Annotated in this window: 50 protein-coding genes (1 of these 50 only partly in view); 27 read left to right on the top strand and 23 right to left on the bottom strand. The window is 74.8% G+C overall.

What is annotated here, in order from left to right; genetic code table 11:
- Positions 1 to 185: 185 nt before the first annotated feature.
- Positions 186 to 788, bottom strand: coding sequence for a hypothetical protein (locus AB0E19_RS15405; RefSeq protein WP_362179049.1), 603 nt, complete (start codon positions 786 to 788; stop codon positions 186 to 188).
- Positions 789 to 966: 178 nt separating this feature from the next.
- Here AB0E19_RS15405 and AB0E19_RS15400 point away from each other — a divergent pair, with 178 nt between their 5' ends.
- The 4 genes from AB0E19_RS15400 (at position 967) to AB0E19_RS15385 (ending at position 4829) form a co-directional block, all read left to right on the top strand.
- Complete coding sequence (locus AB0E19_RS15400) at positions 967 to 1668, top strand: ribonuclease H (RefSeq protein ID WP_362179046.1); 702 nt, start codon at positions 967 to 969, stop codon at positions 1666 to 1668.
- Positions 1669 to 1956: 288 nt separating this feature from the next.
- Positions 1957 to 2640, top strand: coding sequence for a GNAT family protein (locus AB0E19_RS15395; RefSeq protein WP_360599294.1), 684 nt, complete (start codon positions 1957 to 1959; stop codon positions 2638 to 2640).
- A 257-nt stretch (positions 2641 to 2897) separates the two neighbouring features.
- The gene (locus tag AB0E19_RS15390) at positions 2898 to 4304 is read left to right on the top strand and encodes a cation:proton antiporter (RefSeq protein WP_362179042.1); all 1407 of its coding nucleotides are present in this window, start codon (positions 2898 to 2900) and stop codon (positions 4302 to 4304) included.
- Positions 4305 to 4409: 105 nt separating this feature from the next.
- Complete coding sequence (locus tag AB0E19_RS15385; protein WP_362179038.1) at positions 4410 to 4829, top strand: hypothetical protein; 420 nt, start codon at positions 4410 to 4412, stop codon at positions 4827 to 4829.
- A 15-nt stretch (positions 4830 to 4844) separates the two neighbouring features.
- Here the strand turns inward: AB0E19_RS15385 and AB0E19_RS15380 are convergent, their stop codons facing one another.
- Positions 4845 to 5501: a GAP family protein gene (locus AB0E19_RS15380; protein ID WP_362179035.1), complete on the bottom strand. Its 657-nt coding sequence runs from the start codon at positions 5499 to 5501 to the stop codon at positions 4845 to 4847.
- A gap of 152 nt (positions 5502 to 5653) precedes the next feature.
- Entirely contained in the window at positions 5654 to 5833 is a 180-nt protein-coding gene (locus tag AB0E19_RS15375) for a CsbD family protein (protein WP_362179032.1), read from the bottom strand.
- A gap of 128 nt (positions 5834 to 5961) precedes the next feature.
- On the opposite strand from AB0E19_RS15375, the gene AB0E19_RS15370 reads away from it, so the two are divergent.
- Positions 5962 to 7044 (top strand): enoyl-CoA hydratase/isomerase family protein, encoded by a 1083-nt coding sequence (locus AB0E19_RS15370; RefSeq protein WP_362179029.1) that lies wholly within the window; start codon positions 5962 to 5964, stop codon positions 7042 to 7044.
- Between the two features lie 78 nt (positions 7045 to 7122).
- Here AB0E19_RS15370 and AB0E19_RS15365 read toward each other — a convergent pair whose 3' ends face one another.
- On the bottom strand, positions 7123 to 7815 hold the full coding sequence (locus AB0E19_RS15365; protein WP_362179026.1) for a lysophospholipid acyltransferase family protein: 693 nt from the start codon (positions 7813 to 7815) through the stop codon (positions 7123 to 7125).
- Positions 7816 to 8004: 189 nt separating this feature from the next.
- Here AB0E19_RS15365 and AB0E19_RS15360 point away from each other — a divergent pair, with 189 nt between their 5' ends.
- Both AB0E19_RS15360 and secD read left to right on the top strand, forming a co-directional pair.
- The gene (locus tag AB0E19_RS15360) at positions 8005 to 8382 is read left to right on the top strand and encodes a hypothetical protein (RefSeq protein WP_362179022.1); all 378 of its coding nucleotides are present in this window, start codon (positions 8005 to 8007) and stop codon (positions 8380 to 8382) included.
- 131 nt (positions 8383 to 8513) lie between these two features.
- Positions 8514 to 10820, top strand: a complete 2307-nt coding sequence (gene secD, locus AB0E19_RS15355) for a protein translocase subunit SecD (RefSeq protein ID WP_362179019.1) — start codon at positions 8514 to 8516, stop codon at positions 10818 to 10820.
- 28 nt (positions 10821 to 10848) lie between these two features.
- On the opposite strand, the gene AB0E19_RS15350 is transcribed toward secD, so the two are convergent.
- On the bottom strand, positions 10849 to 11223 hold the full coding sequence (locus tag AB0E19_RS15350) for a YrdB family protein (protein ID WP_362179017.1): 375 nt from the start codon (positions 11221 to 11223) through the stop codon (positions 10849 to 10851).
- A 64-nt stretch (positions 11224 to 11287) separates the two neighbouring features.
- Here AB0E19_RS15350 and AB0E19_RS15345 point away from each other — a divergent pair, with 64 nt between their 5' ends.
- Positions 11288 to 11944, top strand: a complete 657-nt coding sequence (locus AB0E19_RS15345; protein WP_362179014.1) for a hypothetical protein — start codon at positions 11288 to 11290, stop codon at positions 11942 to 11944.
- A gap of 106 nt (positions 11945 to 12050) precedes the next feature.
- Complete coding sequence (locus tag AB0E19_RS15340; RefSeq protein WP_362179012.1) at positions 12051 to 12887, top strand: hypothetical protein; 837 nt, start codon at positions 12051 to 12053, stop codon at positions 12885 to 12887.
- A gap of 19 nt (positions 12888 to 12906) precedes the next feature.
- Here the strand turns inward: AB0E19_RS15340 and AB0E19_RS15335 are convergent, their stop codons facing one another.
- Both AB0E19_RS15335 and AB0E19_RS15330 read right to left on the bottom strand, forming a co-directional pair.
- A complete protein-coding gene (locus AB0E19_RS15335) occupies positions 12907 to 14988 on the bottom strand; it encodes a SpoIIE family protein phosphatase (RefSeq protein ID WP_362179009.1) in 2082 nt (693 codons plus the stop codon).
- A 130-nt stretch (positions 14989 to 15118) separates the two neighbouring features.
- Positions 15119 to 16723, bottom strand: a complete 1605-nt coding sequence (locus tag AB0E19_RS15330) for a phosphodiester glycosidase family protein (RefSeq protein ID WP_362179006.1) — start codon at positions 16721 to 16723, stop codon at positions 15119 to 15121.
- A gap of 246 nt (positions 16724 to 16969) precedes the next feature.
- Between AB0E19_RS15330 and AB0E19_RS15325 the strand changes: the two genes are divergently transcribed.
- Positions 16970 to 17566 (top strand): HD domain-containing protein, encoded by a 597-nt coding sequence (locus tag AB0E19_RS15325; RefSeq protein ID WP_362179003.1) that lies wholly within the window; start codon positions 16970 to 16972, stop codon positions 17564 to 17566.
- Positions 17567 to 17577: 11 nt separating this feature from the next.
- Here AB0E19_RS15325 and AB0E19_RS15320 read toward each other — a convergent pair whose 3' ends face one another.
- A complete protein-coding gene (locus tag AB0E19_RS15320) occupies positions 17578 to 18243 on the bottom strand; it encodes a GPP34 family phosphoprotein (protein ID WP_362179000.1) in 666 nt (221 codons plus the stop codon).
- A 200-nt stretch (positions 18244 to 18443) separates the two neighbouring features.
- Between AB0E19_RS15320 and AB0E19_RS15315 the strand changes: the two genes are divergently transcribed.
- Together AB0E19_RS15315 and helR are read left to right on the top strand one after the other, a co-directional pair.
- Complete coding sequence (locus tag AB0E19_RS15315; RefSeq protein ID WP_362178997.1) at positions 18444 to 18725, top strand: hypothetical protein; 282 nt, start codon at positions 18444 to 18446, stop codon at positions 18723 to 18725.
- A 198-nt stretch (positions 18726 to 18923) separates the two neighbouring features.
- Positions 18924 to 21083: an RNA polymerase recycling motor ATPase HelR gene (gene helR, locus AB0E19_RS15310; RefSeq protein WP_362179449.1), complete on the top strand. Its 2160-nt coding sequence runs from the start codon at positions 18924 to 18926 to the stop codon at positions 21081 to 21083.
- Positions 21084 to 21110: 27 nt separating this feature from the next.
- Here helR and AB0E19_RS15305 read toward each other — a convergent pair whose 3' ends face one another.
- The 4 genes from AB0E19_RS15305 to AB0E19_RS15290 all read right to left on the bottom strand — a co-directional run bounded on the left by AB0E19_RS15305 (position 21111) and on the right by AB0E19_RS15290 (position 26546).
- Entirely contained in the window at positions 21111 to 22511 is a 1401-nt protein-coding gene (locus AB0E19_RS15305; RefSeq protein ID WP_362178994.1) for a GH1 family beta-glucosidase, read from the bottom strand.
- A 50-nt stretch (positions 22512 to 22561) separates the two neighbouring features.
- Positions 22562 to 23467 carry a carbohydrate ABC transporter permease gene (locus AB0E19_RS15300; protein WP_360599327.1) on the bottom strand — a complete coding sequence of 302 codons (906 nt, stop codon included), beginning with the start codon at positions 23465 to 23467 and terminating at the stop codon, positions 22562 to 22564.
- The gene (locus tag AB0E19_RS15295; RefSeq protein WP_360599889.1) at positions 23464 to 24351 is read right to left on the bottom strand and encodes a sugar ABC transporter permease; all 888 of its coding nucleotides are present in this window, start codon (positions 24349 to 24351) and stop codon (positions 23464 to 23466) included. Before AB0E19_RS15295 ends, AB0E19_RS15300 begins: the two co-directional genes overlap by 4 nt.
- An 890-nt stretch (positions 24352 to 25241) precedes the next feature.
- The gene (locus AB0E19_RS15290) at positions 25242 to 26546 is read right to left on the bottom strand and encodes an extracellular solute-binding protein (RefSeq protein WP_362178990.1); all 1305 of its coding nucleotides are present in this window, start codon (positions 26544 to 26546) and stop codon (positions 25242 to 25244) included.
- A 394-nt stretch (positions 26547 to 26940) separates the two neighbouring features.
- Between AB0E19_RS15290 and AB0E19_RS15285 the strand changes: the two genes are divergently transcribed.
- Positions 26941 to 29742 (top strand): glycosyl hydrolase, encoded by a 2802-nt coding sequence (locus AB0E19_RS15285; protein WP_362178986.1) that lies wholly within the window; start codon positions 26941 to 26943, stop codon positions 29740 to 29742.
- 15 nt (positions 29743 to 29757) lie between these two features.
- On the opposite strand, the gene AB0E19_RS15280 is transcribed toward AB0E19_RS15285, so the two are convergent.
- Together AB0E19_RS15280 and AB0E19_RS15275 are read right to left on the bottom strand one after the other, a co-directional pair.
- On the bottom strand, positions 29758 to 30789 hold the full coding sequence (locus tag AB0E19_RS15280) for a LacI family DNA-binding transcriptional regulator (RefSeq protein ID WP_362178982.1): 1032 nt from the start codon (positions 30787 to 30789) through the stop codon (positions 29758 to 29760).
- A 184-nt stretch (positions 30790 to 30973) separates the two neighbouring features.
- Positions 30974 to 32476, bottom strand: a complete 1503-nt coding sequence (locus AB0E19_RS15275; protein ID WP_362178979.1) for a PQQ-binding-like beta-propeller repeat protein — start codon at positions 32474 to 32476, stop codon at positions 30974 to 30976.
- 181 nt (positions 32477 to 32657) lie between these two features.
- On the opposite strand from AB0E19_RS15275, the gene AB0E19_RS15270 reads away from it, so the two are divergent.
- Together AB0E19_RS15270 and AB0E19_RS15265 are read left to right on the top strand one after the other, a co-directional pair.
- On the top strand, positions 32658 to 33437 hold the full coding sequence (locus tag AB0E19_RS15270) for a DUF6585 family protein (protein ID WP_362178977.1): 780 nt from the start codon (positions 32658 to 32660) through the stop codon (positions 33435 to 33437).
- Between the two features lie 167 nt (positions 33438 to 33604).
- Positions 33605 to 34723 (top strand): glycoside hydrolase family 19 protein, encoded by a 1119-nt coding sequence (locus AB0E19_RS15265; protein WP_362178975.1) that lies wholly within the window; start codon positions 33605 to 33607, stop codon positions 34721 to 34723.
- Positions 34724 to 34790: 67 nt separating this feature from the next.
- Here the strand turns inward: AB0E19_RS15265 and AB0E19_RS15260 are convergent, their stop codons facing one another.
- Positions 34791 to 35807, bottom strand: a complete 1017-nt coding sequence (locus AB0E19_RS15260) for an alcohol dehydrogenase catalytic domain-containing protein (RefSeq protein ID WP_362178972.1) — start codon at positions 35805 to 35807, stop codon at positions 34791 to 34793.
- A 234-nt stretch (positions 35808 to 36041) separates the two neighbouring features.
- On the opposite strand from AB0E19_RS15260, the gene AB0E19_RS15255 reads away from it, so the two are divergent.
- From AB0E19_RS15255 to AB0E19_RS15245, 3 genes are all read left to right on the top strand, one after another.
- The gene (locus AB0E19_RS15255) at positions 36042 to 36611 is read left to right on the top strand and encodes a TetR family transcriptional regulator C-terminal domain-containing protein (RefSeq protein ID WP_362178969.1); all 570 of its coding nucleotides are present in this window, start codon (positions 36042 to 36044) and stop codon (positions 36609 to 36611) included.
- Positions 36612 to 36700: 89 nt separating this feature from the next.
- Positions 36701 to 37276 carry a hypothetical protein gene (locus tag AB0E19_RS15250; protein ID WP_362178966.1) on the top strand — a complete coding sequence of 192 codons (576 nt, stop codon included), beginning with the start codon at positions 36701 to 36703 and terminating at the stop codon, positions 37274 to 37276.
- Between the two features lie 16 nt (positions 37277 to 37292).
- On the top strand, positions 37293 to 37451 hold the full coding sequence (locus tag AB0E19_RS15245) for a hypothetical protein (protein ID WP_362178963.1): 159 nt from the start codon (positions 37293 to 37295) through the stop codon (positions 37449 to 37451).
- A gap of 21 nt (positions 37452 to 37472) precedes the next feature.
- On the opposite strand, the gene AB0E19_RS15240 is transcribed toward AB0E19_RS15245, so the two are convergent.
- Positions 37473 to 38462: a serine hydrolase domain-containing protein gene (locus AB0E19_RS15240; protein WP_362178959.1), complete on the bottom strand. Its 990-nt coding sequence runs from the start codon at positions 38460 to 38462 to the stop codon at positions 37473 to 37475.
- Positions 38463 to 38615: 153 nt separating this feature from the next.
- On the opposite strand from AB0E19_RS15240, the gene AB0E19_RS15235 reads away from it, so the two are divergent.
- The 4 genes from AB0E19_RS15235 (at position 38616) to AB0E19_RS15220 (ending at position 42868) form a co-directional block, all read left to right on the top strand.
- Complete coding sequence (locus AB0E19_RS15235) at positions 38616 to 40295, top strand: CAP domain-containing protein (RefSeq protein ID WP_362178956.1); 1680 nt, start codon at positions 38616 to 38618, stop codon at positions 40293 to 40295.
- Between the two features lie 88 nt (positions 40296 to 40383).
- Positions 40384 to 41031 carry an alpha/beta fold hydrolase gene (locus tag AB0E19_RS15230; RefSeq protein WP_362178953.1) on the top strand — a complete coding sequence of 216 codons (648 nt, stop codon included), beginning with the start codon at positions 40384 to 40386 and terminating at the stop codon, positions 41029 to 41031.
- 202 nt (positions 41032 to 41233) lie between these two features.
- Complete coding sequence (locus tag AB0E19_RS15225) at positions 41234 to 41722, top strand: DUF1269 domain-containing protein (RefSeq protein WP_362178950.1); 489 nt, start codon at positions 41234 to 41236, stop codon at positions 41720 to 41722.
- A gap of 51 nt (positions 41723 to 41773) precedes the next feature.
- Positions 41774 to 42868, top strand: a complete 1095-nt coding sequence (locus AB0E19_RS15220) for a chemotaxis protein (RefSeq protein WP_362178947.1) — start codon at positions 41774 to 41776, stop codon at positions 42866 to 42868.
- A gap of 112 nt (positions 42869 to 42980) precedes the next feature.
- On the opposite strand, the gene AB0E19_RS15215 is transcribed toward AB0E19_RS15220, so the two are convergent.
- Positions 42981 to 44939 carry a SpoIIE family protein phosphatase gene (locus AB0E19_RS15215; protein WP_362178944.1) on the bottom strand — a complete coding sequence of 653 codons (1959 nt, stop codon included), beginning with the start codon at positions 44937 to 44939 and terminating at the stop codon, positions 42981 to 42983.
- Between the two features lie 310 nt (positions 44940 to 45249).
- Here AB0E19_RS15215 and AB0E19_RS15210 point away from each other — a divergent pair, with 310 nt between their 5' ends.
- On the top strand, positions 45250 to 46023 hold the full coding sequence (locus AB0E19_RS15210) for a D-Ala-D-Ala carboxypeptidase family metallohydrolase (protein WP_362178941.1): 774 nt from the start codon (positions 45250 to 45252) through the stop codon (positions 46021 to 46023).
- Between the two features lie 68 nt (positions 46024 to 46091).
- On the opposite strand, the gene AB0E19_RS15205 is transcribed toward AB0E19_RS15210, so the two are convergent.
- From AB0E19_RS15205 to AB0E19_RS15190, 4 genes are all read right to left on the bottom strand, one after another.
- The gene (locus AB0E19_RS15205) at positions 46092 to 46619 is read right to left on the bottom strand and encodes an NUDIX hydrolase family protein (protein WP_362179444.1); all 528 of its coding nucleotides are present in this window, start codon (positions 46617 to 46619) and stop codon (positions 46092 to 46094) included.
- Positions 46620 to 46735: 116 nt separating this feature from the next.
- Positions 46736 to 47581 (bottom strand): carbohydrate ABC transporter permease, encoded by an 846-nt coding sequence (locus AB0E19_RS15200; protein WP_362178938.1) that lies wholly within the window; start codon positions 47579 to 47581, stop codon positions 46736 to 46738.
- A complete protein-coding gene (locus AB0E19_RS15195; RefSeq protein WP_362178935.1) occupies positions 47578 to 49071 on the bottom strand; it encodes a sugar ABC transporter permease in 1494 nt (497 codons plus the stop codon). The genes AB0E19_RS15200 and AB0E19_RS15195 overlap by 4 nt, the downstream gene beginning before the upstream one ends.
- Before the next feature lie 13 nt (positions 49072 to 49084).
- A complete protein-coding gene (locus AB0E19_RS15190; RefSeq protein ID WP_362178932.1) occupies positions 49085 to 50416 on the bottom strand; it encodes an ABC transporter substrate-binding protein in 1332 nt (443 codons plus the stop codon).
- A 178-nt stretch (positions 50417 to 50594) separates the two neighbouring features.
- Between AB0E19_RS15190 and AB0E19_RS15185 the strand changes: the two genes are divergently transcribed.
- Entirely contained in the window at positions 50595 to 51536 is a 942-nt protein-coding gene (locus AB0E19_RS15185; RefSeq protein WP_362178928.1) for an ADP-ribosylglycohydrolase family protein, read from the top strand.
- Positions 51537 to 51576: 40 nt separating this feature from the next.
- On the opposite strand, the gene AB0E19_RS15180 is transcribed toward AB0E19_RS15185, so the two are convergent.
- A complete protein-coding gene (locus tag AB0E19_RS15180; protein WP_362178925.1) occupies positions 51577 to 52680 on the bottom strand; it encodes an AI-2E family transporter in 1104 nt (367 codons plus the stop codon).
- 148 nt (positions 52681 to 52828) lie between these two features.
- Between AB0E19_RS15180 and AB0E19_RS15175 the strand changes: the two genes are divergently transcribed.
- Positions 52829 to 53359, top strand: coding sequence for an amphi-Trp domain-containing protein (locus AB0E19_RS15175; protein ID WP_362178922.1), 531 nt, complete (start codon positions 52829 to 52831; stop codon positions 53357 to 53359).
- A gap of 39 nt (positions 53360 to 53398) precedes the next feature.
- On the opposite strand, the gene AB0E19_RS15170 is transcribed toward AB0E19_RS15175, so the two are convergent.
- The gene (locus AB0E19_RS15170; protein ID WP_362178919.1) at positions 53399 to 54820 is read right to left on the bottom strand and encodes a lamin tail domain-containing protein; all 1422 of its coding nucleotides are present in this window, start codon (positions 54818 to 54820) and stop codon (positions 53399 to 53401) included.
- A 199-nt stretch (positions 54821 to 55019) separates the two neighbouring features.
- On the opposite strand from AB0E19_RS15170, the gene AB0E19_RS15165 reads away from it, so the two are divergent.
- Together AB0E19_RS15165 and AB0E19_RS15160 are read left to right on the top strand one after the other, a co-directional pair.
- The gene (locus AB0E19_RS15165) at positions 55020 to 55715 is read left to right on the top strand and encodes a TetR/AcrR family transcriptional regulator (RefSeq protein ID WP_362178916.1); all 696 of its coding nucleotides are present in this window, start codon (positions 55020 to 55022) and stop codon (positions 55713 to 55715) included.
- 118 nt (positions 55716 to 55833) lie between these two features.
- Positions 55834 to 56438 carry the beginning of an MDR family MFS transporter gene (locus tag AB0E19_RS15160; protein ID WP_362179441.1) on the top strand. It continues 958 nt past the right edge of the window, so the window shows 605 of its 1563 coding nt (coding positions 1-605); it begins with the start codon at positions 55834 to 55836; its stop codon lies off the right edge, out of view.

The following is a 56438-nucleotide window of genomic DNA, read 5'->3' as shown; positions in this document are numbered from 1 at the left end:
CGTGCTCCCGGTGAGGCGCCGGCCGTCGGGGACGGCGGGGCCGTACCCCTGGCAGCGCCGCGGGCCGATGACGACGGCCGCCGCCGGACAGGCGGACGCGGCGGTGCGGCGGTGGCGCCCGACCCGTGCGCGCACCGCCTCGCGGCAGCCGCCCGTCATCGGCGCCGCCCGCTCGGGGACGCGGCTCAGCCGCCCTGCGGCAGCGAGCGCATCGCGACGACGCCGGCGTGACCGGCCGGGCCGCCCTGGCCCGGGACCCCGGTGGGGCCCTGGAGGCCGGCCGGGCCGGGCAGACCCGCGGGGCCCGCCATGCCGGGCTGGCCGGGCATCGGCTGACCGGGAACGGCGGGCAGGGCCGGAGCCGACATGCCCGGCTGACCGTGCATGCCCGGCTGACCGTGCATCCCCGGCTGACCGTGCATGCCCGGCTGACCCTGCATGCCCGGCTGACCCATCGGCGACGGACCCGGCAGCCCGGGCCGACCCATCGGCGGCTGCCCCTGCATCCCCGGCCCGCCCATCGGCGGCTGGCCGTGCATGCCCGGCTGACCCGGCATCCCGGGCTGCCCCTGCATGCCCGGCTGACCCTGCATCCCCGGCATCCCCTGGAGGCCCGTCGGCGCCCCGGCCCCCATCGGCGGCTGCTGCGGCGTGGGCGCGGGAAGCTTGATGTAGCGGCTCAGGTCCCGGAGCACCTCCTCCGCGGTCTGGCGCACGTCACCGGGAACGTCCCCCCGCTCCCGTATGAGCTGGGCGTAGATCGGTGCGGTGCCGTCCGCGTGGTTCATGGAGTCCGTCGCTTCCTGTCAGCTGGGTCGGTGCCGCGCACCGGCGGGCAGACGGCGAGTCTACGGGGAAGCGCCGACAGCCCGTGGCGCGGGGAGCCCGCCGCCCCCCGCCCGGGGGACCCCGTACGAAGCCCGCCGACGGCCCCGAGCACACCCCCGCCCGTGTCAGGATCGAAGGATGCCTGAGAAGATCATCGCCGCGTGTGACGGCGCGTCCAAGGGGAATCCCGGCCCCGCCGCCTGGGCCTGGGTCATCGGCCGCGAGGACGGCACGGTGGAGCGCTGGGAGGCCGGACCGCTCGGCCGCGCCACCAACAACGTGGCCGAACTCACTGCCCTGGAACGGCTCCTGGAGACCCTGGATCCCGCGGCCCCCGCCGAGATCCGGATGGACTCGCAGTACGCCATGAAGGCCGTCACCACCTGGCTCCCCGGCTGGCGCCGCAAGGGCTGGAAGACGGCCGCCGGCACCCCGGTCGCCAACAAGGACCTCGTCGTCCGGATCGACGCCCTGCTCACCGGCCGGGACGTCGACTTCGTCTACACCCCCGCGCACCAGACCGGCGGCGACCCCCTCAACGACGCCGCCGACCGGGCCGCCAGCCACAGTGCCAGGACCCAGGAACCCCTCGGCTCGGACGGCGGCTCCACCCTGCCCGACCCCGAGCCCGCCTCCGCGCGGGCCTCCGCGCCCCGCACGCCCCGGGCGCGCGCCTCCGCGCCGGGCGGATCCGCCGGTTCCGGAGCCCGCCGGAGTCGCCCGTCCGGCGGCACCCTGAAGGCCAAGTTTCCGGGCCGCTGCCGCTGTGGGCGTGCCTATGACAAGGGGGAGAACATCGCCAAGAACAGTGAGGGCTGGGGCCACCCCACCTGCGTCTGAGCACTGAGGCCGTCCGAGGGGCGGGCGCGCCTGTCCGCCCCCTGAGACCGCCCCGGGGGCCTCTCCGGCAGGCTTCACCCGCGCGTGGATTCGGGTTCTCCGCAGGTTCTGTTCTCAGAGCTGTTGTGGCTGCATACTGTTCCTCCTCGCACCTGGTGACGAACCGTTTTGCCTGCTCATCCGACGTCTTTCGACGTGACATCGGCACCCGGCGAGATTCCCCCCTTCACTTCCGGCGCACAGCGTCGTGACGGAAGTGACCCCTGCCCGTGAAAGACCCGAGGTTCCGTGCCAGTACCTGTTCTCCTGACCGGGCGCTCCGTGCGCCTGGAGCCGCTGGCGATGCGGCACGCCGAAGCCCTTGCGCGGGCCGGCGAGGCGGACCGATCGGCCTATGCCTTCACTCCCGTGCCGAACGGCCTGGAATCCGCGCTCGACTACATCGCCCGCGCCCTGGCCGAACAGGCCGCCGGGCGCTCCCTGCCCTTCGCCCTGGTCAGTACCGCCGACGACCGGGTGATCGGCTCCACCCGCTTCCTCGAACTCGACTACTGGCGGGGTCCGCTCGTCTGGCCCCCGACCCCCGGCCATCCCCACGGGGATCCGCTCACCGCGGTCCCCGACGCCGCCGAGATCGGGAACACCTGGATCTCCGGCGACGCCCGGGGCACCGGCATCAACACGGAGGCGAAGCTGCTCATGCTCCGCCACGCCTTCGACACCTGGGGCGTCCGCCGGATCACGCTGCGTGCCGACGCCCGCAACACGCGCTCCCGCGTCGCCATCGAACGCCTCGGCGCCACCTGCGAGGGCATCCGCCGGGCGCACTCGCGCGGCCTCGACGGCGCCGTCCGGGACACGGCCTTCTACTCGATCCTCGACGAGGAGTGGCCCACCGTCCGGGACATCATCGAGCTGCGTCTCAGCTCCCCCCGCCGGGGCAGGGTCCTCCAGGACCTCCTGCCGGCCTGAGCCACCGGGTGGCGCCGCCTGACCTGCGGGCGGCGCCCCGCGGTGGTTCCATGGAGACGACGGGAAGGACTCCGCGTGAGGACACGGAGTAGCGGTCCCCGAGGCCGCGCACCGTGCAATCAGGATCCGCGAGAAGCGGGTGAGTCCTTCCCGCCCCTTCTTCCTCTCCTTCCGTAAGCCTTCCCGCCGCCGAAGCCGAAGCCGAAGCCGAAGCCGAAGCCGAAGCCCCAGCGGGACGGGTGAGGGAGGCGGTGCCCATGAGCGGCGGTGCGTGGACGGTCCTCGCCGTGGCCGGAGTGACCGCCGCCTATGCCCTCGGGTCACGCCGGCTGGCGACGACCCCGTTGTCCTCGGCCGTCGTCTTCACCGGCTGCGGCGTCCTCCTCGGCCCCGCCGTCCTGGCCGTGATCGACACCGACGAGGCCGGCCCCATCACGGCCCTGCTCGAAGCGGCCCTCACCCTGGTCCTGTTCACGGACGCCATGACCGTCCGCCGCCGCGACCTCACCCGCGGCGGATTCCTGCCCCGCCGGCTGCTGGGGATCGGCCTCCTGCTCAGCATCGCCGCCGGCTGGCTCCTCGCCTGGCCCCTGCTGCCCGGACTCACCGTCTGGGAGCTCGCCCTCGTCGGCGTGATCCTGGCACCCACCGACGCCGCGCTCGGCAAGTCCGCGATCTCCGACCGCCGCGTCCCGCCCCTGGTCCGCCAGGGCCTCAACGTCGAGAGCGGCCTCAACGACGGCATGGTCCTGCCCTTCTTCGTGGTCTTCCTCGCCGCCGTCCCCGGCACCTCGTACGCGGCCGAGGGCGTGGCCGGCACCTTCTGGCGCTCGCTCCTCCTCAGCACCGTCCTGGGCCTGCTCGTCGGCGGTGGCGCCGGACGGCTGCTCCAGGCCGCGCGGGCGCGCGGCCTGATCACCCGCGAGTGGCGCCATGTCTACGTCCTCGCCGTCGCGGCGGGGGCGTACGAACTGGCCGTCGTCGTCGACGGCAGCGGCTTCATCGCCGCCTGGGTCGCCGGCTTCGCGTTCGGCCACGCCCTGCGGAACGTCCCCGGGAGCCCGGCGACCACCACCGCGCCGGGCCGCGACGGGGACCCGAAGACGGGGCCGAAGACGGACCCGGACGCGGAACGGGAGACGGACGGAGGCCGGGACACGACCGCGGACCTCGCCGAGGACCTCGGCGGGCTCCTCGCCTCCATCGCCCTGCTCCTGTTCGGCGCCGTCCTGCTCGGCCCCGCCCTCCAGCACCTGACCTGGCCGGTCGTCGGCTACGCCCTGCTCAGCCTGACCGTCGTCAGGATGGTCCCGGTCGCCCTCTCCCTGCTCGGCAGCGGCCTGCGGGCGCCGACCGTCCTCTACATCGGCTGGTTCGGCCCCCGTGGCCTCGCCTCGGTCGTCCTCGGACTCCTGGTCGCGGAAGAGCACGTCGCGGGCACCGAACTGCTGGGCCGGGTCGTGGCCGTCACGGTCGCCCTCAGCGTCCTCCTCCACGGCGCCAGCGCCTTCGTCCTCGCCGGCGCGTACGGCGCCTGGTACCGCCGGGCGTCCGCCACCGCCCCCGCTCCCGGCCTCAAGGAGTCCGCAGAGGTCCCGCCGGGCCCGAGCCGCCGCCGGCTGGGACGCCACCACGAGGGCCCGGGCGTCCGGGACTCCGGCTGAGGACTCCGCGGGGCCACCGCGCGCCGCGCCGCTCCCGGGACCACCATGGAAGCAGCGCGGGTACCGGCGGGATCCGTACCCGGCGGAGCGAGAGCGAGGTCCACCATGGCCACCACGCACACCCCCCACCGGTCGCACCACACCAGTCAGCTGTGGGCCGGGGGACTGACCGTCTTCGCCGCCGTCATGCTGGGGATCACCGGCGTCGTCGGTGTCTTCCGGGGCATCATGGCCATCGCGGAGGACGACGTCTTCCTGACGACACCGAACTACGTCTTCCAGTTCGACCTGACGGGATGGGGCTGGATCCATCTCGTCCTCGGCGCCGTCGCGATCCTCGTGAGCTTCGGCCTCTACAAGGTGTCGATGTGGGCACGGGTGGCCGGCGTGGCCATCGCCGCCCTCGTCGTCATCGCCAACTTCCTGTCCCTGCCCTACTACCCGGCCTGGTCGATCCTGATGATCGCCATGTCCGGCTTCGTCATCTGGGCGCTGTGCGTCGTGAAGCCCGACGACGCGTCGTGAGGACCGACGACGTCACTACGCCAGCTGGTAGAGGCTGCGGCTGACCAGCCACAGTCCCAGCGCCAGACACACGCCGATCACCGCGGGCTCCTTGTGGCGCCGCAGCCAGCCGTGCAGCCCCATCAGGAGGTTCGTGGACCTCTCCGGGGCGAAGACCATGGACAGCTCCATGGCCAGCAGGCTGGACGTGGCCACCAGGCAGAAGCCGGCCAGGGCCACGAAGGACCCGGCCTCGGAGAGATCGGCCTGGACGACGGTGGCGGCCGCGGCGCCGACCATCCCCCACGGCTGGAGGAGGACGGCGAGGGCCGCGGCGGACCAGAGCGAGGCGCCCTCGTGCGCGGTCGCCGGGGCTTCTTCCGAGGCCTTCGGAGCGGCCGCGCCGCGCCTCACCCGCCGCCACCGGTGCACGCCGTAGCCGACCAGGCCGACACCGAAGAGGAGCGAGGCCCAGAGCGCCGCGACGGACGGCGGCGAGCGGGGCGCCGGCGGCGTGCCTCCCGTCAGGACCAGCACCAGCGTGATCACCAGCACCAGGCACGCCACCCAGGCCAGGATGAACACCAGCCCCTTGCGTACCCCGCGCGGCGAGGCCAGCACCAGGACGAAGGCCATGACGGGCAGCGGGAAGAGGGTCACCGCCAGCCCGATCAGCAGCAGGTCAAGCACCATGACGGCACCACCCGAACCCAGAAACCGAACCTGAAACCGTGTCCGAACCCGTGGACGAACCCGTGCGCGTGCCCGAACCCTTGCCCGAGCCCGAGCCGGACTCGAAACCGTTTCCACCCCCGCGCACGGACGCCTCGGCGGATGCGCGGCCGTCAGGAACGCCGGATCGAGTCCATGACGCCACGGGCGCGCGCACGGAGTTTCCTCACCGCCTCGCGGGCCTTCGCCTTCGCCTGGTCCGTCCTGCCCTCGGCCTCCAGCCGCTCGTCGCCGGTGAGCCTCCCGGCGAGCTCCTTGACCCTGCCCCGGGCCTTGTCGACGGCGCTGCCCATGACCGCGATCCCTCCTCGGTACGAGCCCCCCGATCCACGCTAGGCCGCCCCGGCTCCCCCCGCCCGTCGGCCCGGGACCGGCCGGGTAGCGTGGGCGGCGACACAGAGCCGTGCCAGGGAAGGACCGAGTGATCGCCGTGCCCGCCGAGAACCCCGCCGCCTCCGCAGCCCCGGGCCCCGACGTCCTGCGCCGCACCGACGGCCGGGCCGGGTTCCTCACCCTCGACCGGCCCCGGGCCATCAACGCCCTCACCCACCCCATGGTCCGCGCCCTCGACGCCGCCCTCACCGACTGGGCGGACGACCCGGCCGTCACCACCGTCGTCCTGCGCGGCGCGGGGGAGCGGGGCCTGTGCGCCGGCGGCGACATCCGCGCCATCCACGACGACGCCCGCGCCGGAGGCACCGCCTCCGCCGCCTTCTGGCGCGACGAGTACCGCCTCAACGCCCGCATCGCCCGCTACCCGAAGCCGTACGTCGCCTTCATGGACGGCATCGTGATGGGCGGCGGCGTCGGCGTCTCCGCCCACGGCTCCGTCCGCGTCGTCACCGAACGCTCCCGGATCGCCATGCCCGAGACCGGCATCGGCTTCGTCCCCGACGTCGGCGGCACCTGGCTCCTCGGCCGCGCCCCCGGCGAGCTCGGCACCCATCTCGCCCTCACCGGCACGCAGATCGGCGCCGCCGACGCCCTCCTCACCGGCCTCGCCGACCACCACGTCCCCGCCGCCGCGCTCGACGCCCTCGCCGCCGACCTCACCCGCCTCCCCGCCGACGAGGCCGTGGCCCGGCACACCACCCCCGCCGCCCCCGGCGTCCTCGCCGAGCAGCGCGAGTGGATCGACGCCTGCTACTCCGCCGCCACCGTCGAGGAGATCGTCGACCGCCTCCTCGACTCCGGCGTCCCCGACGCCAAGGAGACCGCCGACACGCTCCTCGCCAAGTCCCCGACCGCCCTCAAGGCCACCCTCACCGTGCTCCGCGCCGCCCGCGGACTCGACAGCCTCGAAGCCGTCCTCGACCTGGAGTACCGCGCCTCCTGCGCCGCCCTCACCAGCCACGACCTCGTCGAGGGCATCCGCGCCCAGGTCGTCGACAAGGACCGGAACCCGCGCTGGGACCCGCCGGCGCTCGCGGGCGTCACCGACGCCGCCGTCGCCCGCTACCTCACGCCCCCGCCCGGCGGCGACCTCGGCCTCGGGCCTGCCTGACCCCTCCCGCGGGGCACGGCCCGAGCGGCGCCGCCCCAGGGGTCGCGGCCGCCCGGGCGCCGTCCCCGGCGCGCGGGGTCAGACGGACCCCGCCGGCCGGCGGACCGGCTCCGCCCCGGCCGCCGGTTCGCCCAGTGCCAGCGCCGCCGTGCGCCACGCCTCCGTGACGGCCCCGTGCGCCAGCGCCGTCGCCGCCGGCACGTCCTCCGGCAGCCGCAGCGGCGCCCCGATGTGCACGTGCAGGCACGGCCGCCGCAGCGGGGCCGTCAGCACGCCCGCGATCTGCTTCACCGTCCCGCCCGAGGTGATCCGGCGCGCCCCCGCCTGTCCGACCGGCACCACCGACGCGCCCGTCGCCCCCGCGAGCCGCGCGAGGCCGGTGCGGAACTCCTCCGGCGGCGCCTCCGACGCCTCCCTGCGCGGCGGGATCCGCCCCTCCGCGTAGAGCATCACCGGCCGCCCCGAGGCGAGTGCCACCGCCGCCCGGTCCAGCGCCGCCGACGCGTGCGCGGTGTTGCGGTGCACCGGCACGTACCCGTCCCGCGACAGCGCCCGCCCGAGCCCCGGCACCCGCCACAGGCCGGCGGCGGCGAGCAGCACCGGCTCGGCGCCGAGCCGCTGCCGCAGCGCGGCGAGGACCAGCGCCGGATCGGCGAGCGAAGTGTGGTTGGCGACGATGATGGTGCCCGGTTCGATCCGGGCACCGGGGTCCGCGGTCACGGTCAACCGCCCGAAGAACGGGACGAGATGCGCGGCGAGACGACTGAGCACGGGCGGACCCTCCACCTTCGGGAACCGGACGACGACGGCCCGCCCATCGTCCGCCGGAGCCCCCTCCACCGACATGGGCGCCCGTACTCACCCCCCTACTCATTCCGCAGCCCGCCCGTCTAGGCTGATCCGACACGAAGTCACGAAGTCACGACGTCACGACGTCACGAGGGAACGGGGAGGCGGGCGGTGCGCAGCACGATGCCGTCGTCGCTCCCGTTCCTGGCCCGGCTCCTCCCGGCGCTGCTCTGCGCGCTCTGCGCGTTCCTGGTGGCCCCCGCGAGCGCCGGCGCAGGCTCCGGCGGCGAGGTCCCGACGGCTGCCGCCCCGGCGTCGTCCGCGCCCGACCCTGCCCTGTCGGGCGCGGTGACGGCCGAACTGCCCGCCGTCGTCGACCAGTCCGTACGCTTCCCGGCCCCGCCCGTCGCGCCGCCGGTCGTCCGGACCGTCGACGCGGATTCCGTACCCGGGCGGGTCGCGGGCGATCCGCGCCGGGAGCGCGCGCCGCCCGGCCTTCCGTACGACCCCCGCGACCCCCGAGGTCCGCCCTCCACCTGGCACAGCTGACGCCGTTCCACCGCGCCGCCGTCCGGGCCCTCGGCATGCCCGCGCCCCGGCCACGCGCGCGTACCCCCCGTCATGCCCGCACGGACCCGCCGTTCCCACGCGTCCGGCCGTGCACCGCCCGTGGAGGACCCATGCCCTCGTCCGCCGTGCTCCGGCGCGCGCTCCTCGCGCTCGCCGTCGTCGCACTCGCCCTCTGGACCGCCCTCACCACCCAGCCCCGCCTCGGACTCGACCTCCGCGGCGGCACCCGGATCGTCCTGGAGACCCAGGACACCCCCGCGCTCCGCGCCGACGCGGCGGCCACCGACCGCGCCCTCGAAGTGCTCCGCAAGCGGGTCGACGGCCTCGGCGTCGCCGAGCCGTCGCTCGCCCGCTCCGGCGAGAACCGGATCGTCGTCGAACTCCCCGGCCTGCGCGACCCGCGCGAGGCCGCCGAGGTCATCGGCCGCACCGCCCAGCTCACCGTCCACGCCGTCACCGGCACCGCCACGGCCGCGATGCCCGAGGGCCGCCCCGCCGCCGACGGCACCCGCGTCCTCCCCGACCCCGACGGCGGAGGCCTCCTCGCCCTCGCCGCGCCCGCCCTCACCGGAGACGGCGTGAAGAGCGCCGACGCCGTCCTCGACACGGCCGGCGGCCGCGGCTGGACCGTCGACCTCGCCTTCCGCGACGGCGCCGCCGCCGACTGGGCCCGGCTCACCGGCGAGGCCGCCTGCGCACCGGCCGGCGACCCGGCCCGGCGGGTGGCGATCGTCCTCGACGACCGGATCGTCTCCGCGCCCGCCGTCCAGACCGGCGTCACCTGCGGCGCCGGCATCGCCGGCGGCTCCACCCAGATCACCGGCGGCTTCTCCGCCGAGGAGGCCCGCGACCTCGCCGCGCTCGTCGAGGGCGGCGCCCTGCCGCTGCCCGTCACCACCGTCGAACAGAGCACCGTCGGACCGACGCTCGGCGCCGAGGCCATCCGCGCCAGCGCGCTCGCCGCCGTCATCGGCCTCGCCTGCACGGGCGTCTTCGTCATCGCCGTCTACCGACTCCTCGGCGTCCTCGCCACGCTCGCCCTGCTGCTCTACGGACTCCTCTCGTACGCGGCGGTCGTCGCCCTCGGCGCCACCCTCACGCTCCCCGGCCTCGCCGGATTCGTCCTCGCCGTCGGCATCGCGGTCGACGCCAACGTGCTCGTCTTCGAACGGGCCAGGGAGGAGTACGCGGCCCTCGGCCGCACCACCGCCGTCCGCGACCCGCGCCGTCCGCTCGCCACGGCCTTCGCCAAGGCGTGGAGCGCCGTCGCCGACTCCAACATCACCACGCTCCTCGCCGCCGGCCTGCTCTTCGCCTTCGCCACCGGCCCGGTGAAGGGCTTCGGTGTGACCCTCGCCCTCGGCGTCCTCGCCTCCATGGTCACGGCCATGGTGATCACCCGGCTGCTCGCCGACGCGGTCCTCGCCCTGCCCGCGGTACGCCGCAGGCCCGCGCTCACCGGCATGGCGGGCCTCGGCCGGCTGCGGACCCGACTGGCGCGGCGGGCCCCGCGGCTGATGGTCCACCGCCGTCGCTGGTTCACCGTCAGCACGGTGCTTCTCCTCGTCGCCCTCGCGGGGATCGGCGTGCGCGGGGTGCAGTGGGGCGTCGAGTTCACCGGAGGCCGGGACGTCCAGTACGCGGCGACCCGCCCGGTGGACGCGGACGCGGCGCGTGCGGCGGTCGCGGCGGCGGGCTTCCCCGACGCCGTCGTCCAGGCCACCGGCGACGGCGGCCGGGACGTGACGGTACGCGTGGGGGAGACCGACGACTCCGCGCAGCGCCGCATCACCGAGGCGCTCACACGGACCGCGGGCCCCGTCACCGTCGAACGCGACGACCTCGTCGGCCCGAGCCTCGGCGGCGAACTCCGCACCCACGCGCTCCTCGCGCTCGGCCTCGCGGTGGCCGCGCAGCTCGCCTACCTCTCCGTCCGCTTCCGCTGGACGTACGCGGCGGCGGCCGTCGCCGCGATGGCCCAGGACGTGCTGCTCGTCGTCGGCCTCTTCGCCTGGCTGGGCAAGCCGGTCGACAGCGTCTTCCTGGCGGCGCTGCTGACCGTCGTCGGCTACTCGGTCAACGACTCGGTCGTCGTCCTCGACCGGCTCAGGGAACTCCGCCGCACCGGCACCAGGCTCCCGCTCGCGGACCTCGCCGACCGCGCGGTCGCCCAGACCCTCCCGCGCACGGTCAACACCGGCATGGGCGCCCTCTTCGTCCTCGCGGCCCTCGCCGTCCTCGGCGGCGACACCCTCACGGACTTCTCCGTGGCCCTCCTGGCCGGCGTCGTCCTGGGCATGGCCTCGACCATCTTCACGGCCCTCCCCCTGACGGTCACCCTGGAGTCCCGCGCCCCCCAACCCCCCGTCCGCCAGGCGAACCCCCGCACGGCCGACCCCACGGGCGCGGTCGTCTGAGCCGCCGGGGGCGGCGCGCGCCGAGGTCCTACTCGACGCCCCAGTGCGCGCCGCCCCCGGCCCTGCCCACCGTCACCACCACCGTGTCGACCGCCGCGACCACCCCGAACACCACGGCCGCGCCGCTGTGCCCCACGCCCACCAGGGCAGCGGTCGTCGCCCCGAACACGACGGCCTTCACCCCCACCACCCCCGCCACCGGCAACCGGACCCGAGCCTTCGGCGCGGCGAACAACCCCCACACCACCGCCGTCACCCCAGGCACCGCCACGGCCAGCACGATCCGCAACCACACCGGATCCGCCACGCTCCACCCCCACCACCCGAGCACCCCGAGCGCCACCAACTCCACCAGGAACGCCACCAGATCACCGACCACGAACAGTCCCTTCAAGGACTCCACCCCTCCCCGACAGCCCGGTCCGAACTCGGGGATCGTAGTCGCCACCACCGTCTACCGTCGCCCCATGGGATTCACCAGCGCCTGGAGCATCACCGCCCACCCCGACCCCACCATCACCGCCCTCGCCCCACACCTGCTCCCCGCCCTCCGGTCCGACCGCGAACGACCCGGCGCCAGGGACCGGTGGGAGCGGTGGCAGAGCGCGCCCCTGCCCGACGTCCGCACCTGGCACACGGCCCCGTCGACCCCGGGCGCACCGGTCGCGGACCCGGCCGCGATCAGGGACTTCCACGAACTGACCGCCCCCGGACCGGAGGTGGACGAGGTCTGCGCGGGGTTGCGCGACCCCGGATTCCACGTCTACGACGACGTCTGGAACGACGACCTGGACCACGAGGACGTGTTCGTCTCCGTCCACTCCAAGGAGTACGCGGTCGCCGCCCTGTTCCACGCCCTCGGCCCCGCGCGGGCCGCCCTGTTGCCCGGGTGGTGCGGGAACTTCCTGCTCGGCGCCGCCGAGGCGGCCGCCGCGCTGCCCGCGGTCGAGCGGGCGTTCGCGTTCTCGGTGGACGAAAGGGCCGCGGCCGAGCGTCAGGACTGGCTCTGGTACGGCGTCGGTGACGACACGGAGGAGTCCGTGCTCGACGGGCCGTTGAGGGTGTGGCGGAGGGCCGTGGCCAAGGGGTACGGGCTGTGCGGTGTGGCCGTGCACGTGGCGTGACCGGAGCCGGGCGGGTGGGCCGATGGGGCGGTTTGGGTGACCGTGGGGGTGTTGGGTCGTTGCACGCGTAAAACGATCACATGACGAAGACGCGGAGGTGGTTTCCGTGGGCGTTCAACAGGCCGCGGCGGTGCGGACCCTGGTGCTCGACGACCCGGAGGACGTGCGGGAGGCGGCGGGTGCGGTCGCGGGCGGGGAGGCCGTGGCGCACGGGTTCGGGAACTTCTACGCGCTGAGCTTCCGTCCGGAACGGGAGGTCGTGGCGCGGGTCAACCGGATGAAGGGGCGCCCGCCCGGGCAGACCGCGAGCGTGACGACCGTGCCGGAGCGCGTGCCGGCCGCGTTCGACTGGACGCGGCTTCCGGACGGGGTGCCCTGGCAGCAGGTCAGGTCGCTGATGGACGAGCTGGTCGGGCTCGGGCCGATCGGGCTGCGCGGCCCGGCGGCCGGCCGGGTGCCGGAGGCGCTCGTCGCAACGGCCGGCGACGGGCCCACCGTCCAGGTCATCGTGCCCGGCACCCGCTGCCCCTCGCACGCCTTCCTCGGCGCCGCGCTCGCCCGGACCGGCGGCGACTTCCTCGCCGTGACCTCCGTGAACCGCTCCCGCCACCTCACCGGCCGCGACCACGAGCCGGCGCACTGGCGGGCCGACGGCCTCGTCGACGAGTTCGGCGCCGAGGAGGGCGTCCGGATCCTGGCCCACGCCGACGAGGAGGCCGCCCGCCGCCGCCATCCCTTCCACCGGCCGACCTCCGTCAGCATCCTGGCCTTCCACCGCACCGCCGGGCACACCCGCTCCGGCCTGCCCGCGCTCGTCCTGGAACGGCAGGGCTCCCTCTCCGCCGACCACATCCGTGCGATCGCCGCCAACCACGGCTTCGGGCTCGCCGTCGCCCCGCGCGCCGTCGTACCGCTGCCCCCGAAGGCGTACGGGATCGGCTGATCCGGGCGGAGGGGTGAGGTCAGGCGGAGGCCCGGTCGCCGATCCCGATCCCGGCCCCGTCCCCGTCCCCGTCCAGCGCGATCTCCGCCCACACCGTCTTGCCGTCCTCCTCGTACCGCACGCCCCACGCGTCCGCCAGCATCGAGCAGATGTGCAGGCCCCGGCCGCCCTCGTCGCCGGCGTTCGCGTGCCGCAGGTGCGGGGCGGTGGCCGCGCCGTCGCGCACCTCCACGGTGAGGGTGGACTCGCCCCGCAGCAGCCGGAGGGCGTACGGCGGAGCGCCGTGCCGCACCGCGTTGGTGACCAGCTCGCTGACGATCAGTTCGACGGTGAGCGGGTCCACCCCGAGGCCCCACTCCCGCACCCGCTCCTCGGCCGCGTGCCGGGTGGGCGCCACCGCCGACAGCTCGCCCGGCACCTCCCACTCGGCGACGTCCGCGGCCGGCAGCCGCAGTGTGCGGGCGACCAGCAGGACCCGCTCGGGCGCCAGCAGCGCCGCCAGGTCGTCCGCCATCGGGTGGGTGCCCCGGTCGGGCGCGGCCAGCGCCTGCGCCACCCGCGCCTGCGACGGGCCGCCGTCCGCGCGGGCGGAGGAGGCGAGGCACAGGGTGGTGCCCTCCGGCAGGAAGTGGGAGGCGCAGGCGAACGGCGGGCCGTCGTCGCCGAGGAGCGGCCCGTCGTCCACCAGGTCCGCGTCGAGGGAGCCGTCCGGCCGGACGGCGACGCACAGCGACGTCCCGGCCCGGGCGAGGTCGAGCCGCCCGGTCACCGGATCGTGCACGGCGATCGTGCAGCTCGCGGCCGGCTCGTCGGCGCCGTGCCCGTGACCCGCCGCGGGCCCCTGCTCCCGGGCGAGCCGTCGCGTCACCGTGTGCAGCCGGGCCAGCAGCTCGTGCGGGGAGAGGTCGAGTGTCGCCAGGCTGTACACGGCGGTGCGCAGCCGGCCCATCGTCGCCACCGAACTCAGCCCCGGCCGCTCCACCTGACCGACCACCAGCGCCACCCGCGCCCCCGGCAGTGCGATGACGTCGAACCAGGAGCCCGCGCCCGTGCCGCCGGGCCGGTGCCGCTGGGCGAGCTCCACGGCGTGCCGGGTCTCGCCGTCGGGCCGCAGCGGCCAGGACTGCAGGGCCGTCATGACCGTGTGCTCGCGGGTGAAGCGGAGCGCGTTCTCCAGACAGGTCGCCGTGTGCGCGGCGACGCCCTCGACGAGAGCGAGATCGTCCTCGGTGTACGGGTCGGCCCCCGGCGGACGCCGGAAGGCGACCGCCCCGAGCAGCTGCCCGCGCACGGCGAGCGGCGCCACGAGCCGCACCTCACCGTCCCACCGCCACAGTTCGGGACCGTCCGGCAGCCGCTCGCCGAACAGCCCGGGCAGCAGCACGGCCCCCGGCTCCGGCAGCGGCACACCGCCGTCCGCGTGCCCGGAGCCGCCCACGGCCGCGCACCGCAGCAGCGGCGTCTCGCCGGCGCGCCGCAGCTCCGGCGGCCTCCCGCGCAGCACCGCGTCCGTCAGCGCGACCACGACCGAGCCGGCGAAGCCGGGCGCGGTCACCTCGACGAGCTCGCGGGCGGTCCGCTCCACGTCGAGGGTCCGCCCGATCCGCTCACGGGCCTCGTAGAGCAGGGCGAGCCGCTGCTCGGCCAGGATCCGCGGGGTGACGTCCGTGACGGTCGCGACGAGTCCGATCGCGGGCCGCCGCGCGCCGTCCGGCCCCGGGGCGTACAGCGGGTAGAGGGCCACCGAGTAGACGTGCTCCCGGTCAGGGTCCTGCGGCGGACGGCCCCGTACCAGCACGTCGCGGGCCGGCGTCCCGCCGTCCAGGACGTCGCGGAGCACGTGCTCCTTGACCTCGACGCCGAACCGCCGGTACACCTCCGCCGCCGGCCGCCCGAGCACGTCCTCCTCCGGGACGCCCCGCATCGCGAACGCCGCGCCGGTCACCCGGACCAGCCGCAGCTCCCGGTCGAGCACGTGCACGCCGACCGAGGACTGCCGGAACACGGCGTCGAGGACGGCGTGGTCGAGCACGGACACCGCCACACCGCCCAGCGAGGCCGCCCCCTCCGGGCCGGGAGGGGGCGGGACGTCCTGGAACATGCTGCACCTGCCTGCCGTCGACACCCGGTCCAGGCCCAGTCTCGCCGCTCCGGGCGCCCTCCGCCTGTCGCGACTCCCGCCGACGCGCGGCGGGAGCCACCGCGAGGAGGACGTCACCGCGAGGCGGGTGTCACCGGGGGAGCAGGAGCAGCGCGTTGCCGAGGGAGCGCTGGCCGGTGCTGTCCGACGGCCGGTTGACGATCCCGGCGGGCGTCGCGAGGACGCTGGAACCGCCGCCGTCGAGGTTGAGGGCCTCGCGGGCGCCCAGGGCGCGCATCAGGCGGGCGGCGGCGTCGATGCTCAGGCCCTCGCTGACGCCGGGGTCGCGCCCGTCGGCGACGACGAGGAGCAGCCGCCCCTCGGAGTCCTTGCCGATCATGGACCGCGGGTTGGCGCGTACCGTCCAGTCGTACGTGAAGGACTGGTCGGCGCCGTCGCGGACGATGCCGTCGCCCACCGCGTTGACCGCCACCCGGCCCGCGCGGACCAGGGACGGGCCCACCTGGAGGATCGTCGTGTCGGGCCCGAGCGCGACCGGACGGCCCTGGCCGTCCCGTATCCGCTCGTCGAAGGAGAGGGTCGCGCCGACCCGCGCGGTGCGCAGCAGCCAGACGGCGCTGTCGCCGGTGGCCTGGAGCGTCGAGCCGCCGGCCGGGACGGCGGCGCCGCGCGTGCCGTGCACGGCCGTCACCCGGCCGCGGGCGTCGAGGACGGCCTCCGCGCCGGCGCCGGCCGGGGGAGCGCCCCACTCGGGGGTGAAGCGGACGAGTTCGCTGGCGTCGGTGCACTTGAGATCGTGCTGGGGGCGCTCGGTCGGCTGGTCGCCGCCGACCCCGCCGCAGTTCCAGACGTCTCCGGGGATCCGGTTGATCCCGTCGACCTCCGCCGTCTCGCCGCCGGCGGTCACCGTCACCCGGGTCGTGAAGGTGTCGACGGCGAAGGAGCGCCCGCCGCCGTCCAGCCGGACGCCGGCCCGTCCCTGGGTGGCGGAGCCGAGGACGCGGCCGTCCTTCACGTACATCCCGCCGGGCGCGCTGTTGTAGAACCATTGGCCGTTGATCCCGGCGACGGCGCCCGAGGCGCCGATCAGGTCCGTCAGCTTCTCGGTGCCCTTGAGCCCGGGGCCGTGGCCGGCCGAGAGGCGGCCGCCGAAGGCGTCGAGGTCGATCCGCAGGACGTGCACCCGCTGGGGGGCGTCCTCGTCGGTGCCGTCCTGGGCGGTGTAGCGGGTACGGGCGGTGAAGCCGGCGTCCTTGAGCCGTGCGACGAGCGCGGTCGCCCCGGCCTCGTCCGGGTGCCGCCCGGTCCGTACCGTCCAGCCGAGCACCCCCGCGCGGCGGTCCGCGTACGCCGGCGTGGTGATCCGCTCGACGCGCGCCCTGAAGCCGGCCGCTCCCAGGGCCTTCGCGACCCGCTGCGCGGTGTCGTGGGGTCCGAGCGCGAGCGGTGCGCCGGTCAGCGGGCCGTCGGGCCGGTGGGGGAGGTTCACCTGGACGGTCCAGTAGTCGTCCGCGTCCCGCTTGCCGTAGGTGAGGGAGGTGAGCGTCACGCCCGGTGCCGGGGTGCTGGTGACGCGGGTGGCCGAGTGGACGGCGTGGCGCGGGGCGGCGGCGGGTCCGGCGGCGCCGGGTGTGGCGGCCGCGGGGCCGCCGGGGCGGGCCTGCGCGAGGGGCACCGACGACCCGGTCGACAGGACCGCGGCGGCGACCAGGAGGAGGAGGGGCCTGCGCTGCATGGGAGTCCTTCCCGAGTGGGAACTGCCTGGATACCGAGGGAACAAGCCGTCAGTTACCGGACGGTGACGCGCAGTTCGACTCCCGTGGCAGAGCGGTGGAAGGTTCGGTTCCCCTCTCCTGGGTCCGGCTCGCGACGCGCGACGGACAGCCCCCGGCGGCACCGGCCCCGACGGGCCCGGTGCGCGGCCGTCACGCCCGCGCCGAACCCCGGCGGGGGCGGAGGCCCGCCCGGCTATCCTTCCGGTGTGGAGATCCCCTCATATGACGAAATCCGGGCGCTGCACCGGAAACACGCCCCCAGCGACGCCGCCTTCGCCCTCGTCTTCACCCACTGCGAGATCGTCGCCGCCATCGCCGAACAGCTCCTCGCCCGGCACGGCCGGGGCGTCGACGCGGACCTCGTCCGCGCCGGCTGCCTGCTGCACGACATCGGCGTCTACCGTCTCTACGACTCCGCCGGGCGCATCGACGGCGCCTCCTACGTGACCCACGGCGTCCTCGGCCACCGGCTGCTCGCCGAGGAGGGCCTCCCCGAGGCCCTCTGCCGCTTCTGCTCCTGCCACACCGGCGTCGGCCTCACCCAGGAGGACGTCCTCGCGCAGGGCCTGCCCATCCCGCCCGCCGACTACGTGCCCGTCACGCCCGAGGAGCGGATGGTCATGTACGCTGACAAGTTCCACAGCAAGAGCACCCCGCCCCGCTTCGTCTCCCCCGACACCTTCGAGACGAGGATCGCCCGCTTCGGTCCGGAGAAGGTCACCGTCTTCCAGGCCCTGCGCCGACTGTACGGGGACCCCGAACTCGACGCCCTGGCCGCCGCGCACGGACATGCCGTGACCTGAGTCGGCCCCGCTCAGACGGCGGCCGTGACGATCGTGACCACCGTCACCGCGGCCATCGCCGCCCGCATGTCCCGGATCGCCTCCCGCACGCCCTCGCCCGCCCACCGGCCCTCCGCGAGCTCTCCCATCCGCGCGGCGACCCCCTCGCGGGGCTCGCCGGGGAAGGCGATCCGGTCCAGCTTCGCCCCGTGCAGCAGGGCGATCAGCCCGGCCGTCCGCTCGTCCGGCGCGGCGCCGTCCAGGACCGCGGCCCGCAGCCGCTCGCGCAGCTCCCGCTCGACCGAGCCGTCCGCCTCCGGATACCGCCGGACCGGGAACAGGCCCAGGACCCGGCGCCTCTCCTCCACGACGAGCCCGCGCTCGCACAGCCGCGCGACCGTCGCGGCGGGCGCCTTCGCCTGGTCCTTCGTCAGCCACTCGGTCAGCTTCGGCGCCTTTCCCCGGCGCTCCGCCCAGGCCGCGAGCGTCGCGAGGCGCCCGTCGAGCAGTGCCTCCCCGGTGGGGCTCCCGTCCGTCACGGTCAGCCTCCCGCCGGCCACCGACACCCGCCCCGCGAGCGCCAGCTCCAGCAGGATCCCGCCCGCGACCGCCCAGGCCGCGGACTGCCGCTCCTTCGCCTCCCCGGACGCGTCGTCCAGGGACAGCAGCGTGATCTCCTCGGCGAGCGTGATCGACATCGACGTCCTTCCAGGTGGGGGCCGGAACAGGATCCGGTGGTGCTGCCCCGGAGGACGGTCTGACGCCCCGTCCGGTTCCCCGGAACCCCACCGAACGTCCGTACGGGGCCGTCCGGCGGGCCGTTGTCAGTGGCGGCTGTCACCCTGGGGCCATGGACAGGCGGAGCGAGAGGCCCGGCGGCGGGGGGAAGGAAGACGGCATGGGCGGGGACCGTGACGAGGAGCTGCTGCGAGGCCGGGTCTACGGCCAGGACCACGACGACCCGCGCCCCGGACCGCGCCCCGGGCGGGCCTACGCGGAACTGGTCGGCGGCCCGCTCGACGGGCTGCTGCTCGACGTGACCGACTGGACCGGCGAGCAGATACGCGCCGGCGCCGTCCTGGAGACGGAGCTGAGCCGCTACGGCGCGGAGGGCAAGGCGGTGTACGGTCCCCGGACCGGCGACCCGGCGCGCTTCGACTGGACCGGCGACACCCGCTGACGCCTCCGGGCACCCGGCACCCGCGCGCACGGCGCCCGGCACGCGGACCGGTGGGGCCCGGACATGCGAAAGGCGGGAGCTCCTCCCGCCATGTTCAAGATATAGCGCATGGGGGGCCTTGCGGCAAGGCCCCCCGGATGCCGCACAATCGCACACCTCACCCCCATCGCCTGCTGAAACGAGATTGCGCGCGTGCCCATGCCTCCGCGGACCACCGGCCCCTTCGAGCTGCCCGACCGTCTCGCCGCCAAGGCCGACCCGGCGCTGATCGCCGACGACGAGAAGCACTTCGCCGCCGTCGCCGAGAGCCTCGACCAGGCCGTCGCCGAACTCTCCGAGCGCCTCGACGCGGTCCTCCGCGCCCCCGGCGGCGTCGGCCGCGAGGCGATGGAGCGCGACCTGGAGGTCCACCGCCTCTCCGGCCGGCTGCGCGCCCTGCGCCGCTTCGGCCTCGACCTCTGCCTCGGACGGATCGTCTCCGCCGACGGCTCCGAACCCCTCTACATCGGACGCCTCGGCCTCACCGACAGCGCCGGGAACCGGCTGCTCGTCGACTGGCGCTCGCCCGCCGCCGAGCCCTTCTTCGCCGCCACCCACGCCCACCCGATGGACCTCGCCAGCCGCCGCCGCTACCGCTGGAACGGCGGCCGGATCACCGACTACTGGGACGAGGTCTTCACCGAGGGCGGCCTCGACGAGCACGCCGCCCTCGACGACCAGTCCGCCTTCATCGCCAGCCTCGGCACCAACCGCTCCGCGCGGATGCGCGACGTCCTCTCCACCATCCAGGCCGACCAGGACGCCATCGTCCGCGCCGGCTCGCGCGGCGCACTGGTCGTCGACGGCGGACCCGGCACCGGAAAGACCGTCGTCGCCCTCCACCGGGCCGCCTACCTCCTCTACTCCGACCCCCGGCTCGGCCACCGCCGCGGCGGCGTCCTCTTCGTCGGCCCCCACCAGCCCTACCTCGCCTACGTCTCCGACGTGCTGCCCAGCCTCGGCGAGGAGGGCGTGCGCACCTGCACCGTCCGCGACCTCGTCCCCGAAGGGGCGGCCGTCCGCCCCGAGAAGGACCCGGAGGCCGCCCGGCTCAAGTCCTCCGCCGCCCTCGTCCGGGGCATCGAGAAGGCCGTCCGCTTCTACGAGGAGCCCCCCACCGGGCCGACCCACGTCACGACCGACTGGGGCGACCTCACCGTCACGGCCGACGACTGGGCCGAGGCCTTCGACGCCCCGGGTCCCGGCACCCCGCACAACGAGGCCCGCGAGCTGATCTGGGAGGAGCTCGTCACCCTCCTGAAGGAGAAGACCCGCGGCGAGGTCCCCGACATCCTCTTCGAGCGCGCCCTGCGCCACGACCGCGAGCTCGTCTCCACCCTCGACCGTGCCTGGCCCATGCTGGAGCCCACCGACCTCGTCGGCGACCTGTGGACCGTCCCCGCCTACCTGCGCCTGTGCGCCCCCTGGCTCGACCGGGACGAGGTGCGCGCCCTGCAGCGGGCGGACGCCCAGGCGTGGACCGAGTCCGACCTGCCCTACCTCGACGCGGCCCGGCAGCGCCTCGGCGACCCCCGGGCCAGCGCCCGCAAGCGCCGCGAGAAGGCCACCCTGGCCGCCCGCAAGGAGCGCATGGCCGGCGTCATCGACAACATCGTGCGGGGCGACGACGACGGCGAGGGCGCCGTCACCATGCTCCTCGGCCAGGACCTCCAGGACACCCTCGTCGACGACGCCGGACTGCCCGTCGCCGCCGGCGACCCGCTCGCCGGGCCCTTCGCCCACGTCGTCGTCGACGAGGCCCAGGAACTCACCGACGCCGAATGGCAGATGCTGGTCTCCCGCTGCCCCTCGCGCAGCTTCACCATCGTCGGCGACCGCGCCCAGGCCCGCCACGGCTTCACCGAGACCTGGCGGGAGCGCCTGGAGCGCATCGGCCTCGACCGCGTCGAGACGACCTCGCTCAGCATCAACTACCGCACCCCGGAAGAGGTCATGGCCGAGGCCGAGCCGGTCATCCGCGCCGCCCTCCCGGACGCCAACGTGCCGACCTCGGTCCGCGCCTCCGGCCTCCCCGTCCACCACGGCACCGCCGACGAACTCGACGCCCTCCTCGACGACTGGACCGCCGGGAACGCCGACGGCGTCGCCTGCGTCATCGCCGCCGAGGGCCGGCTCCCCGCACTCGGCGACCGCCCCCGGGTCAGGGCGCTCACCCCGAGCCTCTCCAAGGGCCTGGAGTTCGACCTCGTCGTCCTCCTCGACCCGGAGGAGTACGGCGAGGGCGTCGAGGGCGCGGTCGACCACTACGTGGCGATGACCCGCGCCACCCAGCGCCTCGCCGTCCTCACCACCGCCTGACCCGAAGCGCGCCGGCGGGCCTGACGCTCAGGACGGCAGCCCGCCCCGCGCGATCACCCGTGCGTACCAGCGGGCACTGTCCTTGAGCGTCCTCCGCTGGCTCGCGAAGTCCACGTGCACGATCCCGAACCGCTTGCTGTACCCGAACGCCCACTCGAAGTTGTCCAGGAGCGACCACAGGAAGTAGCCCCGTACGTCCGCGCCGTCCTCGATCGCGCGGCGCACCGCCGCCAGATGCCCGTGCAGGTAGGCCACCCGCTCCGGGTCCCGCACCTGCCCGGACGGGTCGGCGTAGTCGTCGTACGCCGCCCCGTTCTCGGTGATCACCAGCGGCACGCCCGGCAGCTCGTCGCGCAGCCGGGCCAGCAGCTCGTACAGCCCGTCCGCGTCCACCGGCCAGTCCATCGCCGTCCGGGGCCCCGGCGCCGGCAGGAACCGCACGTGCCGCTCCGCGCCGCCCCACGGCGCCGGCGACTCCGAGGAGCCCGCCGCGACGACTGTGGGGGAGTAGTAGTTGAGCCCCAGCGAGTCGATCGGCGCCGAGACCGTCGCCAGGTCCCCGTCCCGTACGAACCCCCAGTCCGTCACCCGGGCCGTGTCCCGCACCAGGTCCTCCGGCAGCCGGCCCCGGAACACCGGGTCCAGGAAGATCCGGTTCGCCACCGCGTCGATCCGGCGCGCCGCGTCCAGGTCCTCCGCCGACTCCGTCAGCGCCCGCACCACGTGCAGGTTCAGCGTCAGCGACACCTCGGAGCCGGCCGGCAGCGCCTCCCGCAGCGCCCCCACCGCCAGGCCGTGCGCCAGGTTCAGGTGGTGCGCGGCGCGCAGCGCCTCCGCGTCGCTGGTCCGGCCCGGGGCGTGCACGCCGTTCCCGTACCCCAGGAAGGCGGCGCACCACGGCTCGTTCAGCGTCGTCCAGGTCGCGACCCGGTCGCCGAGCGCCGCCGCCGTCATCCCCGCGTACTCGGCGAACCGCTCCGCCGTCTCCCGGCGCGGCCAGCCGCCCGCGTCCTCCAGCTCCTGCGGCAGGTCCCAGTGGTACAGCGTCGCCACCGGCCGGATCCCCGCCTCCCGCAGCTCGTCGCAGAGCCGCCGGTAGAAGTCCAGGCCCTTCTGGAGCGCGGGCCCGCGCCCGGTCGGCTGGACGCGCGGCCACGCCACCGAGAACCGGTAGTCCGTCACCCCCAGCTCGCGCATCAGCGCCACGTCCTCGCGCACCCGGTGGTAGTGGTCGGCGGCGATGTCACCGGTGTCGCCGTTGCGGACCTTGCCCGGCGTCCGGCTGAAGGTGTCCCAGATGGACGGCGTCCGGCCGTCCTCCGTGGCCGCGCCCTCGATCTGGTACGCGGCGGTGGCGGTGCCCCAGCGGAAACCCTCCGGGAAGCGGAGCGTCGCGGAGGACTCGGGGCGTGCGTCGACAGCGGTCATGAGGAGGCAACTCCAAGAAGATGAGGGAGGGACGAGGAAGACAGGGGGGCTCAGCCCTTGACCGCGCCCTGCATGATGCCGCCGACGATCTGGCGGCCGAGCAGGCCGAAGACCAGCAGCACGGGCAGCGTGCCGAGCAGGGTGCCGGCCATGATCACGGATTGGTCGTGGACGTAGCCGCCGCCGAGCTGGCGCAGCGCCACCTGGACGGTCGGCTCCTGCGAGGAGAGCGCCACGATCGGCCAGAAGAAGTCGTTCCAGGCGGCCATGAAGGTCAGCAGACCGAGGACCGCCATGCCCGGCCGGGCGATCGGCACCACGATCGACCAGAAGATCCGGGCGGTGGACGCGCCGTCCACCCGGGCCGCCTCGATCAGCTCGTCGGGCAGCGACTGCACCAGGTACTGGCGCATGAAGAACACCCCGAAGGCGGAGACGAGTCCCGGCAGGATCACCGACTGGAGCTGGTTCACCCACTGGAGCTCCGCGATCAGCATGAAGAGCGGGATGACGCCCAGCTGCGGCGGGATCATCATCGTCCCCACCGTCACCGCGAGCAGCGCGCCCCGGCCCCGGAAGCGGAGCTTGGCGAAGGCGAAGCCGGCGAGCGTGCAGCACAGCACCGTGCCGACGGTGATCGAACCGGACACGATGAGGGAGTTGAGCAGCGCCTTGCCGATGTCCGCCTCGGCGAGCACCGCCTCGAAGTTCCGGATGAGATGCGGGCCGGGCACCAGCGAGGGCGGCACCTGGGCCAGGTCGGCGTTGGTGCGGCTGGCCGCGACGATCGTCCAGTAGAAGGGGAAGGCGGAGACGAGCACGGCCAGGATCAGCACGGCGTACGCGACCGGCCCGGCCTTCAGGGTCCGCCCGGCACCGGACCGGCGCCGCGGCCGGGAGGGCGTCCGCCGGGCGGGGGCGCGGACCTGGGCGGGCGGATCGGCGAGCGCGGTCATCGGCCGGCCTCCTTGCGGGAACGGCGGCGCGCGATCAGGGCGTTGACCCCGACCAGCACCAGGATCAGCAGGAACATCACCCAGGCGATCGCGGCGGCCCGGCCCAGGTGGAAGAAGCCCCAGCCCTGCTCGTACATGTACAGGCCGAGCGTCTGGTACTGGTGCGAGATGCCGCCCGACATGGACCCCTCGAAGAGCAGCGGCTCGCCGAAGAGCTGGGTGGCGCCGATCGTCGACACGACGACGGTGAAGAGGATGGTCGGCCGCAGCCCCGGCAGGGTGACGTGGAAGAACTGCCGCCAGCGGGAGGCGCCGTCCATCTCCGCCGCCTCGTACAGCTCCGACGGGATCGACTGCATGCCGGCGAGGTAGATGAGCGCGTTGTAGCCCGTCCACCGCCAGACGACGATCGTGGAGACCGCGATCTGCGAGCTGAGGGTGCCCGACTGCCAGTCGATCGGCCCGACGCCGACGAGGCCGAGGACGTAGTTGAAGAGCCCGAAGTCGCGGCCGAAGAGCTGAGCGAAGACGAGGGTCGCCGCGGCGACGGAGGTGGCGTACGGCAGCAGCATCGCCGTCCGCAGGAACGTCCGGCCACGGAGCCGGTGGTTGAGCAGGTGCGCCAGCGCGAGCGCCATCACCAGCTGCGGAACGGTGGACAGCACCCCGATCGTGAAGGTGTTGCGCAGCGCGGTCCAGAAGAACTCGTCGCCGAAGAGCGCGGTGTAGTTGCCGAGCCCGCGCCACTCCATGGCGCCGGGGTCCTGGAGTTCGACCCGGTGGAGCGACACGTACGCCGTGTAGACGAGCGGGAAGAGCCCGAAGGCGGCGAACAGGGTGAAGAACGGTGCGACGTACGTGTAGGGGGAGAGAACGCCCCACACACGCCGGAAGCCCGACGTACGAGGAACGGTGCCGGCTTTCGCCGGTGCGACGAGGGTCACGGTGCGGCCCTTCGGGAGACGGTTCGGAAGGATGACGACGAGCCCCTGGCGGGCCCGGCGCGTGGGCGGCAGGAGGCCCGCCGGTGGCCCTGCCGGGCCCTGCGGGTGGATCTGACGGGGCCCTGCCGGTGGACCTGACGGTGGCCCGGCCCCGCGGCCCCGCGGCCCCGGGCGGGCCGCCGCCCACGGTCCGGTGAGGCTGCCGCCGGACGCCTGCCCGTGGGCGGGGCGTGGGGGCGGTACCGGACGGTGGGGCCGGCCGGGAGGCTGCCCGTCGGACCGGGGCCCGTCGGGGAGGCTGCCCCCCGCCGGGGACCGGGGACCGGAGCCCGTCGGGCCGGAACCCGTCGGGCCCGTGGCCCGTGGGGCGGCACCGGCGGCGCACGGAGACCCGCCGGGTCCGCCGTTCGGGGCCGGCCCCCTTCGGGGCCGGACGTCGATCGACCGGACCCCGTCGGGGCGGCAGCCGCCTTCCGGCGGACCCCGCCGGACCCCGACCGGGCCCCGGCGGCGCGTCCCCGCCGGGACGGTCGTCCGTGCGGCCCGCCGGTGGGATCGGACCACCGGCGGGCGGTCCGGGGGCGGGAGCCGGGAGGGTTGTCCGTGGGCGCGCCCCTGCGGGGAACGGAACGTACTGTGCGGCGTCGGCCCCCGGCCCCTGGCCCCTGGTGTTCCCGGCCGAGCCGCCCGCTGCTGGACCCGGCCCCATCGGTACGGAGGCCCGGCGGCTGCGCGTCGGCCGCGGGTGCCCCGCGTCGGGCCGAGGGAGGTGGGGCCGTGGGCCGCCGGACGGATGGCGTCCGACCGCGGCCGAGCCCCCGAGCCGGGCGTCAGCCCAGGGTGTTCGCGACGCCCTTCTTCGCGTTCTCCCAGGCCTTCTCCGGGGCGAGGCCCTTGCGTTCGACCTCGCTCAGCGCGTTGGTGATCTGCTGGCTGATGTTCTGGTCGTGGACGCCGAGCACCTGGACCGGCGCCGCCTTCGCCGCGTCGCCGAAGATCTGTCCGATGGGCGCGCCCGAGAAGTACGGGTCCGTCGTGCCGGCGACCTCGGCGATCGCGCCGGTCGAGGACGGGAAGTTGCCCTGCTTGGCGAAGATCTTCGCCTGCTGCTCCGGCGCGGTGAGCCACTTCACCAGCTCGTACGCCTCCTTCTTGTGCTTCGCGGCGCGCGGCACCGCGAGGTAGGAACCGCCCCAGTTCCCGGCGCCGCCGGGCAGCGCGGCGATGTCCCACTTGCCCTTGCCGGTCTCGCCGGCCTGGCCCTTGATGTAGCCGAGCATCCACGCGGGGCAGGGGATCGTCGCGAAGGAGCCCGCGGCGAAGGCCTGGTTCCACTGCGGGGACCACTGGTCGAGCTTGGCGCTGAGCCCGGCGGAGCTCGCCTCGACGGAGGTCTCCCAGGCGGTCTTCAGGGCGGGGTTGGTCTCCCAGATCAGCGCCCCGGAGGCGTCGTAGTACCGCTCCTTCTCCTGCCCGATCATGATCGAGTAGAGGCTGCCGACGCTGTCGAGCCACGCGCTCTTCGCGGGGGCCTTGGCCTTGTACTGCTTGCCGAGCTCCAGGTATCCGTCCCAGGTGGACCACTTCTTCGCCAGCTCGGCCCGGTCGGTGGGCAGTCCGGCCTGTGCGAAGAGGTCGGTGCGGTAGCACATCGCCTCGGGGCCGACGTCGGTGCCGAGGCCCAGCACCTCTCCGTTCTTCCCGGTGGCGGCGGCCCACTTCGCCTCGGCGAACTGGCTCTTCAGCCCGTCGGCGCCGTACTTCCGCAGGTCCTCGAAGCGGTCGGCCTGCTGCTGGGTGACGGAGGCGATCCGGCCGACCTCGATGCCCTGGACGTCGGCGAGGCCGCCGCCGCCGGCGAGCCGGGTCTGGAGGGACTTCCAGTAGTCCGCCTCGTCCTCGGTGTCGGTCTGCTTGATGGTGACCTCGGGGTGGAGCTTCTCGTACTCGGCGTAGAGGCCGGCCTCCTTGTAGCCGAAGGAGCCGAAGAGGTCGACGGTGACGGTGACCTTGCCGCCGGGCTTGTCGGACGCGGTGTCGGAGCCTCCGGAGCCGCAGGCTGCGAGCAGGGAACCGGTGAGCACGACCGCTCCGATGCGGAGGGCTGCCTTGCCGGCGGCGCGGGTGATGGGCATGGACGGGCTCCCTTGGAGTCAGGGCGGATCGGGGCGGATCTCGGCGGATCGGGGTGGAGCGGGGTGGAGCGGGGTGGAGCACAGGAAGGGGGAAGCGGGAGGAACGGAGTGCTTCGGGTCCCGCCCGAGGCTGGCGAACGCGCTTGAGAGCGCTCTCAAGAACGGACTGGAGCGTGCCCCGACTCGCCCGTTCCCGTCAAGACTCGAAGGCGTAACGGCTCGGAATCGAGGGGTTCCTACGAGACCGCCGCTCCAACTCCGCTTTCGTTCGCCTCTCTTGACGCCCAGGTTTCGGGAGTTTTACGTTGCGCACTGCTGAGAGCGCTCTCAAGAACCGTCACACCCAAGAACGAACCCCCACGAATCCCTCCTTCGAGCCAACGAGGTGCTGTACGTGTCAGCTCCCCGCTCCCGACCGGCCGCGTCGCTGGTCCTCACCGCCGCCCTGGCGGCCGCCGGTCTCGTACCGGCCGCCGCCGGGTCCGCCTCCGCCGCCACCGTCCCCGTGGGCGCGGGCGGATACTCCGACACCCGCCCCGCCGGGACCTCGGGTCCCACCACCAACACCGGGACCCCCGTCACCCCCAAGGTGACCGCCGCCGCCAAGGACCGGCCCGTCCCCACCAACGACTGGTGGTCCTCGCTCGCCTTCCAGCGCTACGGCGACAACCCGTACTCGACCCCCATGTACGGGCATCCGCTCACCTACCAGGCCGTCGCCGGCGGCCTGGAGATCGGCTACCCCACCACCCCGGCGATCGTCGGAGACGGCCGCCAGTACGAGTTCCCCCACAAGGCCGACCTCACCCTCGGCCTCACCGGGCTCAACTCGCCCGACGCCAAGGCCGACGACTGGTCCGACTGGACCGTCACCCCGCTCTGGTCCGACGGCGCCCGCACCCTGCGCACCACCATCGGCCACGGCCTGCCCTACGTGTACGCCAAGGGCACCGGCGGCGACGCCCGGATCACCACCGCCGCACCGCCCACCGTCTTCGCCGACCAGGGCAACGTCCTCGGCATCACCGTCGCGGGCCACCACTACGCCCTCTTCGCCCCCACCGGCACCGACTGGAACGTCTCGGGCAGCACGCTCACGGCCGGCCTCGGCGGCAAGGACTACTTCTCCGTCGCCGTCCTCCCCTCCACCGACGCCCTCGCCACCTACCGGCGCTACGCCTACAGCTTCGTCACCGGCTCCCGCGTCGCCTGGTCCTCCTCCGGCGGCAAGGCCAACGCCACCTACACGCTGACCACCGAGGCGAAGGAGGGCACCGAGACCGGGACGCTCCAGGCCCTCTACCGGCACCAGTGGCTGAACTCCACCGACCCGCTCACCCCGTACACGTACGTCTCCCCGCGCGGCACCATGAAGGTCCGCGAGGGCCGCTCCTTCTCCACCAGCCGCAAGCAGGCCGCCGTCCTGCCCGGGCTGCCCGCCACCGGCGCCGTCGACCAGGCCCGGCTGCGCACCTATCTGAACGAGGTGGTGAACTCCGCCGACCCGTTCTCCGGAGCCACCGACACGTACTGGACCGGCAAGGCGCTCGGGAAGCTCGCCCAGCTGGTGCCGCTCGCCGAACAGCTCGGCGACACGGCGCTGCGCGACCGGCTCCTCGGCCTGATCAAGGGCCGGCTCCAGGACTGGTTCACCACGGGCGGCGCGAACGAGTTCTCGTACGACCGCACCTGGAAGACCCTGACCGGCTACCCGGCCTCCTACGGCAGCGACACCGAGCTCAACGACCACCACTTCCACTACGGCTACTACGTGTACGCCGCCGCCGTCGTCGCCCAGTACGACCAGGCCTGGGCCGCCGACTCCGCCTGGGGCGGCATGGTGAAGACCCTCGTCCGCGACGTCGCCAACCCCAGCCGCACGGACACGGCCTTCCCCTTCCTGCGCGGCTTCGACGTGTACGCCGGACACAGCTGGGCCTCCGGCCACTCCGGCTTCGCGGCCGGCAACAACCAGGAGTCGTCCTCCGAGTCCACCAACCTCAGCGCCGCCCTCGTCCTGTGGGGCGCCGCCACCGGTGACGCCTCCCTGCGCGACCTCGGCGGCTACCTCCTCGCCACCGAGTCCGACGCCATCGGCCAGTACTGGTTCGACGCCGACCAGCAGGTCTTCCCCGGCTCCTTCGGCCACGACACCGTCGGCATGGTCTGGGGCAGCGGCGGCGCGTACTCCACCTGGTGGACCGCCAACCCCGAGGAGATCCACGGCATCAACACCCTCCCGGTGACCGCCGGAAACGCGCTGCACATGGGCGCCTACCCGGGCGCGATCCGGCGCAACCTCGCCGAGATGGAGCGGGAGAACGGCGGCCCGGCCGTCGAATGGCGCGACATCCTGTGGGAGTTCGAGTCGCTCGCCGAACCGGCCCGCGCCAAGGGCCGCTTCGACGCCGTCGGCGGCAACTACACGCCGGAGGCGGGCGAGTCCCGTGCCCACACCTACCACTGGCTGACCGTCCTGGACGCGCTCGGCGCCCCCGACGCGAGCGTCACCGGCTCCGTCCCGACCTCCGCCGTCTTCCTCAAGGGCACCGAACGCACCTACGCGGCCCACAACTTCGGCTCCGCGCCGATCACCGTCACCTTCTCCGACGGCAAGTCCCTGGCCGTACCCGCACGTTCGACCGCCACCGGCAAGGGAACCACCGGCACGATCCCCTGCGGTGAGCCCGGCGGGCCCGCCTGCCCCGACCCGGGCACCGGCGACACCTTCCGGCTCGCCTCCGGCGGCACCCTGACCACCGCCACCGACACCACCGCCGGCAGCGACACCATCGCCTCCGCCGGCGGCGCCAACCACGACGGCACCCCGCACCAGCCGCTCGTCTACGTGGCGCGGAACGTCACCGGCACCCTCACCCCGGGCGCCGCCACCGCCTTCCGCCTCGCCGTGGACGCCGGCACCAACGTCGGCCTCGGCCAGCAGGTCCGGGTCAGCTACGACCTGACCGGCGACGGCACCTTCGAACGCACCGAGACCTACCACTACTTCGCCACCGACCCGGTGGCCGGCTGGGAGCGCTACGACCAGAACCGCGGCCTGAAGTCCGCCACCGGCACCCTCGGCGACCTCCGCGGCGGCACCGTCCGCGTGGAGCTGTGGAGCGCCATCGGCAACGGCCCGTCGACCGTCCGCACCGGCACGGACGACTCGGTCCTGGTCATCCCCTTCGACTGACGGGGGCGCCGGGCCTCACGCCGAGGCCCGGCGCACCAGCGTCGTCGGCGTGATCAGCGGGTCCGGGGCGGATGCCCCGGACCCCTGTTCGTTCAGCAGCCGCATGAGCAGCCGCACCATCAGCCGCCCCATGCCCTCGATGTCCTGCCGGACGGTCGTCAACGGCGGGTCCGTGCGCTCGGCGATCGACGCCACGTCGTCGAAGCCGACCACCGCGACGTCCTCCGGCACCCGCAGCCCCCGCTCCCGCAGCACCCGCAACGCGCCCGAGGCCATCAGGTCGTTGGCGGCGAACACGCCGTCCACGTCCGGACGCCGGTCGAGGAGTTCGGCCATCGCCCGGGCGCCGCTCTCGGCCGTGAAGTCGCCGTGGCCCAGGAGGGCGGGGTCCGGGTCCCCGAGCGCGTCGCGGTAGCCGTCGGCGCGGTCCACGGCCGAGGTCTGGTCGCGCGGCCCGGCCAGGTGCGCGACGGTCCGGCAGCCCCGGTCGACCAGGAGCCGGACGGCCTCGCGCGCCCCGCCGCGGTTGTCGCAGTCGACGTACGGCATGCCGGGGCCGGTCCCGTCCGTCGGCCGGCCGCCGAGCACCGTCGGGATCTTCGCCCGGCGCAGCACCGCCGCCAGCTCGTCCTCGTCGTGCAGCGAGAAGGCGAGCGCCCCGTCCACGTGCCCGCCGCCGAGGTACCGCGCGATCCGGTCGTGGTCGCCCGGGCTCTCCACCCACAGCAGCACCAACTGCGAGTCGTGGGCGGTCAGTTCGCGGCTGATGCCGCGTACCTGCTCCTGGAAGAAGGGGTCGGAGAAGATCCGGAACTCGGGCTCCGCGATGACCACCGCCACCGCGTCGTTGCGCCGGGTGACCAGGGTGCGGGCCGCGAGGTTCGGGACGTAGCCGAGCTCCTCCACCGCCTGCCGCACCTTGTCGACCAGTGGAGCGCGGACCCCCGCGCCGCCGTTGACGACCCGCGAGGCCGTGGCCCGCGACACCCCGGCTCGGGCCGCGACGGCCTCCAGGGTCGGGCGCGCCCCCGTCGTCTGCTCGGCCACGTCGGCCCCCTTCGTCTGCTCGGACCGAGTCAGGATATCCGTACCGGCGCGGCGCTTGAGAGCGCTCTCTGGATCGCTCTCCTGATCACTGGCGGGCGACGGAGGGAGCCACTCCCCGGCCGGGGGACGGGGCTCACTCCCCGGCCGGGGGGACAGGGGCTCACTCCCGGGCGGGGGACAGGGCTCACTCCCGGGCCGGGGCGAAGGAGACGAGACGGGGCTGCCGCTGGGCGTCGTCGCCGCTGACGCCGGCGGGCATGGTGACGATCCTCCCGCCGACCTGGAGGACGCGGCCCGCCATCGTGCTGTACTCGGCCTCGGCGGCGGCCGCCGGGTGCCGCAGCAGCACCTTCTCGGTGCCGGCCCCGCCCTTGTCGAGGACGAAGGTGCGGCCGGGGCTGCCGGGGGTCGCCGACTCGTACACGAGGGTCCCCGACGCGGAGGGGGAGCCGACCGGCGTGAGGGTCCTGCCGTCGTGCGCCCGGATCCCCCAGAGGAGCTTCCCGGTCGCCAGGTCGTAGGCGCCGACCCGGTCCGTACCGCCGACGTGGACGAGGCCGTGACCGACGACGATGCCCGGGCAGGGCTGGAGGCCCGCGTCGATGCCGACCTGCGCGCAGTGCTCGAAGCCCTTGGGGCGCGGGTCGATGGTGCGGCGCAGCTCGCCCCGGGGGCCGAGGGCGACGATCCGCCAGTCGGCGGTGAGTCGTTCGTTGTCGATCGAGGTGTACACCACCGGGTCGACCGAGACCATCCGCTCCACCCGCCGGCCGGCCGGGGTCCGGTGACGCCAGCGCACGGCGCCGGTGCGCGGATCGAGCTCGCGGAGCTGGGAGTACCGCTTGCCCCGGTCGACGTCGAGCGCGCAGCCGGCGCCGACGAGGAGCCTGCTGCCGCCTGCCACCTGGTCGGGGTGGCAGCGGCCCGGGTCCTCGGTGGGGATCGTGAAGAGCCGGGACCCGTCGGAGACGCGGAAGGCGGCGGCGCCCAGGCCTTCGGCGACGGCGAGGGTGTCCCCGCTGATCGCGGTGTGCACGATGACGGCGGGCGTGTCGCGGGCGGGGTCCCGCAGCAGCTCCTTCGTCCAGCCCGCCTTCCCGGTCCGCAGGTCGATCATCCGGAACCGGTCGCAGCGCGCGCCCCGTTGGGCGCCGCTGGTCGCGAGGACGAGGACGATCCGGCCGTCCGGGGTCGTCTGCTCCGGCGCCTCGCAGACCGGGGTGGGCAGGGTCAGGTTCCAGACCTCGGCGCCGTCCGAGAGCCGGTAGGCCGTGACCTCCCGGTACAGGGCCTGCACGATCGTGTCGCCGACGATCCAGGGTCCGTCGACGTGGACGGTGCGCCGGGGCAGGTCGGTGGAGTCCGTGGCGATCCAGGCGGCGGACTCGCCGGGGCGGCGGGCCGCGGCCAGCTCCTGGGCGCCGGGGACGCGGACCGGGCGAGGGGTGCGGAGCGCGGGCTCGGGGGAGGCCGTCCCGGAGGGTGGAGCGGGGCTCTCCTTCGCGTCCGCCGGCAGCGGCCGCTCGCCCCCGGGCCCGTATCCGTACCACCCGGCTCCGGCCACCGCGGCGACCAGCAGCGCCAGGCAGACGGCGAGCGCGGTCAGCCCGCGGTCGCGCCGGGAGCGGGGGACCGGGGGAGGAGGCTGCCGCCCCGGGGGATACCAGGACGGCGGTGTGTGCGACATCGGGGTCCCCCTGTGGATCACCGGCGGTTCGGAGAAGAATTCTAGAACGATGTTCTGTTTTGGCCGTAGCATAGCGGCGCCGGGCGACGGCACGGACGGACGGCGCCGACTCGCGGCACGGGCGGACGGCCCGGACGGCACGGGCGACACAGACGACACCGACGCGGGACCGGGGGCGACGATGGTGCGGAGCGACGCCGAACACGGCGGCTACGAACAGCTCATGAGGGAAGCGGCGGTACGGGAACGGCTCGGCGCCCATCGCGGCGGCCACGCCTCCTCCGCGCCGGCGCGCCGTCGCGGCGCCCTCGGGGTCGCGGTCCTCGCCGCGATCCTCGCGGCGGCCGTCGTCGCCGCGCTCGCCGGCGGCTACGGCCCGCTCGCGATGGTCCCCGGATTCCCGCTCGTCCTCTGCCTCTTCGCCCTCCTCGGCCACCTCCTCTTCGGCGGCCGCACCGGCGACGCGCGCCTGGAGCAGTACGAGGGCGGGCTCGTGGTGCACCTCAAGGGCCGGATCCGGGTGGTCCGTTACGCCGACACGAAGGTCCTCGACAACACCGTCCGCCGCACCCAGTACGGACGGACCCTCTCGGTCGCGTACTCCTTCGGCCTCACCGACACCGAGGGGCGCAACCTCGTCGTCGGCAGTGTCTTCACCGGCGGAGAGGTCTGGGGTCCGCTGTTGCGCCAGGACTCCGCCCGCGCCCAACTGCCCGGCGCTCTCGCCCGCCTCGACGCCGGCGAGCGCCTCGACTTCGGCCTGGTGTGGCTGACGGCCGACGAACTGGGCTCGGGCCGGGCCTCGGCGCCCTGGCGCACGGTCCACGGGGTCCAGTTGGCGGACGGCACCCTCACCGTTCGGGCCGAGGGCCGGCGCGGGCCGCTGTTCGTCGCCCCCACGCGCTACCTCGCGAACACCCCGCTGCTCCTCACGCTGATGGAGACCCTGCGCGTGCGGTGAAGAGGAACCGGACGACGACCGCGCGAACTGCCTTACCTCGCCCCTTACTTCAACTCTTGACGCAAGAGGGTCGAGACTTCTAGCTTCTCGGTGCGCGCAGCCCTGTTCTCCCCCACCCGGGCCCGTCCTCCGGCGGCCCGGCGAACTCCGAGGAGCGTGTCCTTCCCATGCGCAGAAGTCGATTCTCCGGGCGGGCCCTGGCCCTGACGGCCCTCACCGCCGTGCTGTCCGCCCTGTTCGCCGTGGCGCCAGCCGAGGCCGCCGAGGGTTCCATCACCGGACTCGCCGGCAAGTGTGTCGACGTGGCGGCGGCGAACAGCGCCAACGGCACCGCCGTCCAGCTCTACTCCTGCAACGGCACGAACGCCCAGCGCTGGTCCAACCCGGGAGACGGCACCCTGCGTGCCCTCGGCAAGTGTCTCGACGTCGTCGACCGGGGCACCGGCGACGGCGCCTCTGTCCAGCTGTGGGACTGCAGCGGCGGCGCGAACCAGCAGTGGGTGGTCACCGCCGCCCGCGACATCGTCAACCCCGCCGCGAACAAGTGCCTGGACGTCCGCAACAACAACAGCGCCGACGGCACCCGGCTGCAGATCTGGAGCTGCACCGGCGCGGCGAACCAGAAGTGGAACGCGCCCGGGAGCGGTGGCGGCACCCCCGCCCCGTCCGGATTCGTGGTCACCGAGGCGCAGTTCAACCAGATGTTCCCGAACCGGAACCCCTTCTACACGTACGCGGGCCTGGTCGCCGCCACCAAGAAGTACCCGGCGTTCGCGGGCACCGGCAGCGACACGGTGAAGAAGCAGGAGGCCGCGGCCTTCCTCGCCAACGTCAACCACGAGACCGGCGGCCTGGTCCACATCGTCGAGCAGAACACCGCCAACTACCCGCACTACTGCGACTGGAACCAGCCGTACGGCTGCCCGGCCGGGCAGGCCGCCTACTACGGCCGCGGCCCGATCCAGCTCTCCTGGAACTTCAACTACAAGGCCGCCGGCGACGCCCTCGGCATCGACCTCCTGAACAACCCCTGGCGGGTCGAGCGCGAGCCGGACGTCGCCATGATGACCGGCCTCTGGTACTGGAACACCCAGAACGGCCCCGGCACCATGACCCCGCACAACGCCATGGTCAACGGCGCCGGCTTCGGCCAGACGATCCGCTCCATCAACGGGTCCCTGGAGTGCGACGGCCGCAACCCGGCACAGGTCCAGAGCCGCGTCGACGCCTACCTCCGGTTCACCTCGGTCCTCGGTGTGGCACCGGGCGGCAACCTGTACTGCTGACGCCTCCGGGGAGGCGGGGAAGGGCGGGTGCCGGATGGACTCCGGCACCCGCCCTCCCCCGGTGTGCTCAGGCGGTGGCGTCGAGGACCGCGCGGAAGCGGGCCCGGCCGGTCAGCATGTGCTCGTAGGCCTTCGGTGCCTCGGAGAGCGGGAAGAGCTCGATGCTCGGCCTGATCCCGTGGGCGGCGCTGAAGGCGAGGCTGTCCTCGTTCTCGACGGGGGTGCCGGTCAGGTGGCCCTGGACGGTGCGGGTGCCGATGATCAGCTCCCCGGTGTCCACCTGGACCGGGTCGGCCGCGGCGCCGAGGACCAGCAGCCGGCCGCGCGGCGCGAGCCCCGCCACCAGGGGGCCCATCGAGGCGCCGGAGGAGGCGGTGGCCAGGACCGCCGCCGCGCCGCCCAGCTCCTGGAGGGCCTCGGCGACGTCCTGCGCGGTGCTGTCGACGTAGTCATGGGCCCCCAGCTCGCGGGCCGCCGCCTCCTTGTCCCGGCCGCGGCCGATAGCAACGACGCGGTGCCCGAGCGCGCGGGCGTACTGCACCGCGAGGTGCCCGAGGCCGCCGATGCCCTGCACCGCTATGAGCGAGCCCGGCCGGGCCCCGCTGCGCTGGAGGGCCGTGAACGTGGTCAGTCCGGCGCACAGCAGCGGCGCCGCCTCGGCCGGCGGCACGCCGTCGGGGACGCGGACGAGACCGCTGGCCCGGGCGTACGCCACCTCCGCGTACCCGCCGTCGATCGTGGTCCCCGTCTGCTCCTGGTCCCGGCAGCTCACGAAGTCGCCCCGGCGGCACGGGTCGCACTCCCCGCAGTGCCCGGCGAGGAAGCCGATGCCGACGCGCTCGCCGGTCCGCCAGGCGCGGACGCCGGGACCGACCGCGTCGATCACGCCGACGATCTCGTGCCCGGGGACGATCGGCCGCGTGGGGTCGGCGCGCATGCCCTCGGCCGCGAGGACGTCGGTGTGGCAGATGCCGCAGAACTCGACCCGGACCCGGACCTGGTTCGGGGCGGGGTCGACTAACTCCCGGTCGACGAGGCGGAAGTCCTGGGAGCCGGTGACTTCGACGGCTCGGTAGGTGTCCATGTGCTGCTCCTCGGGTGGACCGAAGGTTCGGTCGTCGGTGATGCGGTCGTCGGTGATGTGGTCGTCGGTGGTTCGGATGGCGACGGTTCGAGGGTCAATATGAACGTCCGTCTTGGATTCGGCAAGCTTGGATCCTGGGGGTTCGGTCGAGGCAAGTGGGCGCAGGCCAGGGGTGATTGACGCTCAAGACGACCGTTCATATTCTGGGGCGGGGAGAGCGAGGGGAGTGCGGCAGTGGCCAGGCCCAGCGTGCGTGAGCGGTTGGTCGAGGGCGCCGTGGAGTGCTTCCACCTGCACGGGTTCAACGGCACCGGCATCCAGGACATCGCCCGTGCGGCCGGAGTCCCCAAGGGGTCGGTGTACAACCACTTCGCGAGCAAGGAGGACCTGGCCGCGGAGGTCCTGGAGCGCTACGCCGCCTCCCGCGACCTCGCCCGCCTCGACGACGGGACGCTCGCCCCCCTCCCGCGGCTGCGGGCGCACTTCGTCTACCTCGCCGACGACCTCGCACGCTTCTCCTTCGAACGGGGCTGCCTCTTCGGGAACTTCGGCGCCGAACTCTCCAACCAGAGCGACCTGCTCCGCGGCCGGGTGGAGGCAGGCCTCGCCACCTGGACCGAGGCCGTCGTCCGCGTCCTCGGCGAGGCCCGCGCCGCGGGCGACCTGACCGGACCGCTCGCCCCCGAACGGCTGGGGCCGTTCCTCGTCGAGGCATGGGAGGGCGCCGTGCTCCGAGCGAAGGTCACCCGGGACCGGGCCCCGCTCGACGACTTCTTCGCGGTCCTCGACGCGCTCACCGCCTGACGTACACCCGCCGTGCCGCGTTCACCCGTGGTGGTGGTCGCGGCCCGTACCGTCCGTCCGTCCCTCCCGCGTGCGGCAGCGTGACCGTCATGAACGCCCGCCGCGCCGTGCTCCCCCTGCTCACCGCCCTCCTCGTCGGCGGCTGCGTCGCCCTCCCGGAGCGGGCCGCGCCGCCCGCCCCGCAGCCTCCGGGAACCAGGCCGCCCGCGCTCGCGCCCGCCGCCCAGCGACCCCCGTCCGCCCTGCCGGAGCAGCCGGATCCGCCCGTGGAGGCCGAACCCCGGGAGGAATTGGCGGAGGCGGAGGCGGGAGCGGAGGCGGAGGCGGGAGCGGAGACGGAGGTCGAGCCCCGGGAGACCGGCCCGGGAGCCGTTCCGCCTCCCGCACCCCGTCCCGTGCGGCCTCCCGCCACCGTGCCGCCTTCCGCGTCCGTTCCGCGCCCGGCGCCCCGCACGACGACCCCCCGCGCCACAACCCCCCGCCCGTCGGCGCCGACGCGCACGCCCCGGGCCCGCGCCGCGACCCCGCCCCGGGAACCCGCGCCCGCCACCCGCCCGGCGGCGGGGGAGCGGCTGCCCGAGATGCGGAACCTCTGCCGTGAGGCGCGGCGGATCGACGCGCCCATGGGGGCGGCGGACCTGTGCCGGAGCATGTACGGGAGCTGAGGGCGCCGCCTTCCACGTGCTCGTCGTCACGGCCCTCCTCCTCGGCACCGGCCCCGTCGGCCGGCTCCTCCTCGGCGCCGCCTTCGCCCTGGCCGGCGCCGCCGCCGGCCCGGTGGCCCGCCGGGCCTCCCGGACGCGACCCACGGACGCCCGGGCCGTCCCTTCCGGATCCTGAAGAAACGGCCCGGGCCGGTACTCAGCCGTGCGCTCCGGCCTCCCTGAGGAGGGTGAAGCCGGGGCGGTCGACGGAGGCGGTCGTGGCGGCCAGGACCACCGCGCCGGTGCCGGACGCGCGGTCCAGGCCGAGCCAGGAGCGGAAGCCGCCGGTGCCGCCGTCGTGCATCGTGACGGTCAGGCCCGCGACCCTCAGGGTGATCCAGGCCGCGCCGATCCGCGTCCCCGGGGTGAAGCGCACAACGGGGTCGAGCGCGGCGATCCCCGGCGCCGTGCCGTCGAGCAGGGCGGCGGTGAGGCGCGCCATGCTGCCGATGTCGGCCCGGATCCCGCCGGCCGGCCCCAGCGCCTCGCCCGTCCACGGCTCGCGCGGCCGGCCGCGCCGGGTGGTGCCGGTGAGCGCGTCCGGCCGGAGCCCCGCCGGTCCGGCCGGGAGGTAGAAGGGGTCGAGACCGAGCGGGGTGCCCACGCGGTCGGCGACCAGTCGCTCGTACGACGTCCCGGCGGCGACCGCCAGTGCGTGCCCGAGGAGTTCGAACCCGAGGTTGGAGTAGCGGGGCCGCCGAGAGCGGAGCCGTACCGCGCGCGCCTGGTCGACCAGCTCGACGACGGACTCGCCGTACGGGTTGGTGCCGTGCCGCCAGAGCGCGAACGTCCGCCGCCACGGCCGCGCCGCGCCGGGCACCCTCGGCAGCCCCGACCGGTGCGTGGCCAGCGCCCCCAGCGTCACGCCGCCGGCCGCCACGTCCGCGAGGGGCAGCAGCGAGCCGAGCGCCGTCCGGGCGGTGACCTCCCCGCGCCTCAGCGCGTCCGCGTACAGCAGCCCGGTCACGCCCTTCGACACCGACCCGATCTCGTAGTCGGCCCCGAGCCCCGCCCCGACCGAGGCCACCGTCGTGCCCCCGGGCCCCACCACCGCCGCGGCGGCCGCGAACCGCCCGCCCGTCAGCTCCCGCAGCCGCCCCGCCAGCCGTTCGTCGCCGTGCTCCCCGGCCGCCCGCTCCCCGTCCATGCGGCCACCCTAGGAGCCCGCACGGCGGCCGCCCAGCCCCTCTGTGACCCATGTCACGGATTCCGCTTTCCCTCTTTCCGTTATCGCCGTCCTCCGCACAGGCTCTCCCAGGCGCAGGAAACTCCGGGAACGGGCGAGAGAAGGACGGACGGCGTGCAGCGGACGATGGAGACGGACCAGATGGCCGAGTGGACGACCCAGCGGATACGGGCGGCGCAGTACGGGGACCCCTGGGCGAGCGACCAGGTCCTCACCGCCCACCGGCCGCTCGTCCACGCCCTGGTGTCCCGCGCCCTCGACACCCGCTCCGATGCCTCCGCCGTCGATGCCGTCGCGGGGGACACCCTGCGCCGCGCGCGGGCCGCCCTGCACACGCTGCCGTACCCGGAGGCGTTCCGGCCCTGGCTCGTCGGCCTCGCCGTCGACACCGTCCTCGGCCACGCCGCCCTCGGAGCCGACGGGGGCGGGGGCTGGCTGGACGTCCAGGACGCGGTCCTGGCCGCACTCGGGTCGCTGGAGGCCGAGGGTCTGCTCCTCCGGTACGAGACGTCCGCCGCGCTCCAGTGGACGCCGGAGGACACCGCGGCCCGGATGGAGACGGTACGGGCGCGCGCCGAGGCCGCCCGGTCCGTCGGCGCCGCCCTGGCGCGGCGCCCCCGCTGCCCCGGGCTCCAGGAGCTGACCGCCGGCTGGGACGGCCGCCCCGGCGCCGACTGGCGCGACCACCTCGCCGGGCACACCCTGTGGTGCGCCCTCTGTGGCTCGGCGGCGCCGACCGTCGTCGTACCGTCCGTCGTCGTGCCGCCCACCGTGGTGGCCGGGTCCGCCGCCCCGGAGTACGGCGCGGACACCGTCGCCGACACCTCCGCCGACGCCTTCGCCGACGCCTTCGCGGAGGAGGCGACGCGGGCCTACGACCTCGGCGGGCTCGCCCCCGCGACCGCCTCCGACGGGCGCCGTGCGACGCGCGGGGACCGGCGCCGGCGGCGCCAGGCCGAGGAGCGGACGCGACGGCGCGCCGCCGTCGCGGCCGGCATCGCGGTCGTCGCGGTGACGGGCGGGGCGTTCTCGCTGTACGGCGGCGGCCGGGACGGCAAGGAGCTCCTGGAGACGAACCGCGCGGCCGCCCCCGGCCCCGACACGCCCCTCAGCCACGACCCGGACTCCCTCTCCACCACCCCCGCCGGCCTCGGCGCGACCCCCTCCGCGTCCGCCACGTCCCCCGGCCGGACGACGGCCTCCGCAACGCCCGGCGGCGGGAAGAAGACCGCCACCGCGCGCCCCACCACGGCGGCCCCCACCCCGCAGCGCACCACCGCGATCCCCACCCCCACCCTCCCCAGGAAGACCGCCGCGCCCACGACGGCCGCGCCGAAGCCCACCCCCACCACCGCGTCGCCGACGCCCTCCACCGACCCGGCCCCGGGCGGCGGCACGCAGAACGACGGCGGCCAGGGCTCCGCCGCCGACCAGGTGCTGTCGCTCGTCAACGCCGAGCGCGCCAAGGCGGGCTGCGGACCGCTCGCCGCGAACGCGACCCTCGCGCGCGCCGCGCAGGCACACTCCGACGACATGGCCGCCCGCGACTTCTTCGACCACACCAACCCCGACGGCGCCGACCCCGGCGACCGCGTCACGGCCGCCGGCTACCCCTGGTCCACCTACGGCGAGAACATCGCCATGGGCCAGCGCACGCCCGAGCAGGTCATGGAGGCGTGGATGAACAGCCCGGGCCACCGCGCGAACATCCTCAACTGCGACTTCAAGGAACTCGGCGTCGGCATCCACGACGACGGCGGCCCCTACTGGACCCAGGTCTTCGGCGCCCGCTGACCCCCGGCCCGCTCCCGCGAGGCGCGCGACGGCCCGTGACAGACTTGGCCCGCCCGCGTTCTCACCCGAGCGGCCGACAGGAGGCCCCATGTCCGTGCGTCCCCGGTCCGGTACGGCCGGGCGGCTTCTCGTACGGTACGGAGCCGAGGCGCCGGAGGCCGCGGTGCTCCTGCTGCACGGCGGACGGGCCGACGGACTGGAGGCGCCGCCGCTGCTCAACCTGCCCGCCCTGCGCATGCGGCCCTTCGCCGAGGCCGTGCGGCGGGCGGCGCGGGGGAGGCCGGTCCTGGTCGCGGAGGGCCGCTACCGGCACCGGGGCTGGAACGGCGAACGCGCCGACGCCGCCCGGGACGCCGAGGCCGCGCTCACCGGGCTGCGGGCGCGCTTCGGGGAGATACCCGTGGTCCTCGTCGGCCATTCGATGGGCGGACGCGCGGCGCTCGCCGTCGCCGGGGACCCGGCGGTCCGAGGAGTCGTCGCCCTCGCCCCCTGGTGCCCGCGCGGCGAACCCGTCGCCCACCTCGCGGGCCGCCGCCTCCACCTCCTCCACGACGAGACGGACCGGGTCACGGCCGCCCGTGACTCCTGGGAGTTCGTCCGCCGGGCGCGCGAGGCCGGCGCGGACGCGACCGGCATCCCCATGCCGGCCGGCGGCCACGCCATGCTCCGCGCCGCCGCCCTCTGGCACCGGCGCGCCACCGAACTGGCCCTGGAGACGCTGGCCTCCGGCGGCTAGTGCCCTGTCGATACGCCACGGTCCGGTCACCGTCACGTCGGCGGAAACCTACCGGAAGGCGACACGGTCCCCGCCGCCGCGGCCGGTCGACGACAGGGCCCGGCCGCGCGGGCCTTCGGCGCCTTCGATTCGCGGGAGTGGGCATATCGGGACAAGATCGGGCGTAGCGGGGGCGTGAGCCCCGTGCGGTCGAGGAGGCACCGTGGCTGAGCTCATCGTGATCGGGTACGAGGACCGTGCCGCCGCCGAGGAGGCCCTCGGCACCGTGCAGGACCTGCAGCGCGACCAGGTCGTCGGGCTCAACGGCCTCGCCGTCGTCTCCGTCGACACGGAGGGGCGCACCCACGTCGACACCTCCAACCGGGTCGTCGGGGTGACCGCCGCGACGGGCGCCCTGTGGGGCACGATCTTCGGCATCCTCTTCCTCGCCCCGGCCGTCGGCGCCCTCACCGGCGCCGCGCTCGGCGGGCTCGTCGGCCGGCTCAGCCAGTCGGGCGTCGACGAGCGGTTCCGGCAGCAGGTCGGCGATCTGCTGCGCCCCGGCGCGGCGGCGGTCGTGATCATGGCCGCCAAGCTCACCGAGGACAAGTTCACGGCGGCGATGCAGCGCCACGGCGGCACCGTCCTGAAGACCTCGCTCAGCGACGCGGACGAGAAGGAGCTCGCCGAGCAGCTCGCCGGAGCGGAGTGACGGCGCCCCCGTCCGCCGTGCTCTTCCCCCACCCCCACAGGAAGGCTCCCCATGGATCCCGTGCTCAGCAGTGAGGTGCTCGCGAAGCTGCGTCAGCCCCGGCCGTACCCGGCCGTCTCGCTGGTGATGCCGACGCACCGCCGCGAACCGGACAACGCCCAGGACCCGGTGCGGCTGCGCAATCTGCTCTCCGAGGCCGAGCGGACCCTCGACGGAGATCGGGACGTGCCCCGCGAGCGCCGGCTCGACATCCTCGACCAGCTGAGCCGCGCCGCCGCCGAGGTCGACCTCGCGCACGCCGAGGACGGGCTCGTCATCTACGCGGCGCAGGGCGAGCACCAGGTGTGGTCGCTGCCCAGGACCGTGCCCGAGCGGGTGGTCCTCGCGGACACCTTCCTCACCCGCAACCTCGTCGCCGCCCGCGCCGCCGAGAAGCCCTACTGGGCCCTCGCCGTCGCCGCGGACCGGGTCTCGCTGTGGAGCGGCGACCCCGAGCGGGCCGTCGAGGCCGCGGAGGACGGCTTCCCGCTGACCCGCAGTCTGGAGGACCCGGACGCCGAGCGGAAGGAACGGATCGGCGACGTCCCCAGCACGTTCCGGGACGAGGCCACCCGGCAGTTCCTGCGCGAGGCGCACGCGAAGCTGCGGGTCGTCCTCTCCGCCGAACCCCGCCCGCTGTACGTCCTCGGCGCCTCCGAGGCCCTCGGCCTCCTGGAGGAGCTGGGCCCGCTGGCCCCCCAGACCGTGACCGTCCCGCACGGCGGGCTCGCCGAGGGCCCGGCCGCCGCGGTCCACGCAGCCGTCGAACCCGCCCGGGCCGCCCGTGAGGCCGACGCCGTCTCGGGGCTCCTGGCCGACCTGGACGCGGCCCGGGGCCGCCGCGAGTTCGCCGGCGGCATCGACGAGGTGTGGCGGGCCGCGAAGGAGGGCCGGGCCCGTCTCGTCGCCGTCGAGGACGACTTCCGGACGGTCGTGCGCGAGGAGGGCGAGCACCTGGAACCGGCCGAGGCCGGTGACCCCGGGGCCCGGGACGACATGGTCGACGAGATCGTCGAACGGGCCCTGGACACGGGTGCGGAGGTGCGGTTCGTGCCCGGCGGCACGCTCGACGGCCGGGACCGCATCGCGGCCGTGCTGCGCTACTGACCCCGGTACCCCGGAGACGGGACGTCCGTACGCCGGGCGTCCCGTCTCCGTGTGTCCCCGCCCCGCCCCGCCCCGCCCCGCGCCGCCTCGTCCCGCCCGCCCCGCGCCGCCGTCAGGGCGTCCCGTCCACCCGGAAGGCCAGCATCGCCGTGTCGTCGCGGTGGTCCGAGAGGCCCTGGAGGATGCGGAGCAGGTCGGGGAGGGCCTGACGGCGGCAGAGGCCGGCCTCGGAGGCCAGCCGGCGCTGGCCCTCGTCGATGGGGGCGGAGGGCGTCTCGATGAGCCCGTCGGTGTAGAGCAGCAGGGTGTCGCCGGGACCCAGCACGTGGACGTGGGTCGTCCGGAGGTAGTCCGAGGCCACGCAGAGCGGCGGGTCCGCCGCGCCGGGGAGGTAGCCGGCGTCGCCGTCGGCGGGGACGACGAGCGGCGGCGGATGTCCCGCGCTCGACCAGCTCAGCAGCCACGTCCCGTCCGCGCGGCGGCGCAGCACGGCGTGCAGGGCGGTGGCCAGCGGGGCCGTCCCCAGACCCGCGGAGACGTGGTCGAGCCGGGCGAGCACCGCGTCCGGCCGGGCGCCGGGACCGCCCGCGTACGCCAGGGCCCGCAGCATGCTCCGCATCTGGCCCATCGCCGTCGCCGCCGTGAGGTCGTGGCCCGCCACGTCCCCGATGTCGAGGACGAGGGTGTCGTCCGGGAGCGTGAAGGCGTCGTACCAGTCCCCGCCGATCTCCCCGCTGGGGCTCGCCGGCTGGTAGAGCGCGGCCAGGGTCCCGCCGTCGACCCGCGGCGGCTCGGTCAGGTGCGCCCGCTGGAGGCCGAGGGCGGTGCGCCGCGCCTGCTGGAGGTCGAGGACCTTGCGGATCGGGCGCTGCGCGTGGTGCAGCACCTCGCGCAGGAGCTCGGTCTCGGCCGGGCCGGGGATGGGCGTGTCGCCGTTGCTGCTGGTCGCGGCGTAACCGAGCACCCGGTCCCCGACGATCAGCGGGATCAGCGTCAGGCTGGTGGCCCCCGAGGCGTGCAGCCAGCGTTCGCTCACGGTCGGGATCAGCCCGGGCGGCACCGGCGCGCCCGGCACGAGCCGGAAGGTGACCGGCTCGCGGTGGTCGAGGACCTTGCGCACCGCGGCCGTGACGGCCACGCCCTGGCCGCGCAGCGCCGGCGGGGCGGGCAGCCCCGGGCGGGTCGCCGAGGCGATGCGCCGCGCCGTCACCCCGGCGTGCTCGGGCAGCGGCCATTCGTCGTGCGAGAGCAGGAGGACCAGGCAGGCGTCGGTGAGCTCCGGCACGACGACCTTCACCACCTCGGCGAACGCCTCGTGCAGGCTCGCCCCCGACACCGCCGCGACCTGCGCGAGGAGCCGCTCGCGCAGCCGGGTGCCCCAGGCGTCCTCGACGTCGGCCGTGGCCGCCACCCACTCGGTGAGCCTGCCGTCGCGCAGCACCGGCACGGAGCGGGTGGTCATGTGCCGGTACGAGCCGTCCTCCGCCCGCACCCGGAACGTCGCCTCGAACACCCCGGGCTGCCCGCCCCCGCCGGCCGCGCGCCGCCACGCCTCGCCCAGCAGCTCCCGGTCCCTCGGGTGGATGTGCGCGTACCAGCCCGCGTCGGCCCGCCGCCGCCAGGGCGTGCCCGTGAGCCGCTCCCAGCCCGGGACGATCTCCTCCATGACCCCGTCGGGCCCCATCACCCACACCATCTGGGAGATGGCCGAGACCAGCGCCTCGTACCGCTGGAGCGTCAGCGTCTCGGCCGTGGTGTCCATGGCCAGGACGAGGATCCCGGGTCCCTGGTCGGTGCTGACGGCGCTGCACGAGTAGACGAAGTGCCGGGCCTGCCCCGGCTGCCCGGGGTCGGTCCGCCGCTCGCCGACGACCTGCCGGGCCCGTCCGGTGTCCCGTACGGAGTCGAGGACGGCCAGGAAGCGGTGGCCGTCCGCGTCCGGGAACGCCTCCCGCGCCGGGAGCCCGAGCCGTCGCACCCCGAAGAGCCGGGTGAAGGCGGAGTTCGTGTAGAGGAGCCGCCCCTCGGGTCCGGCGAGCACGGCGACGGCGGCGACGGTCCCGTCGAACATGCGCGGATCGACGGGAGGTCCGCCGGCGGCGGATCCCCTCGCGTCGGCCGGGCCCGGGCCCGTACCGGAATCATCGGGTCCGGGGCCGTCCGGGTCTCCCGTGGTTTCGCCGCCCTTCACGTTCTCATCATCGGGGCGCGGGACGATTCCGGCCCGCCGCCGTCCGGTCGCACGGCGGTCGGGCGGGGTGGTTGACGCGCGTCGACCCCAGGGGCCAGGCTTCCCCCGACAGGTTCGCTGACAGATGCATGACATGTCCTGGCGTGCCCGCGCCGGGGCTCGTGCGCCCGTTGAGGTGGAGGCCCGCCCGATGCTCCTGCACAGCCGTGCTCCCGTTTCCCCCGTGACCCGGGTGTCCCCGGTGTCGAGACTCCTGCTCGCCCTCGTGCTGCTCGTCGCCGGTCTCGCCGGGGTCGTCGCCGGTGCGGGGCCGGCCCGCGCCGACGGGTGCTACACCTGGTCCCGCACGCTCTCCCAGGGGGCGAGCGGAGCCGACGTCACCCAGCTCCAGATCCGCGTCGCGGGCTACCCCGGCTACGGCGCCGTCCTCGCCGTCGACGGCTCCTACGGACCGGCCACCGCCGCCGCCGTGAAGCGCTTCCAGTCCGCCTACGGACTCGTCGCGGACGGGGTCGCGGGGCCCGCGACCTTCAGCAAGCTGTACGCCCTCCAGGACGACGACTGCACGCCGATCCACTTCACCTACGCCGAGCTGAACAACTGCAACTCCACCTGGTCCGGCGGGGCCGTCAGCGCCACCACGGCCAAATCGAACGCCCTGCGGACCATGTGGAAGCTGGAGGCCCTCCGGCACGCCCTCGGCGACGAGCCCATCCGGGTGACGAGCGGCTTCCGCAGCACCTCCTGCAACGCGGCGGTCGGCGGCGCCACGGACAGCCGGCACCTGTACGGTGACGCGGCCGACCTCGGCTCCGGGCCGCACTCCCTGTGCCGCCTGGCCCAGCAGGCCCGCAACCACGGCTTCAACGGCATCCTCGGCCCGGGCTACCCCGGCCACTCCGACCACGCCCACGTCGACCACCGCCCCAGCCGCTACTGGTCCGCCTCCTCCTGCGGCATCTGAGCGGGCCACCCCGCCGGCCCGGACGCGCTTTCCCGCGCGGCCGGGCCGGTGTGATGGGCGGTGAGGGCTCAGTACGTGACGCCGACGTGCGCCAGCGCCTGCTTCAGGAGGACGCCGTGGCCGCCGGGCATCTCGCTCTGCACCGCCGCGGAGACGGCTTCCCTGGGGCTGAACCACACCAGGTCGAGGGCGTCCTGGCGGGGGCGGCAGTCGCCGCTGACCGGGACGACGTAGGCCAGCGAGACGGCGTGCTGGCGGGGGTCGTGGAACGGGGTGATGCCGGCCGTCGGGAAGTACTCGGCGACCGTGAACGGCTGCAGGGACGCGGGCACGCGGGGCAGGGCGACGGGACCGAGGTCCTTCTCCAGGTGCCGCAGCAGAGCGTCCCGGACGCGTTCGTGGTGCATGACGCGCCCGGAGACGAGGGTGCGGTTGATCGTTCCGTCGGCGCCGATGCGGAGCAGCAGTCCGATGCTCGTGACCTCGCCGCTGTCGTCCACGCGGACGGGAACGGCGTCGACGTAGAGGATCGGCATCCGGGCGCGGGCCGTGTCCAGCTCGTCCGAGGACATCCAGCCGGGCGTGGTCTCAGTCATGTCAGACATCGCCTGATCATACTTTCCGCCACCGCCGTGCGACCCGGATTCCGGCATCCGTCGTTCGGGTGAGCCGCGGAGGGACCAGGAGCCCCCCCCGCGGCCGCCATCCGGCCTCACTTCACCGATCCGGCCATCACCCCCTGCACGAAGTGCTTCTGGAAGGCGAAGAACACCACCAGGGGCACGACCAGGGACAGGAACGCCCCCGGCGCCAGGACCCCGATGTTGCTGCCGAACTGCCGCATCTGCGACTGGAGCGCCACCGTCAGCGGCTGGGACTCGCCGTCCGCGAAGAGCAGCGCCACCAGCATGTCGTTCCACACCCACAGGAACTGGAAGATCGCCAGGCTCGCCAGCGCAGGCCGCCCCAGCGGCAGCACGAGGCGCCGGAAGATCCGCCACTCCCCGCCGCCGTCGATGCGGGCCGCCTCCAGCATCTCCCGGGGGATCTCCGCGAAGAAGTTCCGCAGCAGGAAGACCGCGAAGGGCAGCCCGTACGCGACGTGGAAGAGGACGACACCGGCCACCGTCCCGAACAGCCCCACCGCGCCGAAGAGTTTGGCCACCGGAAGCAGCCCGATCTGCACCGGGACCACCAACAGGCCGACGACCACCAGGAAGAGCCCGTCCCGGCCCGGGAACTCCAGCCACGCGAAGGCGTATCCGGCGAGGGCCGCCACCCCCACCACCAGGGCGGTGGTGGGCACGGAGATCAGGACGGTGTTCCAGAACGCCTGGACGAGCCCCGAATCGTCCAGCAGTGCGCGGTAGTTGTCGAAGGAGAGCTGCGACGGCTCGGTGACCGAGGTCCACCAGCCGTCCGCGGCGTTGTCCCGCTCCGAGCGCAGCGAGGAGAGCAGCAGCCCGGCCAGCGGGGTGATCCAGACCAGGGCGACCAGGACGAGCAGCGCCTGCACCGCCGAACTCCCCAGCCACCGCGTCACCTTCGCGGTCCTCATCGCGAGCCCCCCTTCCGGAAGCGCCGGATGTTGAACACCATCGCCGGGACGACGAGCAGGAGCAGCAGCACGCTCAGCGCGCTGCCGAGCCCCTGGTCGTTCCCGCCGCCGAAGGACACCAGCCACATCCGCGTGGCCAGGACGTTCGCGTCCTCCTGCACGGGCCCCGGGGCGATGACGTAGACGAGGTCGAAGACCTTCATCACGTTGATCACCAGCGTCACGAACACGACCGTGAGGACGGGCGCGAGCAGCGGCACCGTGATCCGCCGGAAGACCTGCCGCTCGCTCGCGCCGTCCACCCGGGCCGCCTCCAGGACGTCACGGGGGAGGGCGGCGAGCCCCGCCCCGATCAGGACCATGGAGAAGCCGGTCCACACCCACAGGTAGGCGCCGATGACGGCCGGCGTGACGAGGGCCGGGCCGAGCCAGTCGACCCCGCCGTACCCGGCGGCGAAGTTCGCGGCCGGCACCCGCAGCCGGTACGTCCCGTCCTCCAGCCCGTCGAGGCGGAAGGTGCCGTCGGCGGCCGTCCGCGCGGACGCCGCCACCGCCCCGTCCGCCCCGACGGCCTCGACCGTCATCCCGGGCAGCCCCTTCTCCCGGGCGTCGACGGCACCGGCCCGGCCCCCCGCGCCGGGCGTGAAGTCCAGGTACACGGTCCCGGACAGACCGTCCGGAGCGGGCTCGGGGGCCCGCGCCGGCTCCGCACCCGCCGGTACGGCTCCGGGGGCGACGCCCACGAAGGGCAGGACGGCCACGGAGCCGGGCCGCAGCGCGCCGCTCGTGTACCCGTCGGCCGGGCCGCCGGTGAGGCCCTGGCCGTCCCTGGCACGGGCGGTCGGGTACGGGGACGGCTCGTCGAAGGCGTCGTGGACGCCCACCACGACCGCGTTGAGCACCCCCCGGCCGGGATCCTGCTCGTACGCCAGCCGGAAGACGATGCCCGCGGCCAGGAAGGACACGGCCATGGGCAGGAACAGCACGAGCTTGAACGCCGTCGCCCAGCGGACCTTCTCGGTGAGCACGGCGAGCACCAGCCCGAGCCAGGTGAGCAGCACGGGGGCGACGACCACCCAGACCGCGCTGTTGCGCAGCGCCTTCAGCGTGGCCGGGTCGCGGAACATCTCCACGTAGTTGTCCGCGCCGACGAACCGGTCGCCGCTCGCGTCGAAGAGACTGCGGCCGACGGAGAAGACCACCGGATAGGCGACGAGCGCGCCGAGGAGCAGCAGCGCGGGGAGGGCGAAGGCGGCACCGAGCAGCCGCCTCCGGCGCAGGGCGCGCCGCCGCGGATCCGCCGCGGGGCGCGCCCTGGGCCGCGGGCGTGCGACGGGCCGCCGGCCGGTCGCGGACGGAGGGCCGATGGCGGACGACGGGTCGGCCGGGGACGCCCGGTCGGTCGCGGACGGCGGAACGGTCGGGGACCGCGGGTCGGTCTCGGACGTCGGGTCGGTCGCGGGCTCGCTGTCGCCGGTGGGCCGGTCCATGGCGGGCCCGGCCTCAGTTCCCGTACGCCTTGGCCGCCGCCGCCTCCAGCGCGGCCGCCGTCCGGCGCGGGTCCGAGGGGTCGCGCAGGAAGTCCTGGAGGAGCTTCCACTCGCCGGCGCCCTTGGTGCCGCCGAACGCGGCCGGCGCCTGGTCGGACAGGTCGAAGCGGACGGTGTCCCCGGCGGCGACGAGCGAGGCGGCGGTGGCGCGGGCGGTGTCGTCCGCGTACGCCTCCGGCTTCACGTCCTTGTTGGGGGAGAGGAATCCGCCCGCCCCCGCCCACACCTCGGCGGCCTCGGGCGTGGCGAGGAACTCCAGGAGCCTCATCCCGGCGTCCGCGTTCTTCGCGTCCTTGAGGACGACGGCGGCGTCGCCGCCGCTGACCACGGGTGCCGTCCCGGAGCCGACCGGCGGGAAGGGGAAGAACTTCGCGTCCTCGCCGGGCTTCCTGCCGAACTCGTCCTTGGCGACGCCGCCGACGAAGTCGCCCTCGTACACCAGGGCGGCCTCGGGCTCCGGGCCGAAGACCTTCTCCACGGAGCCCGGGAAGTCGGTCCGCAGCGCCTCGGCGGCCCCGCCCGCGACGAGCCGCTCGTCCTCGAAGACCTCGGCGAGGGTGGTGAGCGCGGTGACGACGCTGGGGTCGGTCCACTTCAGCTCGTGCCGGGCGAGCAGGTCGTACTTCTCGGGTCCCGCCTGCGACAGGTAGACGTTCTCGAACCAGTCGGTGAGCGTCCAGCCGTCCTCGCCGGCGACGGCGAACGCGGGCAGGCCCGAGTCGGCGAGCGTCCGGCCCGCCGCGAGCAGCTCGTCCCAGCTCTTCGGCTCGCCCACCCCGGCCTGCTCCAGGGCGTCGGGGGCGTACCAGACGGTCGACTTGTGGGCGGCCTTGAAGTAGAGGCCGTAGAAGGTGCCGTCGACCGTGCCGTACTCCTTCCAGACCGGTGCGAGGTTCCCGGACGCGGTGGTCGCGGCCGGTTCCGAGAGCGGCTTCAGCCAGCCCGCCTCGGCGAACTGCCGGAGCACGCCGACCTGGGGGACGAGGACCACCTCGGGGGCGTTGCCGCCCTCGATCTTGCTGCCGACGAAGGTGGAGACGTTGTCGCCGGAGGGGACGAAGACGGTCTTGGCGCCGGTCTTCGCGCTGAACGCGTCGAGGACCTTCTTGAAGTTCTCCTGCTCGCCGCCGGTCCACACGCCGGCGACGGTGACGGTCGTGCCGGCCAGTTCGCCGCCGGACTTCGGGTCCGCGTCGCCGCCGCAGCCGGTGGCGGTGAGCGCGAGCGCGAGTGCCGCGGAGAGCGCGCCCGCGGCGCGGAGGGTCGTGAGGGAGGGTCGTCGCATGATCGTCCTTCCTTCGCTTCGAAACCTTCATGCTAGGGAGGAATGACGAAGGCATGTCAACGGGCGCGACCCAACTGCCCGTCCTCGCCACGACCGTCACCGGCGCCGGCGCGGCCCGCCTGGCGGGCCGGGGCCAAACCGGGTGCCCCGGAGTGCGCCGAGCCGTGATACTGCTCCGATGACCGAGACGCCGACCGCCCGGACGACCGCCCTGCCCACCCCCGTACGGGACTCGCTGCACGGGCTCGCGTTCGGAGACGCCTTCGGCGACCGCTGGTTCCGCATCCTCCGCAGGCAGGGCGAGGCGCCCCTGGTGGCGCGGACGCTCCCGGCGGAGGAGCCGTGGCGGTGGACCGACGACACCGCCCAGGCCCTCGTCCTCGTACGCGAACTCGCCGGGCTCGGCGGCGCCGTCGACCAGCACCGGCTCGCCCGCGCGCTCGCCGCCGCCTACACCGCCGACACCCACCGCGGCTACGGCGCCTCCATGCACGACGTCCTGCGCCGGATCGACGCCGGCGAGCCCTGGCGGGACGTCGTCGCCGGACAGTTCGGCGGGCAGGGCTCCTGGGGCAACGGCGCCGCCATGCGCGTCGCCCCGCTCGGCGCCTGGCACGCAGGAGACCTCGGCACCGTCGCGGAGCTGGCCGCCCGTCAGGCCGTCGTCTCCCACCACCACCCCGAGGCGGTCGCCGGGGCGACGGCCGTCGCCCTCGCCGCCGCGCTGGCCACCCGCAGCCGCGGCGGCCCCGCCCCCGCGCGCCCCGACCTGCTCCTGACCGTCGCCGACCACCTCCCGGACGGCGACGTCCGGTCCGGCCTGCGGATCGCCGCCCGCATGCCCGGCCACACCTCCGTCCGGCACGCCGCCGAGGTCCTCGGTTCCGGATACCGCATGTCCGGCCCCGACACCGTCCCGTACGCCCTCTGGTGCGCGGCCGGGCACCTCGACGACCTGCACGAGGGCCTCTGGACCACCGTCGCGGGCCGCGGCGACATCGACACCACCTGCGCCATCGCGGGCGGGGTGATCGCCGCCCGCACCGGAGTCGAGGCCCTGCCCGCCGCCTGGCACACGGCCCGCGAGCCCCTCCCGCCGCTGCCGGAAGGCCTCGGCTGAGAGACGCGGGGCCGTGGGGCCGCCGGACCGTCGGGTGAGGTCAGGGGCCCGCGCCCGCCGCGGGGTCGGGGGCGTCACCCGTACGTTCCCGGGCCTCGCGCCGCAGCGCCGTACGCACCGACCACACCACCGACACCAACGGCACCGCCACCACCGCCCCCACGATGCCGGCGGCGATCGAGCCCGCCACCACCGAGACCGCGACCACCAGCGGGTGGAGCCGCACCGCCCAGCTCATCACCAGCGGGTGCAGGACATGCCCCTCGATCTGCCCGATCACGACGATCAGCGCCACCACGAGCCCCGCCACCAGCGGCCCCTTCGCCGCCAGGGCCACCACCGCGGCCACCGCCAGCGCGATCGGCGAACCGATGAGCGGCACGAACGCCGCCGCGAACTCCAGCAGCGCCAGCGGCACCGCCAGCGGCACGCCGAGCAGCCACAGGGCGACCCCGACGAGCACCGCGTTCACCGCGGCGACGAGCACGATCCCGTGGGTGTACCCCGTGAACGTCCGCCACGCCGCACGTCCGCCGACCGCCACCCGCTCCCGTACCGACTCCGGCAGCTGCTCCTGGAACCACGCCCATTGGCGGTCCCCCGAGTGGATGAAGAAAACCGACGCGAACACGGCCAGGGCGAGCGTCGTCAGCACCGCCACCACGTGGTGCGCCCCGCTCACCGCCTCGCCGACCAGCGCCGCGCGGTGGCTGGACAGGAACTGCCCGATCCGCGCCTCCAGGTCCGTCAGCGCTTCGGGACGGACGTGGAACGGCGGGGCCTCCAGCCACCGCTGGATGCGGTCGACGCCGTCCCGGAACTCCCGCACGAGGGTCGTCCGCTCGTTCGCCACCGCCTCCCCGACCAGCGCCAGCACCCCGAGGACCAGCGCGAGTCCGCCGAGCAGGGTGAGGGCCACCGCGAGTCCGCGGGGCAGACCGCGGGCCACGACATCGGCCACCGGCCGCAGCAGCGCGGTGACGACGAGCCCGAGGAAGAGGGCCACCCCGATCTCGTGGAACCGGCCGAGCAGGGCGAACAGGGCGTAGACGAAGAGACCGACGGCGAGCAGCCGCCACGCGTACGCGGCGGCCGTGCGGAGGAAGGGGGCCACCTGGGAGAACCCCGCTGACTGCGGCTGCATGGCCGACGGCTACCACCGCGCCGCTCCTCGCCCCGCGCCGCCGCACCGTTGCTCCGCGACCTTCACCCGCCCAGCGGCGGACCAAGATCGAGAGTATTGTCCGGAAAGTACGACGATGCGCCCTGACTGGCGATGACCGGAGGCCGACATGAAGGACTTCAAGTACGAGCGGAAGCGCTCGCTCTCCCGCGCGGACGCGGCCGACCAGCTGTCCGCCCTCGCGACCGCCCTCCGCAAGGGCGGCGAGGCCGAACTCGAAATGGGCGGGGGCGTCCTGAACCTCCGGATCCCCGAGAAGCTCGCGGGCGAGATCGAGCTGTCGGTCGAGGAGGGCGAGATCGAGATCGAGATCGAGCTGAAGTGGCCCGTCCGGGGCGCGGCGACCCCGAAGGAGAAGGAGAAGGAGAAGGAGAAGGCGGCGAGCAAGAAGTCGGCCGCCGAGAAGGCACCCGCCAAGAAGCCGGCGGCGAAGAAGGCGCCGGCGAGGAAGGCGGCGGTGAAGAAGGAGGCCGGCAAGAAGGCGGCGCCGAAGAAGCCCGCGCCGGGCAAGCCCGCCCCCGCGAAGTCGGGCCCGCCCAAGAAGGCGGTGGCGGTCAAGAAGGCGGTGGCCGTCAAGAAGGCCTCCGCGAAGAAGGCCCCGGTCACGACCAAGGCGAAGGCTCCCGCCAAGCGGTCGTGACCGCCCGGCGGGAGCCGAGGTGACGCACGGGCGCGGGACTCAGCAGCTGACGGTGCCCCTCCGGAGGGCGTGGCCGCCGGTGTTGGAGTCGTCGGACCAGTAGACGGGCTTGCTGCCCGCCACGCACTCGTCGGCGCCGGCGAGTGCGAAGCCCTCGTTGTTGTAGTCGGGCATGCCGGCGGGCCGCGCGTACGTGGCGGTGACGGCGAAGGCGCCGGAGGCGGAGTCGACCTTCAGCGTGCGGTGCAGGCCGTCGCAGGTGTCGTCGCAGACGGCCCACAGCCGGGACGCCTGCGGCTCCCACTGCACCTCCATGACGCCGGCCATCCCGGTGGCGATCGAGGCGACGCGGGTGAAGGCGCCGGAGTCCTGCAGGACGTACCCGTGCACGGCCCCGGTGCCCTCGACGCCGACGAAGAACACGCCGCCGCCGTGGGCGCCGTAACCGGCCGGGGCGTAGGGGGCACCGGTCGAGGCGTCCTTGAAGCCGGCGGCGGTGAGGGAGGCGTCGGGGATCCAGGTGATCGCCTCGAAACCGGCGTTGGAGCCGGTCGGCGGAAGGTCGGCGGTGAGGTTCCACTCGCGCGTGGCGGTGAGGGCGGAGCCCGTGCCGGCGACGTCGTAGCGCAGGACGGAGAGGCGGCTGGTGCCGGAGGCGTCGCCGTTGCGCTCGCTGGCGACGAAGACGCCGCCGGCGGCGCCGGCGCCGGTGACCGTGACGCCCTCGCCGTCGGGCGTGCCGGAGCCGTTGGGGAAGCGCAGGGTCTTGCCGGAGGACCAGCCGTCGGCGGTGTCCGGGGTCCAGCCGCCGGAGCCGTCGCGGACGAGCCGCCACAGCTTTCCGCTGTTCTGCGCGGCCCAGAGGACGGAGCCGTCCTGGTGGAGGCCGCTCAGGTCGCCGCCGAAGACGTTCGAGGCGTCGGCGGTCGCGATGGCGCTGCCGCCGGGCCAGGCGACCGGATCCGTACCGCCGCCGGTGCCGCCGCAGGCGTTGGGAGCGCCGAGCGTGAGGGCGGCCGCGCGGAACGCGCCGGTGCCGTCGGGGCAGCGGGACCAGGACGGCGAGGAGTGGCCGGTCCAGGTGTGGCTGTCGACGAGCGTGCTGCCGTCGGGCAGGTAGAGGCGCGCCTTGTCGCTGGAGCCGAGCCCGAACGTGCCGTGCACGTCGAAGGCCCGGAAGGCGCCCGGGGCGAGCGACGTGCCCGAGGCGATCGTGTACTTCGAGCCGTTGCTGTCGTCCTTGAGGATCCAGCCGGAGAGGTCGACGGTCGACGTGCCCTTGTTGTAGAGCTCGATCGAGTCCTCGACGGACCCGGTGGTGACGACCTCGTTGACGCGGATGTCGTCGGCGGGCGCGGCCTGCGCGGGCGCGGCGGTCAGCGCGCCGAGGACGAGCGCCGGTACGGCGGCGAGGGCGAGGGTCAGATCACGGCGCCGGCGGCGTACACGCGAAACGGTCACGGAAGTCCGTCCTGGAGGTCGATGGGGAAGGCGCCCCGACGCTCGCGGCCACACCCGAACACCACCCCTCGGCCCCGGACTTCCTCCGTGAACACCAGCGAAACCCTCTCCCGCACCGCACCGCACCGCCCCCGTACACGCCATACGGTGCGGCCGGGGAGATTTTTGCATGGTCTGCAGTTTTGCGTACCATGCACCTATGGTGGAGGGGGTGCCTGCCGAGGGCGGGCTCAGAGAGCGCAAGAAGCGGGCGACGCGGGCCGCTCTGGTCGAGGCGGCGGTGCGGCTGGCGGTCGAGCGGGGGGTCGAGAACGTCACCGTCGACGCCATCAGCGCGGCCGCGGGCGTCTCCACGCGCACGTTCTTCAACTACTTCGACTCCCGTGACGAGGTCTTCGTCATGGTCGGGTCCGATGCCGGCGACCGCGTCTGCCGGGCCGTGCTCGCCGCACCGCCCGGGCCCGCCCCGCTGGAGGTCCTCCGTGACGCCCTCGCGGCGGAGCTGGAGGAGGTCGAGCAGCAGCAGGAGGTGTGGCGCCTGCACGCCGAGGTGCTGCGCAAGGCGCCCCAGCTCCTCGCGCGCAGGATCGGCGCGCACATGGCCGACGAACTCGGTCTCGCCGAGGCGCTCGCGGAGCGCATCGGCGCCGGCTCGCCGCTCTTCGCCGAGGACCGGCCCGCGTTCGCGTCACCGGAGGACGAGGAGCGCCGGCGCGCCCTGGACCTGTATCCGAGGCTGCTCGCCGCCGTCGGCGGCACCGCCGTGCGCGTCGCGGTCGAGCACTGGTCCGTACGACAGGACCAGGCCCCCTTCGCCGAGGTGTTCCGGGAGACGTTCGAGCACCTCGCCGCAGGTCTCCCGGAGCCCCCGCCGGCCACCGGCCACCGGACCTGAGCCACCGCCAGGTCCTCACGCGCCGGGGCGTCCACGCCCCTCGCGACCCACGCACCACCGAGAAAGAGAAGCTGTGAAATCACCAGCCGCGGCGCCCGTCGAGGCGTCCCCGGCCGCCATGTCGGACCGGCAGATACTCCAGGCCATGTCCGGCCTGATGGCGGGCATGTTCGTCTCCATCCTCGCCGGGACCGTGGTCGCCAACGCGCTGCCCCGGATCATCGCCGACCTGGGCGCGAGCCAGTCCTCGTACACCTGGGTCGTCACCGCCGAGCTGCTCGCCATGACGGCCACCGTGCCGCTCTGGGGCAAGCTCGCCGACCTCTACAACCAGAAGCTGCTGCTCCAGATCTCGCTGGGCCTGTTCGTGGTCGGCTCGCTCCTGGCCGGCTTCTCCCAGGAGGTCGGGCTGCTGATCTTCAGCCGCGTCGCCCAGGGCATCGGCGCCGGCGGCCTGACCGCCCTCGCGCAGGTCGTGATGGCGGCGATCATCCCACCGCGCAGGCTCGGCAAGTACGCCGGCGTCTTCGGTGCCGTCTTCGCCGTCGGCACCGTCGCGGGTCCGCTCATCGGCGGTGTCCTCGTCGACACCTCCTGGCTGGGCTGGCGCTGGTGCTTCTTCATCGGCGTCCCCTTCGCGCTCCTCGCCATCGTGCTGCTCCAGCGGACCCTCAAGCTGCCCGACCTGCGCCGCGAGGCGAAGATCGACTACCTGGGCGCCTT

This window comes from Streptomyces sp. NPDC047974, assembly GCF_040653375.1.
Classification (GTDB): domain Bacteria; phylum Actinomycetota; class Actinomycetes; order Streptomycetales; family Streptomycetaceae; genus Streptomyces.
Note: the sequence above shows the minus strand (reverse complement) of the source record. Positions and strands in the feature narration are given on the sequence as shown.

Bases quoted from the DNA above. Each gene is read 5' to 3' on its own strand.
- AB0E19_RS15315 (WP_362178997.1), top strand. From the start codon at position 18,444: ATGGGCGGGGACCGTGACGAGGAGCTGCTGCGAGGCCGGGTCTACGGC.
- AB0E19_RS15265 (WP_362178975.1), top strand. From the start codon at position 33,605: ATGCGCAGAAGTCGATTCTCCGGGCGGGCCCTGGCCCTGACGGCCCTC.
- AB0E19_RS15345 (WP_362179014.1), top strand. From the start codon at position 11,288: ATGGGATTCACCAGCGCCTGGAGCATCACCGCCCACCCCGACCCCACC.
- AB0E19_RS15175 (WP_362178922.1), top strand. From the start codon at position 52,829: ATGAAGGACTTCAAGTACGAGCGGAAGCGCTCGCTCTCCCGCGCGGAC.
- secD (WP_362179019.1), top strand. From the start codon at position 8,514: ATGCCCTCGTCCGCCGTGCTCCGGCGCGCGCTCCTCGCGCTCGCCGTC.
- AB0E19_RS15250 (WP_362178966.1), top strand. From the start codon at position 36,701: ATGAACGCCCGCCGCGCCGTGCTCCCCCTGCTCACCGCCCTCCTCGTC.
- AB0E19_RS15210 (WP_362178941.1), top strand. From the start codon at position 45,250: ATGCTCCTGCACAGCCGTGCTCCCGTTTCCCCCGTGACCCGGGTGTCC.
- AB0E19_RS15405 (WP_362179049.1), bottom strand. From the start codon at position 788: ATGAACCACGCGGACGGCACCGCACCGATCTACGCCCAGCTCATACGG.
- AB0E19_RS15380 (WP_362179035.1), bottom strand. From the start codon at position 5,501: ATGGTGCTTGACCTGCTGCTGATCGGGCTGGCGGTGACCCTCTTCCCG.
- AB0E19_RS15320 (WP_362179000.1), bottom strand. From the start codon at position 18,243: ATGTCGATCACGCTCGCCGAGGAGATCACGCTGCTGTCCCTGGACGAC.
- AB0E19_RS15400 (WP_362179046.1), top strand. From the start codon at position 967: ATGCCTGAGAAGATCATCGCCGCGTGTGACGGCGCGTCCAAGGGGAAT.
- AB0E19_RS15220 (WP_362178947.1), top strand. From the start codon at position 41,774: ATGGATCCCGTGCTCAGCAGTGAGGTGCTCGCGAAGCTGCGTCAGCCC.
- AB0E19_RS15305 (WP_362178994.1), bottom strand. From the start codon at position 22,511: ATGACCGCTGTCGACGCACGCCCCGAGTCCTCCGCGACGCTCCGCTTC.
- AB0E19_RS15275 (WP_362178979.1), bottom strand. From the start codon at position 32,476: ATGTCGCACACACCGCCGTCCTGGTATCCCCCGGGGCGGCAGCCTCCT.
- AB0E19_RS15240 (WP_362178959.1), bottom strand. From the start codon at position 38,462: ATGGACGGGGAGCGGGCGGCCGGGGAGCACGGCGACGAACGGCTGGCG.
- AB0E19_RS15385 (WP_362179038.1), top strand. From the start codon at position 4,410: ATGGCCACCACGCACACCCCCCACCGGTCGCACCACACCAGTCAGCTG.
- AB0E19_RS15215 (WP_362178944.1), bottom strand. From the start codon at position 44,939: ATGTTCGACGGGACCGTCGCCGCCGTCGCCGTGCTCGCCGGACCCGAG.
- AB0E19_RS15260 (WP_362178972.1), bottom strand. From the start codon at position 35,807: ATGGACACCTACCGAGCCGTCGAAGTCACCGGCTCCCAGGACTTCCGC.
- AB0E19_RS15270 (WP_362178977.1), top strand. From the start codon at position 32,658: ATGGTGCGGAGCGACGCCGAACACGGCGGCTACGAACAGCTCATGAGG.
- AB0E19_RS15230 (WP_362178953.1), top strand. From the start codon at position 40,384: ATGTCCGTGCGTCCCCGGTCCGGTACGGCCGGGCGGCTTCTCGTACGG.
- AB0E19_RS15290 (WP_362178990.1), bottom strand. From the start codon at position 26,546: ATGCCCATCACCCGCGCCGCCGGCAAGGCAGCCCTCCGCATCGGAGCG.
- helR (WP_362179449.1), top strand. From the start codon at position 18,924: ATGCCTCCGCGGACCACCGGCCCCTTCGAGCTGCCCGACCGTCTCGCC.
- AB0E19_RS15335 (WP_362179009.1), bottom strand. From the start codon at position 14,988: ATGTTCCAGGACGTCCCGCCCCCTCCCGGCCCGGAGGGGGCGGCCTCG.
- AB0E19_RS15200 (WP_362178938.1), bottom strand. From the start codon at position 47,581: ATGAGGACCGCGAAGGTGACGCGGTGGCTGGGGAGTTCGGCGGTGCAG.
- AB0E19_RS15375 (WP_362179032.1), bottom strand. From the start codon at position 5,833: ATGGGCAGCGCCGTCGACAAGGCCCGGGGCAGGGTCAAGGAGCTCGCC.
- AB0E19_RS15165 (WP_362178916.1), top strand. From the start codon at position 55,020: ATGGTGGAGGGGGTGCCTGCCGAGGGCGGGCTCAGAGAGCGCAAGAAG.
- AB0E19_RS15205 (WP_362179444.1), bottom strand. From the start codon at position 46,619: ATGACTGAGACCACGCCCGGCTGGATGTCCTCGGACGAGCTGGACACG.
- AB0E19_RS15185 (WP_362178928.1), top strand. From the start codon at position 50,595: ATGACCGAGACGCCGACCGCCCGGACGACCGCCCTGCCCACCCCCGTA.
- AB0E19_RS15390 (WP_362179042.1), top strand. From the start codon at position 2,898: ATGAGCGGCGGTGCGTGGACGGTCCTCGCCGTGGCCGGAGTGACCGCC.
- AB0E19_RS15190 (WP_362178932.1), bottom strand. From the start codon at position 50,416: ATGCGACGACCCTCCCTCACGACCCTCCGCGCCGCGGGCGCGCTCTCC.
- AB0E19_RS15300 (WP_360599327.1), bottom strand. From the start codon at position 23,467: ATGACCGCGCTCGCCGATCCGCCCGCCCAGGTCCGCGCCCCCGCCCGG.
- AB0E19_RS15330 (WP_362179006.1), bottom strand. From the start codon at position 16,723: ATGCAGCGCAGGCCCCTCCTCCTCCTGGTCGCCGCCGCGGTCCTGTCG.
- AB0E19_RS15195 (WP_362178935.1), bottom strand. From the start codon at position 49,071: ATGGACCGGCCCACCGGCGACAGCGAGCCCGCGACCGACCCGACGTCC.
- AB0E19_RS15180 (WP_362178925.1), bottom strand. From the start codon at position 52,680: ATGCAGCCGCAGTCAGCGGGGTTCTCCCAGGTGGCCCCCTTCCTCCGC.